Here is a 55770-nt window from a genome sequence, read left to right on the forward strand (position 1 = left end):
TCGCCTACGCCCGAGCCTGGACCGGCAACGACCACCGCCTGGCCGCCCTGCCCAGCTGGGTCCACCACTACAACACACGACGCGCCCACACCGCCCTCGGCGGCCAGCCACCCATCACCCGACTGACCGCCTAGACATCAACAACGTCACGAATCAGTACATCTAGTCCTTCCCGGACATCTTCCGCAGCATCGCGTTGTAGGCCTCGAGGTCGGCGTCGCCATCGGCGTCGGCCTTGCGGTCCAACCGCTTCGCGTCCCGGCCGTCCTGCCGGGCCCACTGCGTGAGCAGGGCCACCATCACCACCAGCAACGGCAGCTCCCCCGCCGCCCACGCGATGCCGCCGCCGAGCCGCTGGTCCTCCAGCAGGTCCTGCACCCACGGCAGCGCCAGCCCGCGGTAGAACTGCTCGCCGATGACGTTCTGCGAGCTCATCAGCACGACGCCGAAGAACGCGTGGAACGGGATCGAGGCGAACAACAGGCCCAACCGCCCCAGCGGCGGCAGCTTGTTCGGTGACGGGTCCACGCCGATCACGGGCCAGTAGAAGACGTAGCCGGCGAGGATGAAGTGGGCGTTCATGGCGAGGTGCGCCCAGTGGAACGGCAGCGCGGCCTCGAACAGCCCCGAGAAGTACAGCGCGTAGAACGAGCCGACGAACAACGCCAGCGCCACGAACGGGTTCGTGAGCAGACGTGCGACCGGCGAGTGCACGAACGCCAGGACCCACTCCCGCGGCCCCGGCACCTCCTTGCTCACCGGCAGGGCGCGCAACGCGAGCGTCACCGGGCCGCCCAGGACGAACAGGATCGGCGTGAGCATGGACAGCACCATGTGCGCTTCCATGTGCACGCTGAACATCGCGGGCGAATAGCGGCCCATGCCCGACGACGTCGCGAACAGCAGCGAGAAGCACCCGCACAGCCACGCGGCGGTGCGCCCGACCGGCCACTTGTCGCCGCGCTTGGTGAGCCGGCGCACGCCCAGCACGTAGAGCACGGCGAGGATGACCGCGACCGTGCCGAAGATGAGGTCGAACCGCCAGTCGAACAGGATCCGCGCCAGGGTCGGCGGCCCGTCGAGCTCGTAGCCGATGGCGATCTCGGTGCGGCTGGGCAGCGCGACGCTGCCGGTGGGCGGAGGTGTCCTGGCGAGCGCGACGGCGAGCCCGATCGTGAACATCATCAGCAGGACCTCGACGCCCGCGAGCTTCAGCAGCGCCGCGGGCCGGCCGTCGGCCACGCCCTTCACGCCGCGTTCGCGCTGGAAGTACCCGAACACGCCGAGCACCACCAGGCAGGCGATCTTGCCGAGCGTCAGCCAGCCGTAGGTGGAGGTCACGAGGTCGCCGGGCGTGATCCTGACCAGCGCGTTCACCACGCCGGAGACGGCCAGGACGATCCAGCAGACCAGCGCCAGCTTCGAGAAGCGGGACGCGGCCAGCGGCAGGTGCGCACCGCCACGGCGCCCGTGTGCGAGCAATGCGATCAGACCGCCCACCCACAGCACCACGGCGACAAGGTGCCACAACAGGCTGTTGGTGGCCATGTCGTGCGAACCACCCGACGACGAGTGGCCGGTGACCGCGACCGGCACCAGCGCGAAGATCGCCACGAACAGCAGGACCGCGGTCCAGCCCCACGACAGCACCAGCCGGCAGCCGAGCGCGAGCAGCGCCACGACGATCGCCGTCAGCGCCCACGCCTTCGACTGCTCCAGCAACATCGACGTGTCGATCATCTGGGTGACCGTGAACGACGACACCGGCCGGTCGATGGCCGAGGCAGTGGTGAACGGCACAGACAGCACCGCGCCGACCAACCAGACCAGGGACGCCCATCCGGCCGTGCGCAACGCCGCGTACCCGTCGGCCGCGAGGTTCCCGGACTGCTGCGGTGGCACGAGGAACGCCGCCAGCAGCAACGAGCCGATGGTCACGACCGCACCCACCTCGGTGAGGACGCGCACGACGAGCAGACCGGCCGGCGGGTTGGGCGAGAGCGCGCTCAGCGCGACGGCGACGAGCGCCGCCACCGCGAAGCCGATGACGACGAGTGGGATCAGACCTGTTCTGGTCGAGCGCTCGATAGCCACGGCCTGGAGCCTACGCACCCTCTAGTGTTGCCCTGTGTGAGCCGTTCTCCCCTCCTGCTGGTGGTCGCGTTCGTCCTGGCCGGCTGCTCGTACAGCATCCAGGGCGATCCCGTGGCCGCACCGTTGCCGCCCGGCCCCGCCGTGGCGACACCGCGCAAGACGGCGAACGTCGACCCGTGCACGCTCATCGGCGACGACGACCTGAAGTCGATCGGCACGCCCAAGTACAAGCCGAACCAGCAGAACGACAAGATCCCCCACTCGTGCCTGTTCGTCCTGAACGAGGACGCCCAGGTGATGGTGGCGGTGCCGTACCGGTCGTTCGACGAGTCGAAGAGCCGGCAGACGAAGGGCTCCGAGGTCCAGACGCTCAAGCACGCCACGTGGCTGTCCTGCGGCCAGGAGGGCGAGAACATGGTGTGCACGGCCACGATCGCGGTGTCGCGCAACGAGTCGTTGCTGGTCGCGATCAGCAAGAAGGCCTCGACCGGCGCGCAGGCGACGAAGCTGCTGGAGCCGGTCGCCCAGACCGCCCTCAAACGCCTGCCGGCTGCCTCGTAGCCCGTTTCGCGAGCCAGGTCGCCGGGATGATGAGCGCGGTGACCAGCGCCACGAACCCGAGCGACAGCACGAGCGAGCTCACGTGCGCGAGCCCGCCCACGATCGGCGGCCCTGCGAGGAACCCGGTGTAGGCGATCGTGGTCACCAGCCCCAGCTCGCGTTCCCCGCCACTGCCGTCCGCGCGCTTGCCCGCCTCGCCCGCCAGGTCCATGACCACCGGGAACGAGAACGCGAGCCCCAGCCCGGCCAGCCCGAACCCGGCGTAGCCCGCGGCCGGGACCGGCACGAGGACGGTGAGCGCCAGCCCCGTCGCGGCCAGCCCGCCACCCGCGGCCAGCAGGCGGTGCGGCCCGAGCTTCCGCTGCACCGGCTCACCGAACCACCGTGCGAGCGCCATCGTGACCGAGAAGCCCGCATAGGCGTACGCCGCCGCCGCGTCACCCATGCCGCGCTCACGCACCATGAACAACGCCGACCAGTCCGCTGTCGCCCCTTCCGCGATGGCACTGCACAACGCCACGGCCGCCAACAACCACAAGACAGGGCTCTTGAGGACGCTGGCACGTTCGGTGGCCTCTTGCCTATGCCGCTCCCCCACTCCTCCGGGAATGCTCTTCGCCACAATCGCCGTGACGATCAGACCGATGAGCGCCGCAACCAGGAAGTGCCTCATGGGCGTCCACTGCGCCTGAGCGGCGGCAGCACTGCCCAACGACCCGATGAGGCCGCCGACGCTGAAGCCGGCGTGGAACTGCGGCATCAACGGCCGCCGCAGGTCGCGGACGACCGTGACGGCGGCGATGTTCATCGACACGTCCATCGCGGCGACGCTCGCGCCCAACGCGACCAGGCTCAGCCCCATCTGCAACGGCGACTGCGACAGCGCCAGCACCGGCAGAAGGAGCGAACAGAGGAGGGTGCTCGCTATCAGCACCCCTCGCGACCCGTAGACGGCACAGATCCGGGCCGCCACGGGCGCGGTGAACGCCAGCCCGGCGCTCGCACCGAGCAACGCGAGCCCAAGGACGCCCTCGTCGGCACCGACCTGGCCGGCGAGCGCGGGCACGCGAGAGGCCCAGGTGCCGAAGACGGCGCCGTTCAGCAGGAAGACGACGAACGTGACGAGCCGTGGGGACATGTCCCCCAGCATGACTGAAGCGCTTCAGAGTCGCCAACTCCCTTCTTACGCCTCCTCGCCTACGATGCTGTCCGTGGACTCCGACCGCCGCCGCAGGCCGACGCTGGACACCGTCGCCGCCGCGGTCGGGGTATCGCGGGCAACGGTGTCGAACGCGTACAACCGCCCCGACCAACTCTCGTCGTCGTTGCGCGAACGCATCCTCGAGACGGCGCGCTCTCTGGGCTATGCGGGCCCAGACCCCGTTGCACGCTCACTGGCCACACGGTCGTCAGCCGCCGTGGGCTTCATGCTGCCGCAGGGCCTCCGTGGGGCGTTCACGGATCCAGCGCTGTCCATCGTGCTCGACGGCCTCGCACAGACCGTGGACGGCCACGACCACAGCCTCGTCCTCATGCCCGGCGACACCACAGGCGGACCACGCCCCTCGATCGTGACGCGCGCACAAGCGGACGTGATGGTCGCCTACTCACTCCCCGACTCCGCGCCGGCCCTGGACGCCGTGGCCGCCCGCGGCCTGCCGCTCGTGGTGATCGACCAGCCCGAGCTGCCCGACTCCGCACGCGTCGAGGTCCAGGACCACCGGGGCACCTCGCTCGCAGCGGAACACCTGCTGTCCCTGGGTCACACCCGCTTCGGCGTGCTGATGTTCGCCCTTCACCCGGACGGCGCATCCGGCCCGGTCTCCGCTGACCGCCGATCGGCCGTGCCGTTCCGCGTGAGCCGCGACCGCCTGGCCGGCTACCTGGACACTTTGGCAAAAGCCGGGGTGCAACCGGACAATGTTCCGGTGTGGGAGGCGCGCGGCAGTGATCGCGAGCTCGGACGTCTCGGCGCGCGGTGGCTGCTCACCCGCACGCCCCGGCCGAGCGCTTTGCTGTGCGCTTCGGACCAACTGGCGTTCGGCGCACTCCGGGCCGCCCGCGACCTAGGCCTTTCGGTCCCCTCCGACGTGTCGATCGCAGGCTTCGACGACGTCCCCGAGGCGGCCTACAGCGACCCACCGCTGACCACGGTGCGTCAACCCCTGGCCGACAAGGGCCGCCGAGCCGGCGAACTTGCCCTGGAACTACTGGCCGGCAGCAGACCGCCCCAGCCGACGAGACTCGACGTTTCCCTCGTGGAGAGAGCCTCAACAGCCCTCAGAACGTGATCCGTGTCACGTTTACCCCGTTTCCGCCACCCGTTTGGCCGTAGGGCGGAAACGGACGATCGACTCCGGACGATGTGTCCGGTGGGGGCAGCGGGCGACCACGCATCGTGGCCGCTCCCGCACCCCTCCAGCCTCTGTAGCTCAGTGGAGAGAGCGAGGGACTTCTAATCCCGAGGTCGCAGGTTCGAATCCTGCCAGGGGCGCTACACCGCAGGTAGCAAGCATGTGGGCCGATCTCCTCGGAGGTCGGCCCAGTGCTTGTCCAGCATCTTCATCCGGTTGGCGTCAAACCTTTCAGACCAGCTGCCGCCTGGTGACGGTTCACTGAGCAAGTGGCCGCGAACCAGGGAGGCTGAACGATGGCAGGTGATGTCCCGAACTGGGCACGGCGCATCCGTGCGTTGCGCCAGGCACGTGGCTGGTCTGAGGCGGAGGCCGCCGCCGAGATGCGTCGGCACACCGACGAACCGCTGGCGAGCGCCCACCACCTCGTCCGTCATTGGCAGGCCTGGGAGCGCGGGGAGAACAAGCCCAGCAGCCACTACGCCCCGATCATCGCCGCAGCCCTTCACACAGTCACGGCCAGCCTGTTCCCACCCGACAACCGCACCCGGTCCGCTCTCGAGATCTCCAACGCGACCGGCATGGACACGCTGGAACTCGTGACGCGCCTGCGGACGTCCTCGATCGACAACGCGACCTTGGAGGCACTGCGGTTCACGGTTGACCAGCTGTGTTCCGAGTACGCGCACAGCCGCCCGGACGAACTCCTCCGGGAAGGACGTCGCTGGCTGCGTCGCGTCGTCGAGGTGCGGCATTCGAGTTCCAGTCGGTGGCGCGACGCCTTAGAGCTCGCCGGGTGGCTCGCGCTCCTGGTGGGCTGCCTCGAACACGACATGGATGATCGGGGCAGCGCGGAGGCCAGTCGCAGGACCGCGCTGAGCCTCGGCGCTGAGGCGGGAAGCGCCGGCGTGCTCGGCTGGGCGCATGAGATGCGCGCGTGGTTCGCGCTGACCGCCGGGGACTACTCCGGTGCTGTGGTTGCGGCGCGATCAGGGCAGGACGTCGCTGGGCCGCGCCACTCCGTCGCCGTGCAGCTCATCGCGCAAGAAGCCAAGGCTTGGGCGCGAATGGGCGAGCGAGCCGAGATGGAACGCGCGCTCGACCGCGGTCGGTTGTTGCTGGAGTCGATGCCGTATCCGGACAACCTTGAGAACCACTTCGTGGTGGACCCGGACAAGTTCGACTTCTACGTCATGGACTGCTACCGCCACGTCGGAGACGACCGGCTCGCCAGCGGGATCGCCGACGAGGTCATCAGGGTTAGCACCGGTCCCGGAGGTTTCGAGCGCGCACCCATGCGGATCGCGGAAGCGAGGGTGACCCTGGGGGTTGCGGCGGCTCGTGCGGGCGATCTGGAAGGTGCGATCGCCTTCGGGCGCCGTGCGCTGGGAGGCGATCGGAAGTCGTTGCCTTCTCTGAAAATGGTGTCCCGCGACCTCGCTGTCGTCCTCGGCAACCGGTTCGGTGGCGAACCTGCCGTCCGTTCCTACCTCGATGAGCTTCGGTCCATCTAGCCGGTTGCCTCTGAGCGCGCGTTGAGTGTGCCGTTGCGGCATGGTTTTGACTGGACGCGGCGAAGGGAGTGCGGGGCGTGGGGTGGAGCACCCGGCAGTTGGCGGAGCTGGCCGGCACGACGTTGCGCACCATCCGGCACTACCACGAGGTGGGGTTGCTGGCGGAGCCGGAGCGCAGGGCCAACGGGTACAAGAGTTACGGGGTGGCGCACCTGGTGCGGGTGTTGCGCGTCAAGCGGTTGACCGGGCTTGGGTTGTCGTTGGCGCGGATCGCTGAGCTCGGGGATGCGGATGAGCACCCGGAGGAGGCGTTGCGGGTGCTCGATGCGGAGTTGGCGAGCACCATTGAGCGGTTGCAGCGGGTGCGGGTGGAGTTGGGGGTGATCCTGCGGCAGGCGTCGCCCACCGAGTTGCCGCCGGCGGTGGCGAAGGTGGTGGCGGAGGCGGACCTGTCTGCGGCGGATCGGGCGTTTTCCGTGGTGTTGGCGCAGGTGTTGGCGCCGGAGACGTTCGCGCGGTATGCGGAGTCGGTGCGGGAGCACGGGCGGTGGCCGGTGGAGGTCGAGTTCGACGAGCTGGCCGAGGACGCGGATGAGGGGACTCGGCAGCGGCTTGCGGAGGCGATGCTGGAGTTGCCGATCGTGCGGGAGATGAAGGTGATGTTCCCCGGTGGGATCTACGCCGACGCGCCGCGTGGGGCGAAGTACGCCAGTGAGGCTGCGGGGCGGGCGTTGGTGGACCTGTACAACTCGGCGCAGCTCGACGTGCTGGTGCGGATGGGGCGGAGCCGGGAGTGAGCTCGGCACCGTCCACACCGGACGGTGCCGAGCGGGTGCTAGGCGAACGGGGCCTGGTCGACGGCGCAGGTGCGCTGGGTCGGCAGGACGCCGGTGAACAGGTACTCGCGCTTGGCCTTCTCCGCGCACGTGCTGCGGACGTACATCGAGGTGTGGCCGGAGCCCTCGACGGTCAGGAAGCCCGTGCGGGCCATCTCCGCGGCGCCGTCCTGTGCGCCGTGCAGCGGGGTGGCCGGGTCGAACCTGCTGTTGACGAACAGGATCGGCGCGGAGGTCCAGCGGTTCCACGGGCCGGTGTAGCGGTCGGTGTCACGACCCTGCCAGAACGCGCACGGCATCATGTCGTACACGATCGGGCGGCCCCAGTACGGGACGCGCTCGTCCTCGCTCTTGCCGTACCTGGTGTACGCGGCGGTGTCGCGCGGGAAGTTGCTGTCGGAGCACTGGACCGCGTTGAACGCTTCGGTGCGGTTGGAGATGTAGTCCGGTGCCGCGGCGGCGGTGCGGGTGAGCGCGGGTTGCGTCTCCCACACGGTCTGCAGGACCTGGGCGGTGGACTGCCAGGTGTCGGGCTGGGACATCGCGTCCCACACCGTGCCGATCAGCGCGGCGCGGTCGAACGTGCCGTCGGGTGTGGTGATCGGTGTCGCGGTCACCTTGGTGACGAGGGCCGCCCACTTCTTCTTCAGGTCACCGCCGGCGAACGCGCACTTCGTGGCTGCTGCCGCGCACTGGGTCAGGAACTGGTCGAACGTCTCGGCGGTGCCGCGCGGCACGTCCTGGCGGGTGTCCAGCGGCACGGTCCTGCCCTGGTTGCCGTGGCCGGTGGCGTTGCCGATGAAGTCGAGTGAGCCGTCGAACACGAGCGCGCGCACCTTGTCCGGGAACAGGTTCGCGTAGATCGCGCCGAGGTGCGTGCCGTAGGAGATGCCGTGGTAGGTCAGCTTCTTGTCACCGACGGCCTTGCGCAGCAGGTCGAGGTCGCGGGCGGTGTTCGCCGACGAGACGTGGTCGAGCAGGTCGCCCGACCTGTCCTCGCAGCGCTGGGCGAACTCCTGGTGCTTGGCGTGGAACGCGGGCTCGTCCGCGGCCGTGACCGGGTAGAGCGGGATCGAGTTCAGGAACGCCTGCTGGTCCTCGACGGAGTCGAAGCAGCGCACGGTCGCGCTCCTGCCGATGCCGCGCGGGTCCCACGACACGACGTCGAAGCGGGAGCGCAGCTCGGACGAGAACAGCCACTCCCACCTGGCGCGGGCGCGCAGCCGGTCGACGCCGGACGAGCCGGGGCCGCCGAAGTTCACGAACAGCGAGCCGATCCGCTTGCCCGGGTCGGTCGCGGGCAGGCGGATCAGCGCGAGGTCGATCTTCGTGCCACGCGGCTGGTCGTGGTCGAGCGGTACCTCGGCGGTGGCGCACTGGAACCCGTCCTGGCAGTCCTGCCAGGACAGCGCCGGGGTCTGGGCCCCGGACCCGGCCTGGGCGGTCGCCGCCGGTGCCAGACCGACCAGCAGCGCCGCCGCCATCAACAGTGGTTTCACGAGATCAACTCCCCAGTTGGTTCCGATCATGACGACGCCGGTGACAGTCAACCGGTTGCCTCGCGATTCCGCGCGTTACCGTGACGCGTGGACAAGACGCGGGTGGGCATCGGTGTGGTGGTCGCGGTGCTCGTCGTGCAGACCCTGGCCAGTCTGGTGTGGAGCGCTGACACGACGCTGACGGGCATCGCGCTCGCGTTCAACGCGGTGGCGGCGGTGTCGACCGGGTTGCTCGTGCGCCGGGGAGGGCGGGCGGCCTGGGCGGTGGTCGGCTGGTGCGCGGGGTTCTTCGGGTGGCACGTGCTGGGGCTCGGTGCGCTCGCCGGCTGGTGGACGACCGGGCTGGAGGCCGCGTTCCTGGTCGCGGGGCAGTACCGGCTCTCGGTCGTCTACCAGGCCGTGCTGACGGCGGCCGCGGGGTTCGCGGTGCACCTGCTGCTGCCGCGTCAGCCCCAGGTGTCGGCCACGTAGGTGTCGAAGTCGGTGGCCGGGCGGCCGAGCAGCCGTGCGATGTCGTCGGCCGGGGTCGCGAGCAGGCCCTTGCGCATCCCCTCGAACATGCCGTTCAGCTCCGCGGCTTCCTCCTCCGAGACGCCGTACGAGAGCAACACGTCCCGGTACTCCTCCGGTGTCAGCCGGACGAGCTCGATGGTGCGCCCGGTCCGCGCGCCGATCTTGGCGACCGCGTCGGCGAACGTCACCCCGGCGGGCCCGCTCAGGTCGTAGGTCCGCCCGGCGTGGTCCTCGGTGAACGCCTTGACCGCCACGTCGGCGATGTCACGGACGTCCACGAACGGTTCCGGGGTGTCGTCCACCGGCAGCGACAACCGGCCGGCGCGGACCTCCGGTTCCCAGATCTCCTCGGAGAAGTTCTGGGTGAAGTTGTTGGCGCGCAGCACGGTCCAGTCCAGCCCGGAGGCGCGCACGGCGTCCTCGGCCGCGTGCATGCCCGCGAACACGTGGCGCGGGGTCCGGTCGAGGCCGCGACCGGAGAGCAGCACCAGGCGGCGGACGCCCTGCTCTTCGGCCAGTTCGACGAACGGTGCCGCGTCGGCCGGGTCGTGCGGTGCGATCAGGTACGCGCCGGTCACACCGGTGAGGGCGGGCCGCCAGGTGGAGCGGTCGGTCCAGTCGAAGCGGACCGCGCTGGAACGGGACGCGGGGCGGACGGTCGCGCCGGCGCCGCGGAGGGCGTCGGCCACGCGGCGGCCGGTCTTGCCGGTGGCGCCCAGAACCAAGATCTCCTGTGTCATGGCGTCCAGCCAACCGGGACCGGCGCGATCGGCCCATGTCCGAGAGTTCATCGATGATGTTCGATCGTTCGAGCCACTATCGTGGGTGTCATGGACCCGTTCGAGGAGTTGCTGCGCGGGGTGCGCGCGGACGGCGGTGACCTGCGCCGGTCGGAGGTCATCGGCACCGTCGAGTGCGACCGCCTCGCCGTGTACGCGCTGGTGTCCGGCTGGGTGGAGGTCGCGGGCGAGACCGCGCGGGCGGGCGACGTCCTGGTCGCGCGCGGACCGTTCACGCTGACCGGGCGGGCCGAGGTGGTGACCGGGACCTACGACCTCACCGGTGCCGTCGCGAGCAGGCTCGCCGCGGTGCTGCCCGAGGTGCTGGTGTCCCGCGGTACGGAGGGGTGTGCGGAGTTCTACGGCACGCTCGACGAGGAGTCGGGCGTGGTGGCGGACCGGTTGCTGGACTGGATCATGGTGTGCGGCCTGCGGACCTGGTTCGACAGCGAGCACCGCACCGGCTGGTTCGGCGCGCTGGCCGACGACGTGGCCGGTCCGGCGTTGCGGGCGATGCACGCGGACCCGGCACGGCCGTGGACGCTCGCACTGCTGGCCAGGGAGGCGAAGGTGTCGCGCACGACGCTGGCCGGCCGGTTCGCGAAGCTGGTCGGCACGCCGCCGCTGACGTACCTGACCGAGTGGCGGATGGCACTGGCCGCCGACCTGCTGACGGACTCGACGGCCACGGTCGCCGCGGTGGCCAAGCGGGTCGGGTACGCGGACGCGTTCGGGTTCAGCGCCGCGTTCAAGCGCGTGCACAGAGTCAGCCCGAGCGAGTACCGCGCGGGGGCGCGTGTGCTGTCAGGCGACCGGCAACACGCGCGCGAACTGGTGGTCCACTAGCTCGGCCGTCATGACGACCACGGTCACGGATGCGGCCACGGGTTCGGCGCGCACGTCTTGCCGTCCCGCGGGATGACCGCGCCCTGCGGCACGCCACCGGTGATGCGCACGATCTCGTCGTTGGAGACGCTGAAGGTCTGCTGCATCATCACCGGCGCCGGTCCGCCCTCGGTCGCGCAGGGCCGGTGGGGCTGGCCGAACGCGTGGCCCACCTCGTGGTTGACCACGTACCGCCGGTACCCCGTGAGGTCGCCGAGGTAGGCGACGGCACCGCGGGTCCAGCGGGCGGCGCTGAGGTGGACGAGACCGCCGTCGCGGCACGACACGTCGACCGGGATCTCGAACCCGCACACCGCGCGGGCCGTCTGCTGCGAGGTCAGGCGGATGCGCACGAAGGCGGCCCCGGAGACGCGCTGCACCCGGCGGGCGCCGGTCGCGGTCCAGCCGCGCGGGTCGGCCAGGGTGGCGTCGACGAAAGCGGCGAAGGCCTGTTCATCCACCGGGATGCCGTCCTCGACCTCGACGGCGTAGGTGTGCACCGGGCCGCCGGTGCCGACGACGTGGCCCTCGGCGGGGACGACGTGGAACGTGCCGGCGCCCGCGACCGGGAAGTCCGGGCCGTCGGGCAGGCCGGAGCCGGACGCGTAGACGCGCGCCACCGGCGGCGCCGCAGGTGCCGCGGACGGCGTCGTCGAGGTGGTGGTCGTCGGCGCCGCGGCCGGGGACGTCTCCGCGACCGGCTGGGTCGTCGTGAGCAGCACCGCCGCCACCGCGCACGCCCCCAGCGACACGTACAGCCTCTTCATGGCGACCACGCTCGCCGTAACTGATGAAGAACCTGTTTGCGACCCGCTTGACTGTCGTGAAGGACTGCATACTGCCCACGTGTGCGCCCACATCCTCGTCGCCGAGGACAACGTCCACCAGGCCGAGCTGGTGCGCCGCTACCTGGAGCACGACGGGCATTCCGTGGTCGTCGTGCACGACGGGCGGGCGGCGATCGACGAGACCCGGCGGCGCAACCCCGACCTGCTGGTGCTGGACGTGATGATGCCGCTGGTGGACGGCATCGACGTGGTGCGCGTGGTCCGCGCGGAGTCCGACGTGCCGATCGTGCTGCTGACCGCCCGCTCCACCGAGGACGACGTGCTGCTCGGGTTCGACCTCGGCGCCGACGACTACATCACCAAGCCGTTCCGGCCGCGGCAGATGGTGGCGCGGGTCCGCACGATCCTGCGGCGTGCCGGGCGGGCGCGTGAGACGAACGCGGCGGTGCTCAGGGTGGGTGACCTGGTGGTCGACCCGGTCCGGCACGAGGTGCACCTCGGCGACGACCCGGTGGCGCTGACCCCGGCGGAGTTCCGGTTGCTGGCGAAGATGGCCGCGCAGCCGCAGCGGGTGTTCACGCGCGAACAGCTGCTGGAGGACGGGTTCATCACCGCGCGGACCGTGGACGTGCACATGATGAAGCTGCGCCGCAAGATCGAGAAGGACCCGCGGCGACCCGAACGGCTCCTCACCGTCTACGGCATCGGCTACAAGCTCGCATGAACAGCCTCCTGGTCCGGTTCTTCCTGTTCTCCCTGGTGATCGCGGCTTGCTCGATCGCCGTCACGGCCTGGCTCGCGAGCCAGGCGACGACCGGCACGATCCGGCAGGAGCAGGGCGAGGCCTTCGAGACCGACGCGCGGATCATCGACGAGCTGGTGGCGTACGCGGCGGCGCACCGCGACTGGAGCGCGGCGAAGTCCGAAGTGGACCGCATCGCACGCGAGCACGACCGGCGCATCGCCCTGACCGACAACAGCGGCAAGAAGTTGGTGGACACCGGGAACGAGAGCTCGCCAAAGCTGCCCATCACCCCGAAGGCGATCATCGACCCGTTGAACGTCAACGGGCGCATCGACCCGCGGGCGGTGGGACCGTTCAAGCTCACCGACGAGGAGTACCGGACGCTGCACGCCCACGCCGACCGGCTGGGCCAGTGCAACTCCTCCATCAGGACCGTGGACGCGCCCAACGGCCGGCCGCGGCTGGCGGGCGACGAACCCGGCCGGCTCTCGATCTGGGACGACTGCGAGGCCGGGGAACGGCTCTACACCCTCACGGTGACGGAGAAGGCGGCGTACGGGGAGTTGCAGCGGTTGTTCGCCGAGTGCCTGGAGGAGGAGTTCCCCGGCGGGCGGGTCATGGCCAAGTCGCCGGGCCCCGCGGCGCTGGACTGGGAGATCACGACCGTCCGCGACTCGCCGCCCGAGGACGTGGCGTGCATGGACCGCGCGCGGCGCGAGCAGCTGCGGCCGCACGTCGCCGAGCAGGCGCAGCTGTTCCTCACGCCGGTGACCGGCGACGAGCCGATGACGATCGACCTGTCCACCACCGGCACGACCCGGATCACGCTGGTGGCGCTGGGAATCCTCGCGCTCGCCGGGTTCGCGTCGTGGCTCACCGCGGCACAGCTGGTGCGGCCGATCCGGGCGCTCACCGCGGCCACGAAGCGCACCGCCGAGGGGGACCGGACGGCGCGGGTCGACGGCGGCAGCGGCGAGATCGGCGAGCTGGCGCGGTCGTTCAACGCGATGTCGGAGAAGCTGGCCGAGACCGAACGGCAGCGGCAGGCGCTGGTCAGCGACGTCGCGCATGAGCTGCGCACGCCGCTGGGCACCATCACCGGCTGGCTGGAGGCCACCCAGGACGGGCTGGCCGAGCCGGACCCGCACCTGGTCGGCATGCTGCTGGAGGAGTCGCTGCTGCTGCAACGGCTCGTGGACGACCTGCACGACCTGGCGCAGGCCGACGCGGGCACGCTGCGGCTGCACCCCGAGCCGATCGCGCTCGACGACGTCGTGGACCAGGTCGTGAACGCGCAGCAGAACCGGTCGGTCCTGCTGCGCGCGGAGACCACGCCGGTGCACGCCACCGCAGACCCGGTGCGGCTGCGGCAGGCGCTGGGCAACCTCGTCGCGAACTCCGTGCGCTACACGCCCGCCGGCGGCGAGGTCATCGTGAAGTTGTTCGAGGACAACGGCAACGCGGTCGTCGAGGTCACCGACACCGGCACCGGGATCGCGGCGGAGGACCTGCCGCACGTGTTCGACCGGTTCTGGCGCGCGGACAAGTCGCGCAGCCGCAGCACGGGCGGCAGCGGGCTCGGGCTCGCGATCACCCGGCACCTGGTGGAGGCGCACGGCGGCACGGTGTCGGTGACGAGCGCCCCTGGCGAGGGGTCGACGTTCCGGATCAGCCTGCCGGTGTGAGCAGGTCCATGTTGATCATCCCGGCGGCCTGGGCGCCCTGCGCGGCGGCGACGACCACGATGGCGGTGGGGTCGGCGACGTTGCCCGCCGCGTAGACACCGGGGACGCTGGTGCGGCCGAACCGGTCGGTGCGCACGAACGGACCGGCGATGGTGTCCTCGGTCTCGGCCCCCAGGGCGAGCAGGTGCTCGTCGCGCGGCTTGACCGGCGCGGAGTACACGAGCGCGTCGGCCGGGTGGCGTTCGCCGTTCGAGATCACCGCGACCAGCCGGTCGTCGACCACCTCGACGCCGTCGACCGACTCGACGTGCGTGACGTCGGCGGACCACTGCCGCACGAGCGCCACCTTCTTCTCCTCGCCGAACACGACAAGCCGCTGGTCGCGCACCTCGTAGCCGTGGCAGTACGGGCAGCCGAAGACGTCACGGCCCCAGCGCTCGCGCAGGTTTTCCGGCACCTCGTCGACCAGCCCGGTCGCGAACAGCACGGCGCGCGCTCCGACGGTGCGCTCAGCCAGCCGGACGGCGAACCCGTCGTCCCGTTTCGCCACGGACCGCACCTCGTCCCGCACGATCTCGCCGCCGTAGCCCTCGACCTCGGCACGGCCGTGCTTGAGCAGCTCCAACGGTGAGAAGCCGTCTCGGGAGAGGTAGTTGTGCATGTGCGCGGCGGGCTGGTTGCGCGGTTCACCGCTGTCGACCACCAGGACGCTGCGGCGCGCCCTGGTCAGCATCAGGGCGGCGCTCAGGCCGGCCGCTCCCCCGCCGATGATCACCACTTCGTAGTCCATGGGACCGAGGATGTGGTCGACAGCCCGAAAACGGCAACGTATGTTGCTGAAATGGCAACGCTGGGACATCGGCTCGCCGCGTTGCGGGCCGAGCACGACCTGACCTTGGCGGAGCTGTCCGAGAGGACGGGCATCTCCAAGTCGACGCTGTCGCGCCTGGAGACCGACCAGCGCAAGCCGACGCTGGAGCTGCTGCTGCCGCTGTCGCGCACCTACCAGGTCACGCTCGACGACCTGGTCGGAGCGCCGGAGGTCGGTGACCCGAGGGTGCAGCTGAAGCCGCGCCAGCTCGACCACGGCCGCGTCGCCGTCCCGCTGACCCGCTCGATCGGCCCGCTGCAGGCGTGGAAGATGATCATCACCGACGACCGGCTGCACGAGCCGCGCGTGCACGAGGGCTACGAGTGGTTCTACGTGCTCAGCGGACGGGTCCGGCTGCGCCTGGGCGAGAAGGAGGTCGTGCTGCGGGCCGGCGAGGTGGCCGAGTTCGACTGCCGCCAGCCGCACGCGATGAGCAGCGCGGACGGCAGGCCCGCGGAGATCATCAGCCTGTTCGGCAAGCAGGGCGAACGCATCCACACCCGCGCCGCGCCGCCGAAGCGGTCATAGAGTGGGCGCATGTGCCGAAACATCCGGGTGCTCCACAACTTCGAACCGCCGGCCACCTCGTCGGAGGTGCAGGCCGCCGCGGTGCAGTACGTGCGCAAGGTCAGCGGTGCGGCCAAGCCGTCCGCCGCGAACCAGGAGGCCTTCGACCGGGCGGTGGCGGCCGTCGCGGCGGCCACGCAGGAACTGCTCGACGCGCTGGTGACGTCGGCGCCGCCGAAGGACCGCGAGGTCGAGGCGGCCAAGGCGAAGGCGCGGGCCGCCGAGCGCTACGCGCGCTAGTCCCCGGTGCGGGTGTCGAGGTACATGCAGATGAGCTTGGCGGCGACACCGGCGGAACCGACGATGAACGCCTGGTCCGGGCCGAGGGTGAGGGCGATGGCCCACAGCAGCAGCGCGATCAGCACGAGGATGACCGTCACCTGCGCGGCGTGCGGCCACTGGCCGAGGCGGACGGGCCACCTCATCGGCCGACGGTCACCCTCCCTTTCGGGTGAACATCCAGCGGCCTGAACCGCCTTTCCCGCCATCGTGCTCCCTCGCTGCGAAATCTCCTGGTGAACCCATTGTCTTCAGTTGATCTTCTACGCAGGGTTACTCCCGCTGGTCGTGCGGTGAGCGTTGGGTGAGCGTCGGCGAACGGCAGACGAGCGGTCAGGTGGTTGATCGGTCGCCGGTCCGTCACGGTCCGTTCACCGAATGAGGTCCAGAGCACCACCCTGAGTGCCACACGATTGAGTGAACAAGCAACACTACGTAATCACTAGCCCGTTCGGAGCAGCACCGTTTTTGTCAGACCCCTCCGCTAACGTCAGGTGAAGAAGGCGGTACGAGGGGAGAGAACGTTGCCGGACAACAACGTCAGCGTCACCGCACTGTCGTTCACCGAGTACGTCATGAGCGGTCAGCGTGGACGCATCAACATCGTGTCGGAACAACGGGGGATGTACCTGACCGACGACCCGAGGGTCTGCGGCTTCTACAACCCGATCCGCGACGCCATGCGCCGAGCGGTCAACTCCACCGAACCCGAGCTGGAGCTGAAGAAGGCCGTCATGGCCGCCAACCGCACCGGCCAGCCGCGGGCGTTCGAGGAGATCGCCGACGGCTTCCTGCCCTGGCTCGCCGCGTTCAAGGCGACCGGCGTGCCGGTCGAGGGCACCACCTACCGGGCCGGCGAGCTCACGCTCCGGGTGCGCCCGCACCTGGGTCTGCGGCGCAAGGACGGCTCCACCTACGCGGTGCTCGTCCACACCAAGGAGGTGCCGCTGACCAGGGAGGCGGCGAACGTCGGCCTGCGGATACTGCAGCACACCACCGCCGGCACGCTGCCGGGCGCCACGCCGATGGTGCTCGACGCGCGGCGCGGCAAGGCCTACCAGATGCCCAAGCGCACGAACCTGGGCAAGCTCGACGTGCTGATCGCGGCCGAGGCGATGGGCTACGTGACGCACTGGAAGCTGTCCGGCCTGTTCGAGTCGGTCCAGGTCGGCTAGCGCCGGCGCGACTCGGCCCGTCCACGGCCGGGCCGGGTCACCGCGCGGATGTGGTTGCAGCCGGTCTCGGGTGTGAGTGGTCGTCCGCGGGTGGATGACCGGCGTGCGGGCAACGGGTGTTGTTCAAGCCAAGACCGGGGTGTCGTGGCGTGCCCTGCCCGAGCGGACAAGGGCTGCTCCAGCAAGCCCATCCGCTCTCGCCTGAGCCGCCGCGGCATCCGGGCCACCATCCCCGAACGCCGCGACCGACAAGCCAACCGGGCCCGTCCACGGCCGGGCCCGCGGTCACTGCGCGGATGTCGTCGCCCGCCGGCGACGTGCCGCCGAGGCGGTCAGCAGGCCTTGAGCAGCGCGGCCAGCGCGTCGTGCTCGGCCTGGTCGACGGTCAGCTTGTAGCTGATCTTCACCGAGATCCAGTGCTGGGCGTAGGTGCACCAGTAGGACTCCACCGGCGGCTTCCACTTCGCCGGGTCCTGGTCGCCCTTGCCGCGGTTGGTCTTCGCGGTCACGGCGACCAGCTGGATGCCGCCGAGGTCGTTGGCGAACGCCTTGCGCTGCTCGTCGGTCCACTTGTCGGCGCCGGAGCGCCAGGCTTCGGCCAGCGGCACGGTGTGGTCGATGTCGATCTCGGCCGCGTCCTTGACCACCACGTTGTCGTACGGGCTGGTCCAGGTGCCGGAGACGGCCTTGCAGTCCTTGTCCGTCGTGACGTCGGCGCCCTGGCGCTGCAGCACGATCTCCCTGGTGTCGCAGGAGTCCCCCTGCGACGCCCAGTGCGGGAACCGGTCGCGGCTGTAGCCGGTCATCTTGCCCTCTGGCGCGATCTGCAGCGCGTTGAGGTCGGTCGAGCTGCCCGGCCGCGGTGCCGGCGTGCTGGTCGTCGTGGGCCCGTCGTCCTTCGACTGGAGCTCCGTCAGGTACCAGCCCACTGCCACCAGCAGCACGAAGACGACAAGTGACGTCACCGCAGCGCGATTCATGCGGCAATGATCGACCATGCGGGTCACGGGCAGGTCACCCGGCCCGTGATTCCGCATGCCGGACGAGCGGTGTTACTGCGGACGCGAGGTGAGGTAGCCGCCCATGGTGCGGAAGTACTCCTGCGCCTTGAGCTCGGTGCCGTCCGCGGTGCGAACCTTCTTGACCAGCAACGCCTTGCTGCGACCGCGACGGGCCTCTGCGCCGGCGACGACCGCCACGCCGTCGCCCTCGCGGTAGAAGATGCGGCCGGGGGTGCCGCCGTAGACCTCGGCGGAGACGTCGGCCTCGATGATCTCCAGGCGCTCACCGCGGTGGAAGCAGAACGCGCTCGGGTACGGCGCGCACTGCGCCCGCACCAGCCGGTCCAGCTCCTCCGCGCTCCAGGTGAAGTCGATGCGCAGGTCCTCCTCCGCGCGCTTGTGGAAGAAGGAGGCCTGCGACCGGTCCTGCTTGGTGAAGTCCGTGCGCCCGGAGGCGATCTCGGCGAGGCCGTCGACGGTGATCGGGCCGAACAGCTCCAGCGTCTTGGCGAACAGGTCGGCGGCGGTGTCGCGCGGGCCGACGGGGACCGAGCGCTGCAGCACGATGTCGCCGGCGTCGAGGGTGTCGTCCATCATGTGCGCGGTCACGCCGACCTCCTTCTCGTCGTTGATCAGCGCCCAGATCAACGGGGAGAAGCCCGCGTACTTCGGCAGCAGCGAGTCGTGCACGTTCAGCGTACCGCGCTTGGGCAGGGCGAAGACCTGCGGCGGGATCCACGTCCGCCAGTTGCACGCGACGATCACGTCCGGGTCGGCGGCCTTGAGCGCGTCGAGCAGCTCCTGGTCCTCCGGCCGTTCGCGGATCAGGACGTCGACGCCGTTCTCGCGGGCCAGGTCCTCGACCGAGTCGCTCCAGACCTTCTCGTACACGCCCTCACCCCTCGGGTGGGTCACCACCAGGACGACCTCGTGCTCAGATGCCAAAAGTGCCTGCAGGGTGCGATGACCCCAGGTCTGGAACCCGAACATGACGACCCTCATGGGGGTGTCCTCCTTCGACGCGGTGAGATACGGTCAGGCTAACCTAACGAAGTGCTTGCAGATAAGCTTAGGCTGCCCTAAGTTGAATGCTCGTGCACCCCATCTACGACGTCGTCGGCATCGGGTTCGGACCTTCCAACCTGGCGCTCGCCATCGCTCTCACCGAGCACAACGAGCAGGCCGAAACCCCTGTCACCGCGGTGTTCCTGGAACGCCAGCAGGCGTTCGGCTGGCATCGCGGCATGTTGCTCGACGACGCCACGATGCAGGTCTCGTTCCTCAAGGACCTGGTCACCATGCGGAACCCGACCAGCCGCTTCTCGTTCCTGTGCTACCTCAAGGACCGCGGCCGGCTCGTCGACTTCGTCAACCACAAGAACCTGTTCCCGCTGCGGGTCGAGTTCCACGACTACTTCGAGTGGGCCGCCGCGCAGGTCGACGACCTGGTCACCTACGACGCGGAAGCCGTTGGCGTGGAAGCGGTCGAGGACGACCTGTTCGAGGTGACGACCGCCACGGGTGACGTCTACCGCGCCCGCAACCTCGTCTTCGCCACGGGCCTGCGCCCGACCGTTCCCGAGGGCGTCGTGCTGTCGGACCGCGTGTGGCACAACAGCCAGTTCCTGCACCGCGTCGGTGAGCTCAAGGACCCGAAGCGCCTTGTCGTCGTGGGTGCCGGGCAGAGCGCGGCGGAAGCGGTCGCCCACCTGCACCGCGAGTTCCCCGGTGCCGAGATCTGCTCGGTGTTCTCCCGCTACGGCTACAGCCCCGCCGACGACAGCTCGTTCGCGAACCGGATCTTCGACCCGGAGGCCGTCGACCACTACTTCGACGCGCCGGACGCGGTGAAGCAGCGGTTGATGGACTACCACCGCAACACCAACTACTCCGTGGTCGACGTCGACCTCATCGCCCAGCTGTACCGGACCACCTACCGGGAGAAGGTGCTCGGCACCGAGCGGCTGAAGATGATGAACATGACCCGGCTCGTGGCGGTCGAGGAGTCCGCGACCGGCGCCCGTGCCGTGGTGCAGTCGCTCGTCACCGGCGAGCAGGAGTTCCTCGACACCGACCTGGTGCTGCTCGCGACCGGATACGACGAGGCCACGCCGGCCCTCGGTGCGCTCGACGCGGCGTGCGCCCGTGACGCCGCGGGGCGGCTCGTCGTGGGCCGGGACTACCGCGTGCGGACGTCGTTGCGCGGCGGCATCTACGTCCAGGGCGGCACCGAGCACTCGCACGGCATCACGTCGTCGCTGTTGTCCAACGTCGCGGTGCGGTCAGGTGAGATCCTGGACTCCGTGCTGACCAACACCCCCGTGCCGGTCCTCGCGACCGCGTGAGACTCGACCTGAAGCTGACGGGCTGCCGGGCCCTCACGATGGACCCGGCCCGCCCCGCCGCGCACACGATCGGCATCTGGCAGGGCCGCATCGCCGGGCTGGACGAGCAGGTCGAGGACCTGTCGGCGGCCGAGACCATCGACCTCGGCGGCGCCGTGGTGCTTCCCGGTTTCATCGACGCGCACACGCACCTGGCGTGGAACGGCCGGCGCACCGTCGACGTGACCGGGCTGGACACCGTCGCCGCCGTGCAGCACGCGTTGGCCGACGCGCCCGGCACGGCGTGGATCGAGGCGTCCGGCTACGACCGGCGGATCATGGACCGCCCGCTGACCGCGGTGGACCTCGACGCGATCAGCGGCGACCGGCCGGTGTACGTGGCCGACCTGTCCGGGCACGCGTGCGTCGTGAACTCCGCCGTGCTGCGCCAGCTGCCGGGCATCACGAGCGACGGCTGGCTGACCGAGAACGAACAGCTGGCCGCGCGGTCGTTGCGGCTGCCCTACTCGGTCGACGAGGTCGTCGACGAGCTGCGGCGCAGTGCGGAGCAGGTGCTGGCCGAGGGCGTGACGATGTGCGCGGAGGCGGGCATCGGCGCCGGGCTGATCGCGTCGAGCCCGCTGGAGGCCCTGGCCCACCAACGGGCCGAGCTGCCGATCCGGGTGCAGCTCATGGTGTCCGCACACGTGCTGCACGACGTGGCCGCCGATCCGGCCGATGGCATCGCACGGGCGATCGACCTCGGGCTGCGCACCGGGTTCGGCGACGACATGCTGTCGTTGGGCGCCATGAAGCTGTGGACCGACGGCGGCATGATCGCGCGCACGGCCGCGTTGACCGAGCCGTACGCCGGGAGCGACAACGTCGGGCAGCTCGCCGAGCCGGAGGAGCTCATGCGGGCGGCGATCGCCGACGCGCACAACGCCGGGTGGCAGCTCGCGGTCCACGCGATCGGCGACCGTGCGATCGACTTCACCCTCGACGCGGTGGCGCGGGCGCAGTCCGCACGACCGCGCCCGGACGCCCGGCACCGGGTCGAGCACTGCGGCCTGGTGCGTCCCGAACAGCTCGGGCGGATCGCGGCCCTCGGGATGATCCCCGTCGTCCAGCCGACGTTCCTGTGGGCCTACGGCGACGACTACAGCGAGATCATGGGACCGGGCCGGGCGCCCTGGCTGTACCGCGGGCGGTCGTTCCTCGACCACGGCATCACCGTGGCGGGCAGCTCCGACCGGCCGGTCGCGGACGGCGCACCGTTGCGCGGCATCGAGTTCATGGTGCGGCGGCGGTCGTCCGGCGGTCGCGCGGTCGGTCAGGACGAGGCGATCAGCGTCGAGGAGGCGATCCGCGCGTACACGCTCGGCAGCGCCTACGCGTGCCGCAAGGAGGACGTGCTGGGCAGCCTCACCCCGGGCAAGCTCGCCGACCTCGTGGTGCTCGGCGACGACCCGCGCACCAGCGACGCGATCGCCGGCATCCCCGTGCTGGCCACGATGGTCGGCGGGAACCTCATGCCTCAGCGATCCGCTTGAGCCTGGCGAGGCGGCTGTCCCACTGCGAGGCCAGCGACGCCATCCAGGAGGCGGTGGCGTCGAGCGCGTCGGACCGGACCGAGAAGCAGTTCTCCCGGCCGGCCCGCCGCGACGTCACCAGCTCGGCGCGTTCGAGCACGGCCAGGTGCTTCACGATCGCCTGGCGGCTGACCGGGAGCTCGCCCGCGAGCGCCGACGCCGACACCGGGCCGCGGGCGGCGACGAGGTCGAGGACCTGGCGGCGCATGGGGTCCGCGAGCGCGGCGAGAACCTCGCTGACCCGGTCCTGATCGTCCTGCTTCACCCTGCGGAGCCCTCCTGCAACCGTGCGGTTGCAGCAAGGCTACTGGAGGTGGAACGTGGCGGCCAGCGTCGCCAGCCGGTCGGCGACGTCGGCGTGGACGTCGGCCCGGCGCACCCACGCCTCGGTGCCGCTGCTCGCGGACGGCGGCGTGCCCAGCGGCGAGACCGCGTCGGTGACGCCGTACTCCAGCCGGTAGGCGAGGACCGCGATCGCCGACTCCAGCCAGAACGACGGGTCCGGCGCGGTGATCTCGCCCAGGCCGACGCGGAACCACACCGGCATCCGCGCGTACTGCCCGAGCGCGTCGGAGATGCGGCGGGCGGCGGCGTCCCTGATCTCGGCGCGGGCCTTCTCACCCGCGCGCACGGCCTCGGTGCGCCACTCCTCGCCGACGGCCTCCTCGTCGGCCGCCAGCCGTTCGGCCGCGCGGAGCGCACTGGCCTCGTTGGCGTGGATCAGCCACTCCACCTGGCGCACCTCGTGGCTGAGGGCGTCGCGTTCGAAGCGCGGCACCCGTCCGCTGGCGAGCCTGGAGCGGGCCTCGTCGCGGCGCGCCTTGAGGCCCTCGAACTCCAGCACCTCCCGGCGCAGCTCGACCCGCATCGGGTCGGCGAGGAGCTCCTGCTCCGCGTCCCACGCCGTCCGCAGCGCACTGACCAGCGGCGCGATGTCGTCGGCGACCGCGTCGAGGTCCACCAGCGCGCCGTCGCCGGCACCGGACAGCCTGCGCTCCAGCGCCGTGAGCCGCGCCGTCACCCGCTCCAGCTCCGCGGCGAGCTGGCCGACGTGGCTGATCAGCGTGGCGACCTGCGGTTCGACGACGTCGAGGCGTTCCTTCTCCGTGGGCACGCGACCAGCGAACCGGACGGTGCCCGACCGGCCAAGGCGCGTACTCCTGATTGCACGCCATCGAGTACCGCTTCCGCCCGGCCGAGGCACCCGTCCTCACCCACCGTCACGACGCGGGTGAACTGGGCCGAAGCGGGGTATGAATGGGAAATGGCGACCTCTGCTACCGAGACCGAACGCAAGTACGAGGCCCCATCGGACGCGAGTCTGCCGGACCTCACCGAGATCACCGGTGTCGTGACGGGCCCCGAGGAGTTCGACCTCGAAGCCACCTACTTCGACACCGACGACTACCGCCTCGCCCGCGCCGGCGTGACCCTGCGCAGGCGCGTCGGCGGTCACGACGAGGGCTGGCACCTCAAGCTGCCCGCCGGCACCGACTCGCGCCAGGAGCTGCACGCCCCGCTCGGCCGCGCCGTGAAGACACCGCCGAAGGACCTCACGTCCCTGGTGCGCGCCCACACCCGCGGCTCGTCCCTGGCGCCGGTGGCGCAGATCAAGACGAACCGCCGCCGCTGGCAGCTGTCCAACGGCGACGGCGAGGTGCTGGCCGAGGTCGTCGACGACGTGGTGACCGCCCAGACCATGGGTTCGTCCACCCGCACCACCTCGTGGCGCGAGATCGAGGTCGAGCTCGGCACCGGCGACCGCGCCCTGCTCGACACCGTCGAACAGCACCTGGGCGACGCGGGCATCCACCGCTCGTCGTCGGCCTCGAAGCTCTCGCAGGTGATCGGCGTCAAACGCGACCCGGTCCCGCGCGTGACGAAGAAGTCCACGGCGGGCGACGTCGTCCTCGCCTACCTGCACGAGCAACGCGCCGCCCTGCAGAACCAGGACCCGCGCGTGCGCCGCAGCGAGGACGACGCCGTGCACCAGATGCGCGTCGCCACCCGCCGCATGCGCTCGGCACTGCAGGCGTTCGGCAAGGTCGTCGACCGCGACGCCACCCGCACCCTGACCGACGAGCTGAAGTGGCTCGCGGGCGTCCTGGGCACCTCCCGTGACCTGGAGGTGCTGCGGACGCGCTTCGAGCAGGCCCTGCACGCCCTCCCGCCGGAGCTGGCCCTCGGTGACGTGGCCGCACGCCTCACCCGCCACTTCGCCCCGCGCGAGGCCGCCGCCCACGAGGCCTCCGTCGCCGCCCTCGACGACGAGCGCTACTTCGCCCTGCTGAACTCCATCGACACGCTGCTCACCGATCCCCCGCTCACCCCGCTCGCCGCGGGCAGGGCCAAGGACGTCCTGCCCAAGCTCGTGGAGAAGGCCCGCCACCGCCTGGACGCCCGCATCAAGACCGCCCTCGCCACCGACGACAGCGACACGCCCCTGCACGAGGCCCGCAAGGCCGCGAAGCGCCTGCGCTACTCCGCCGAGGTCGCCGAACCCGCGCTCGGCAAGCACGCCACGGCCCTGCGCAAGCGCGCCAAGGAGGTGCAGACCCTGCTCGGCGACCACCAGGACTCCGTCGTGGCCCGGCCGGTGCTGCTGGAGCTGGGGCGGGGCGACGACAACGGGTTCACGTTCGGGCTGCTGTACGGGCAGGAGGTGGAGCTCGCCCACCGGACGGAGGCGGCGCTTCCGGCGCTGTGGCACAAGCTGTCGAAGGAACACCCTTAGACCGCAGGGATTCAGGGTCGGGCCGGGGACGGGACGTCCCGCCCCGGCCCGTTCGCGCAAGCCTCCGGGAACCGGCACAATTGGTCTGGACCTTGACATCCCGGCCGGGCGCTGAAACCGTGATCCCCAGCGCCGCCGCCACTTCGCTCCCTGCCCTGGAGGACGAGTCGTGGCACGACATCGAGCCAAATCCGCCCTGGCGGCCGTGCTGATCGCCGCATCTGGAGTCCTGGTGACCGGTACCGCCGACGCAGCCCCGCCGCCCCCGCAGCTCGTTCCGCACCCCGCCCAGCTGACCGCGCGTCCCGGCGTCTTCACGCTGTCGCCGTCCGCCAAGATCCAGGTGACCACGCGGCACGCCGCCGCGCCCGCCGAGCTCCTGGCCGACACCCTGCGGCCCTCCACCGGTTTCCGCCTGCCGGTCACCGACCGGCTCGGCCACACCGGGATCGTCTTCGCGGGCGGCGCCGACCGGAAGGTCGGTCCCGAGGGCTACCAGCTCGACGTGACGCCGAGGCAGGTGGTCATCCGCGCCAACACGGCGGCCGGCCACTTCAACGGCGTGGCCACGTTGCGCCAGCTGTTGCCCGCCAAGGCGGAGGCGAAGCGGAAGCAGCCCGGGCCGTGGCAGGTCAGGGGCGCGAGCATCACGGACTTCCCGCGCTACCACCACCGCGGCGCGATGCTCGACGTCAGCCGGCACTTCTTCACCACCGACCAGGTGAAGCGCTACGTCGACCAGCTCGCCACGTTCAAGGTCAACTACTTCCACCTCCACCTGTCCGACGACCAGGGGTGGCGGCTGGAGATCAAGTCGTGGCCCGAGCTGACGAAGATCGGCGGCAGCACCGAGGTCGGCGGCCGCACCGGCCGGCTCTACTACACGCAGCAGCAGTACAAGGACCTCGTCGCGCACGCGGCGTCGCGCGGCATCACGGTGATCCCCGAGTTCGACATGCCTGGTCACACCAACGCCGCCCAGGCGAGCTACGCCGAGCTGAACTGCGACGGCCAGAAGCGGCCGCTCTACACCGGCATCGAGGTCGGCTTCTCGTCGTTGTGCATCAACAACGACGTCACGTACCGGTTCGTCGAGGACGTCGTCCGCGAGGTCTCGGCGATCACGCCCGGTCCGTACTTCCACCTCGGCGGCGACGAGGCCCACTCGACCTCCGACGCGGACTACCAGACGTTCATGGACCGCGCGCTGCCGATCGTGAAGAAGTACGGCAAGACCACCGTCGGCTGGCACGAGTTCGTCAAGACCACCACCGACACCTCCGTCGTCCCGCAGTTCTGGGGCACCAAGACGACCAACGCGGACGTGGCCGCGGCGGCCCAGCGCGGCAACAAGGTGCTCATGTCGCCGGCGAACCGGGTCTACCTCGACATGAAGTACGACAAGAACACCGCACTCGGCCTCAGCTGGGCCGGGTACATCGAGGTGAAGGACGCTTACAGCTGGAACCCCGGCGCGTACCTCGACGGGGTCGGCGAGGCCAGTGTCCGCGGCGTCGAGGCTCCACTGTGGACGGAGACGCTGCGGACGACGGCCGACGTCGAGCACATGGCGTTCCCGCGCCTGCCCGTGGCGGCCGAGCTCGGCTGGGCACCCGCCTCGGTCCACGACTGGGAGCGGTTCGCGCCGCGGCTGGGCGCGCAGGCACCCCGGTGGGAGGCGATGGGCATCGGCTACTACGCCTCCCCTCAGGTGCCCTGGCGCAAGTGAGCGGTCAGAAGTAGCCCTGCGCGCGGTCGGTGTAGCTGACCAGCAGGTGCTTCACGCGCCGGTACTCGGCGAGCACCGCGGTGTTCGCCGGGTACGCGTGGTAGTTGTTCACCCAGACCCGTTCCGCGCGCAGCTCCTGGCCGAGGTGGTGGGCCAGCACGACGTCGCGGGACCAGACGCCGGCGCCGATCTGGGCGGTGGCCTCGTTGGCGATCTTCACGGCGTCGTCGCGGTCGTCGAACCTGGTCACCGACACGACCGGGCCGAGCACGTCGTCGGCGAACACGCCGGAGCGGTGGTCGCCCTCGAAGATCGTCGGCTGGACGTAGTGGCCGGAGGCCTCGCCGCCGGTGACCAGGCGGGCGCCCTCGGCCCTGCCGCGGGCGACGTAGGCGAGCACGCGGTCGCGCTGGGCCAGCGACACCACGGCGCCGACCACCGTGTCGGTGTCGAGGGGGTTGCCGGTGCGCAGCTGCCGGGTGCGTTCGGTCGCGAGGTGCAGCAGCTCCTCGTAGCCCGCGGTCTGGACCAGCGCGCGGGACGGGGCCGTGGCCACCTGGCCCTGGTTGGCCGCGAACATCGCGAAGCCCTCCAGCGCCTTGTCGAGGAAGTCGTCGCGCTGGGCGGTGACGTCGGCGAAGAAGATGTTCGGGCAGCGGCCGGCGACCGCCGGGTGGTCATCAGATCCGGTGATCACGTTCACCACACCGGGTGGCAGCAGGTCGGCGATCACGTCCATGAGCACGTGGACCGACGCGGGCGTCTGCAGCGCGGGCTCCAGGACCACGGTGTTCCCGGCGCCGAGCGCGGGGGCGAGCACGCGGGCGGCGTGCAGCAGCGGGAACGCCCAGCCGAGCCTGCGCTGCACCACGCCGACGGGCTGGTGGGTGCGGTAGTCGGTGGTGCCGCAGCCGAGCTGCTCGACCGTGCCGACCTCGGTGCGGATGACGGCGGCGACCTGGCGGAACTGCTCGATCAGCATCGGGACGTCGTTGACCAGCGCCTCGCGCACCGGCTTGCCGTTGTCCCACGTCTCCGCGACGGCCAGCTCGGTGGCGTGCTCCTCGACCCGGTCGGCGATCTCACCCAGGACCGTGGCGCGCTCCCGTGCCGTGGTGCGCCCCCAGGCCTGTGCGGCACCGCCGGCCGAGTGCAGCGCACGGGCGCGATCGGCGTCGGTGCCGCGCGCGACCTCCGTGAACACCTCGCCGGTCACCGGCGTCACGTTCTCGGCGTACTCGCCGGCGACGGGTGGCACGTGGTCGCCGCCGATGAAGTGGTCGTACCTGGGCCGGTACGCGACCACGCTGCCGGGCTGCCCCGGTGCCGCGTACTGCGTCATTCTCGACTCCCTGCGGAAGATGGCCCACCGATCGCCTGAGGTGGGGGAAATGAGAAAGTAGGCAGCAGAACGTTGCATGCTCGTTGCAAGCCGTGGATGGACCAGTGACCGCCGACCACCGGCAACACGCACTGTTGCTCAGCCGGGTCAGAGATGCCGTGTTGAGTGGCACTCGCACGGCCGATTCGCCACGCTCCGTCATCTCGGCGTCGTGGCAGCGGTCACTCGCGGCCAACGTGAACCCCGACCTGCACACCGCGCCGACGGTGTTCGCCCAGGACGAGCTGCCGGACCTGCGTGAACGGCACCCGCTGCACCCGACGCTGCCGGTGCTGCGCGAGACGCTGCTGGGCTTCGCCGAGGAGGCGAGGCACATCATGGTGGTCGCGGACGCCCAGGGCCACATCCTGTGGTGCGAGGGCTCCCACCCGACCCGCTCCTACGCCGAGGACGTCGGCTTGGGCGCGGGGACGCTCTGGTCGGAGGACGCGGCGGGGACGAACGCGATGGGCACCGCGCTCGCGGTGAACTCCAGCGTCACCGTCCACTCCGCGGAGCACCTGGTGCGCACCTACCACCACTGGACGTGCGCGGGGAGCCCGGTGCGCGACCCGGACACCGGCGAGGTGATCGGCGTCGTCGACCTGAGCGGTCCGATGGAGACGATGCACCCGTCGATGGTGGCGCTGGTGTCGGCCTCCGCCCGGCTCGCCGAGTCGGCGCTGCTGGCCAGGATGAGCGCCCAGGACGAGGAGCTGCGGGCGCGCAACATGCGGCACCTGGTCGCGTTGCGCGGTGAGCCGGGCGCGTTGCTCAGCCCGACCGGCCGGGTCGTCGCCGCCGAGCCGTACGGGCTGGTGCCACCGCGCGTCGACGTGTCCTCGGACCGGGTGCGGCTGCCCGACGGCCGTGACGCCGTGCTGGAACCGCTCGCCCACGGATACCTGCTGCGCGTTCCCCGGCAGCGGCTCGTGCGCCGTTCGGTGCTGTCGCTGTCGTTCCTGCTGCCCGAACCGAAGGTGGTGCTGGACGCCCGCGAGGTGCCGATCTCGTTGCGGCACGCGGAGATCCTGTGCGCGCTGACGGTGCACGGCGGCCTGACCGCCGACCAGCTCGCGTTGCGGCTCTACGGCGAGCGCGGCAATCCCACGACCGTTCGTGCGGAGCTGCACCGGTTGCGCGCGCAGCTGGGCGCCGGCGTGCTCGCGACCCGCCCGTACCGGCTGACCGCGCACGTGGAGGCCGACTTCCTGGCCGTGCGCGCCGCCCTCCGCAACGGTGACGTCCCGCTGGCCGCCTCCCGCTACCGCGGCACACTGCTCCCCCGTTCCGAAGCGCCGGTCGTGCTGGCCGAGCGCGACGACCTGGCGAGCGGTGTGCGCCGGGCCGTGCTGTCGCGCGGTGACGCGAACGCGCTGTGGACGTTCGTCCAGACCGACTCCGGCGAGCACGACGCCGAGGCGATGGAACAGCTGGTCAGGCTGCTGCCGCCGAACGACGTGCGGGTCGCGATCACGACCGCCCGGCTGCGGAGGCTCAACCAGGACGATTGACAAGACTCTCAGCACATGAATATCTTCTCAACTAAGATACTTGGTTGAGGGGGAAGTCATGCGCGTACTCATCATCGGAGCGGGGACCGGTGGCCTGTGCCTGGCGCACGGGCTGAAGAAGGCCGGCGTGGACGTGGCGCTGTTCGAACGCGACCGCACGCCGCGCAGCATGCTGATCGGCTACCGGGTCGGGATCAGCCCGGACGGCAGCAAGGCGCTGCACAGCTGCTTACCCGAGGAGGTGTTCGCCGAGTTCGTGCGCACCACGGCCCGGCCGCCGAAGCTGATCAACATGCGCACCGAGAAGTACCGCGAGCTGCTGGTCGCGGAACTGCCCGAGCAGAGCGACGAGTCCCGCAGCGAGAAGTCGGTGAGCCGCATCGCGATGCGGACCGCGCTGCTGACTGGGCTGGAGGACGTCGTGCGGTTCGACAAGGCGTTCACCCGCTTCAGCCGCAACGACGACGGCTCGGTCACCGCGTTCTTCGCCGACGGCACCTCCGAGACCGGTGACGTGCTCGTCGGAGCCGACGGCGCGCAGTCGAAGCTGCGCAAGCAGTACCTGCCGCACGCGCGGATCTCCGACACCGGCATCACCTCGATCGCCGGCAAGCTGCCGCTCACCCCGGAGAACCTGGCGCTGTTGCCACCGCAGGCGGAACGGGCCGTGACGCTGCTGCACGGCCCGCGCGGCTCGTTCGTGATCCTGCACGTCATGCGCTTCGACACCGCGGGCGTCGAGGACGACTACATCATGTGGGGCTACGCGGCGGCACACGACAAGTTCCCCGAGCTCGACGGGCTGGACCAGGAGCAGCTCAAGCAGGTCGTGCTGGGGATGACGCCGAAGTTCCACCCGAACCTGCGCGAGCTCTTCCGGCTGGCCGACCCGCGGACCGTGTTCCGGATCAAGGTCCGCACGTCGGAGCCGGTTCGGCCGTGGAAGCCCAGCAACGTCACGCTGATCGGTGACGCCGTGCACCTCATGACGCCGGGCCGCGGCATCGGCGCGAACACCGCGTTGCGCGACGCGGAGCTGCTGACCCGCAAGCTCACCGAGGCCCACCGCGGCAAGGACGTGGTCACCGCCATCGGTGAGTACGAGACCGAGATGGTGGAGTACGGGTTCAAGGCCGTGCTCGCCTCGCGTGAGCAGATGGACGGCACCGGCATGCTGCACAGGCCCGTGATCGGCCGGGTCGTGCTCGCGATGTTCCGCACGGTCCTGCGCGTCACGAACGCCGTTCCCGCGCTCAAGCGGCGCATGATGGCGAGGGACGCGGCCGAGCGTGATCACGTAAGTTCGGCGCATGAGGTTGTTCACGCCGGGTGAGGTGGTCGTGCGGCGGGAGGTGCTGCACGGCAGGGTCTGGTCGGAGATGCCGACCAGGGTCGTGGTCGACGAGCCGGGGCTGCTCGCGGTGTTCGTGGAGCCGGGCACCCCGCTCACCTACCCCGAGCACCACCACCCGCACCCGTGGGACCGGCCGGAACGCGGTTTCTGGCGCGGCCACGGCAAGCTCATGCTGCACCGCCCGGACGACGCCTACTCGGTCGACCTGTTCTGGCACGGCGAGGACCGCCGCTTCGGCAACTACTACCTGAACCTGCAGGCGCCCTACCGGCGCACGGCCGACGGTTTCGAGACCCTCGACCACGCGCTCGACTACACCATGGCGCCCGACGGCACGTGGCAGCAGCGCGACCTCGACGAGTTCGAGGAGCAGGTGGCGGCCGGCAAGTACTCCGCGGCGGAGGCCGAGGCGATCCGCGCGGAGGGCGTGAAGATCGAGCAGATGCTGGCGTCCGGTGAGATCTGGTGGGACACGGCCTGGGCGGACTGGGCGCCGTCACCGGGGTGGCGATGAAGGTCCGGCCGCTCTCCCACGACACCCTGGTCGCCGAGATCGTCTCCCGCGTCACCGCGCTGGACGGCCGGGTGCGCGTGCTCCTCGACGGCGCTCCCGCCGCCGAACCGGGCAAGCTCGCCGACGCGCTCGTGGAACCGTTGCGCGCCACGGGCCGTTCCGTCCAGCGCGTGTCCACACAGGACTTCCTGCGACCGGCGTCGGTGCGGCTGGAGCACGGCCGCACCGACCCGTACTCCTACCGGCACGACTGGTTCGACCTGGCCGGTCTGCAACGCGAGGTGCTCGACCCCGCGCTGGACGGCAAGGTGCTGCCGTCGCTGTGGAACGCCGCCACCGACCGGGCCAGCCGCGCGGAGTACGTGGACGTGCCGGAGAACGGCGTGGTGCTGGTCGACGGCACCCTGCTGCTCGACCGGTGGCTGCCCGCGGAGCTGACCGTGCACCTGTGGCTCTCGCCGGGAGCGCTGCGCCGCAAGACCGCCGAGCAGTGGACGCTGCCCGCGTTCGACGACTACGAGCCGGTGGCCGACCTGGTCGTGCGCTACGACCACCCCGACCGGCCGGGCCTCGTCGAGTCGTGACCCCGCCCGGTCCCGGCTCCGCGTGGCGTTCCCAGGACCGCGCCCCTGCCGTGGCCGTACACTCGGGGACATGATGCGGCAGGAGACCAGGAACCGGGCGGTGCTGCTGCTCGCCGTCTTCCTGCCCGCTCTCTACGCGTTCACGCTGCTGTCCTCGCCGACCGAGGTCGTCGCGGCCGTGACCGCCTTGGCGCTCGCGTTGCTCGTCGTCGTCGCGCTCGTGCCGCGGTCGGTGGCACCGGCCCGGTCGCTCGCGATCCGGGAACGCGCCGAACGATCGGCGCAGCTGCGGCTGCGCAACCCCGACGCCGCTGGTCGGCCCCGTCCCCGAGCACCGGGGTGCCGGACGTTCTGACACGTCCCGCACACCCGACTCAAGACGGAGAAATAACCCTTGTTCGCTGACCTGGGCGCTGCCCTGGCGAGCTTCGGCACGCCCGCGCTCGCCATCGTCCTGTTCACCATCGTCGTGCGGCTCGCGCTGCACCCGCTGTACCGCGCCGCCGTGCGCGGGGAGAAGGCCAAGGCCAAGCTCGCGCCGGAGATCCGGGAGCTGCAGAAGAAGCACGGCAAGGACCTGGTGCGGTTCTCGGAGGAGTCGCAGAAGGTCTACCAGAGCAACGGCGTCTCGATGTTCGCGGGACTGCTGCCGATGCTCGCGACGGCCCCGTTCTTCATGGTCGTCTACCAGGTCGTCACCACGCCGAACCCGTTGCTGGAGGGCACGTTGTTCGGCGTCTCGCTCGGCTCGCACTTCACCACCGGCTTCGCGTGGGTGTTCTTCGCGCTGTTCGCGGCGCTGGCCGTGGTGGCGTACCTGACCGTGCGGTGGCAGCGGTCGCAGCTGACCGCCACGCCCGCGCCGGGGTTCATGACCGGGCTGGTGAAGGTGCTGCCGTTCGGCACGATCCTGGTCGCGGCCTACCTGCCGCTGGCCGCCGGGCTGTACCTGCTCACCACGACGACGTGGACGATCGCGGAACGGGCGCTGCTCTACCGCATCCTGAGCTGAAGCTGGGCGATCAGGCGCACCAGCGGGTCGTCCAGGTCCAGGTCGATCCGCCGCAGCCGGTACCGCAGCGTGTTCGGGTGGACGTGCAGCCGGTCCGCCGCGGCCCGCACGTCCCCCAGCGCGTCGAGGTAGGCGAGCAGCGACTTCGCGAGCTCCGGGTCCAGCGCGTCGATGCGGGGGTCGCGAATCCTCGGGTTGTCCTGCAGCAGCGCGAGGATCTCGCTCACCAGCACCTGCGAGCGCACGTCGGCGAGCGTGGCGACCTCGGCGTCGAGGTCGCGGGCCATCGCGTCGAGCACGCGTTCGGCCTCCTGCCGCGACACCCGCACCTCGTCGAGCGTGGCCACCGTCGAGCCGACCGCCGCCTGCACCGCCGTGTGCAGGTGGCGGCGGGCCGTGGTGACGATCTCGCGGGTGAGGTTCAGCAGCTGCGCGTTCGGGGCGAGGTCGGGCAGCAGCACGTAGGTGCGGCCGCCGGACTCGCTCACCAGCGCGCTGCGCCGGTACGCCGCCGCGTGCACGGAGATCAGGCCGGTCATCTCGGCCCTGCGCAGCTCGTGCTCGCTGCGGTCGCCCTCGGCGCTCCTGAGCGCGAAGACCACCACCGCGGCGGGTTTGCCGGGGTCGGCGCCGATCTGGCCGGCGACGGTGGCCGCGTCCATCCGGCCGGTGAGCAGGGCGGCGAGGAGGTTCTCCCGGAACCGGGACGTGGGCTGGTTGCGCTGCTGGATCAGGTGCGGGGCGGTGACGCGGGCGGCGCCGAGCAGTGCGCGTTCGGCCTGGGCGGTGAGCGGCTGGTCGCCCTCCTGCACCCAGATCGTGCCGAGCGGCTGCGACCCCGCGTGGATGCCGACGGCGATGCGGCGGCGGATGCCGAGCTCGGGGCGTTCATCGATGCGCACCACCTCCTCGCCCGACCGCAGCAGGTTGTAGACGCCCCACTCGCGCAGCATCTTCAGGTACGGCTCCGGCCCCTGGCGGCCGAGGATCGACAGCCGGCGCAGCTCGTCGACCTCGTCGGACGACCGCGAGTAGGCCAGCACGCGGCTCGCGGTGTCCTCGATGCTGACGATGCCGCCGGTGAGGGTGGCGATCGTCTGCGCGAGCGCGAACAGGTCGCCGAGCACCTCGCCGTCGTCGGTCGTCGTCGTGAGCACGCCTTTGGCCAACGACTCCAGGTGCGCCCACCGCACCTCCGGCCTGACCTCCAGCAACGCCACGCCCGCGTCCGTCGCCGCCTGTTCCAGCGCCGGCGAGCTCTCCTTCACGGCGACGGCGGCGGCCTTCGCCCGTCCGGCAGCCCTGACCAGCGGCAACGCCGCCCGGCCGCGTGCGCCGATGACCAGCGCGAGGTCCCCCGCCGCCACGTCCGGCGGGTCGTCCGGGTCCATGATCACGACGTCGCGCACGTCGACCTCCAGGCCGTGGGGCGCGACCTGCAGCTCGACGAGCGGGTCACCGAGCGCGATCAGGATGTGCCGCAAACTCATCCCCGCCCCCACCCCCGCCGCTCCTGCTGCTCCGGCACGCGGGGGCCCCGCGTTCCCTCCTGGGGTACGAAAACTCCCCGCGTGCACTTCAACACTGTCGGATCGTACATCTGAACTGGTGAAATTTGGTTGGTCGGACAACGGATGACGGCTTGACCGGACTTACGGTTGGGGCACCGACGATTCGACGAGGAGTTGCGAGTGGACGCGGTCACCCAGGTTCCCGCCCCGGTCAACGAGCCGGTCCTGCAGTACGCCCCCGGCACCCCGGAGCGCGCCGAGCTGCAGGCCAAGCTGACCGAGCTGCAGAAGGAGCCGCTCGAGCTGACGCTCACCATCGGTGGCGAGCAGCGCATGGGTGGCGGCGAGCGGTTCGACGTCGTCCAGCCGCACAACCACCGCTCGGTCCTCGGTACCCTCGCCGGCGCGACCCAGCAGGACACCACCGACGCCCTGCGCGCGGCTCGCGAGGCCGCCCCTGCGTGGCGCGCGATGTCGTTCGACGACCGCGCGGCGGTCCTGCTGCGCGCCGCCGACCTGCTCGCCGGTCCGTGGCGGCAGACGCTGAACGCCGCGACCATGCTCGGCCAGTCGAAGACCGCGATCCAGGCGGAGATCGACTCGGCCTGCGAGCTGATCGACTTCTGGCGCTTCAACGTGCAGTTCGCCCGCAACCTGCTGAGCGAGCAGCCGATCTCCTCCCCCGGTGTGTGGAACCGCACGGACCACCGCCCGCTGGAGGGCTTCGTCTACGCGATCACGCCGTTCAACTTCACCGCCATCGCCGGCAACCTGCCGACCGCGCCCGCGCTGATGGGCAACGTGGTGCTGTGGAAGCCGTCGCCGACCCAGTCGTTCGCCGCGCACCTCACCATGCGGCTGCTGGAGGAGGCGGGCATGCCGCCCGGCGTCATCAACCTGCTGCCCGGTGACGGCTTGGCCGTCTCCGAGGTCGCGCTGAGTTCCCCCGACCTCGCGGGCATCCACTTCACCGGCTCCACCGCGACGTTCCAGAAGCTGTGGGCGCAGGTCGGCGCGAACATCGCGAACTACCGCTCGTACCCGCGGATCGTCGGCGAGACCGGCGGCAAGGACTTCATCCTCGCGCACCCGTCGGCCGACCCTGACGTGCTGCGCGTGGCCATGATCCGCGGTGCTTTCGAGTACCAGGGCCAGAAGTGCTCCGCCGCGTCGCGCGCCTACGTGCCGCGCTCGGTGTGGAACAAGATCAAGGACCAGTTCCTGGCCGAGGTCGAGGCCCTGACCTACGGCGACGTCACCGACTTCTCGAACTTCGGTGGCGCGGTGATCGACCGCCGTTCGTTCGACAAGCTGTCGGGCGTGCTGCAGGCCGCGCGGGCGGACTCCTCGCTGGAGATCGCCGCCGGCGGCACCGCGGACGACTCGGACGGCTTCTTCGTCCGGCCCACCGTGCTGCTCGGTTCCGACCCGTCGAACTCCGTGTTCACCACCGAGTTCTTCGGCCCGGTGCTCGCGGTCCACGTCTTCGAGGACGCCGACTACGCGACGGTGCTCAAGCAGATGGAGAGCGCGGCGCCGTACGGCCTCACCGGCTCGATCATCGCCCGTGACCGCGCCGCCGTGGCGCACGCGCAGGAGGAGCTGCGGTTCGCCGCGGGCAACTTCTACGTCAACGACAAGCCCACCGGTGCCGTCGTCGGCCAGCAGCCCTTCGGCGGCGGCCGCGCGTCCGGCACGAACGACAAGGCGGGGTCGGTCCACAACCTGCTCCGCTGGGTGAGCCCGCGCTCCATCAAGGAGACGTTCGTGGCCCCCACCTCCCACCTCCACCCGCACCAGGGCTAGACCAGGCCCTCCTGGGTGAGGGGAACGTCGTTGCGCCACAAGCACTTCGACGTTCCCCTCACCTCTCACACCCCGAGGACGTGAACCATGTTGCGCTCCAGCCTCCTCCTGGCGTCCCGCAGCGCGGGTACCCGCAAGCTCGTCGAGTCGACGCCGCTGACCCGGCCCGTCGTCGAGCGGTTCGTCGCCGGTGCCGACGTCTCCTCCGCGATCCACACGACCGCCGAGGTGCTCGGTGACGGCCGCCTGGTCACGCTGGACCACCTCGGTGAGGACACCGTCGAGGAGTCGCAGGCGAACGACACCGTCGAGGCGTACCTGACGCTGCTGGCGCAGCTGGAGCGGCACGGGCTCACCGACGGCGCCGAGGTGTCGGTCAAGCTGTCGGCCGTCGGCCAGTCGCTGCCGGTGGACGGCGAGAAGATCGCGCTGGAGAACGCCCGCCGCATCTGCGCCGCGGCCGCCGTCGTCGGCACGACCGTGACGCTCGACATGGAGGACCACACCACCACCGACTCGACGCTGGGCATCCTGCGCGAGCTGCGGGTGGACTTCCCGTGGGTGGGTGCGGTGCTGCAGGCCTACCTGAAGCGCACCGAGCAGGACTGCCGCGACCTCGCGCACGCCGGTTCCCGCGTGCGGCTGTGCAAGGGCGCCTACCAGGAGCCTGCTTCCGTTGCGTACCAGGACAAGCACGACGTCGACCTGTCGTACGTGCGGTGCCTCAAGGTGCTGATGGAGGGCGCCGGCTACCCGATGGTGGCCTCGCACGACCCGCGGCTGATCGCCATCGCCGCCGACCTCGCGTCCGCGCGGTCGAAGGACACCTACGAGTTCCAGATGCTGTACGGCATCCGGCCGGAGGAGCAGCGGCGCATCGCGTCCGAGGGCAACCGGATGCGCGTCTACGTTCCGTACGGCGACGAGTGGTACGGCTACTTCATGCGCCGGCTCGCCGAGCGCCCCGCCAACGTGGCGTTCTTCGTGCGGTCGCTGCTCACGACCAGCTGAGCGCGCTCTCGGCCGCGGCTGCCGTCTCCAGCGCGAACTCCAGCTTCGCCTCGTCGCCCACCTCGCGTGCGATCCGCACCGCGCGGTGGGCGAGCCGGAGCGCCTTGTCGACCTCGAACCCGGTCTCCACGCACAGCCTGCTGTAGATGGTGAGCGCGTCGGCGTACCCCGGCTGCTCGTCCAGCTCCGGTCCGAGCAGGTGCCACAGCACGATCGCGGTGTGCGCGGTGTTCCTGGCCTCCTCCTTCCGTTCCGCGGCACGGAGCTTGCACGCGTGCTGCTGGAGCGCGGCGAGGTGGGCGACCGGTCCGGTCTTCGGGATCAGCACCCGCCACACGCCGAGCGCGAACTCCGATGCCCGCAGCGCGCGGACGTGGTGGTCCGCTTCGGACAGTGCGCGGACCACCGGTTGCAGACCCGGCGCCAGTTTCGTGCCGAAGAAGTCGATGAGCTGCGACGGCAGGCGGTCGCAGATCTCCAGGAACTCGTCCGCGTGCCGCAGCGCCTCCTCGTGCCGGTCGTGCAGCAGCTCCTGCTCGGTGAGGACGGCGAGGGCGAGCACCAGGTCGACCTGGTTCCACACGAGATCCCGTGCGACCAGTTCCCGGTGCACCGCAACGGCTTCCTCCGCCGCGTGCAGGTCGTCCGCGACGTGCACCACGGTGAGCAGCGCGGTGCCGAGGCCCTTGCGGTCGTCCGTCTCGCGCCACAGCATCACGGCCTCCTGGGCGACCAGCCGCGCGTCCGGGTCGCCGAGTTCGTGCACCGCCCTGCTGTACCGAGTCAGCGCGTCCGCCAGCTCCGAGCGGAACGTGTCGGGGTTGACGACCGCGAGCCTGCGGAACAGCTCGACGGCCTCCCGCAGCGTCTCGCTCGCGGCCTCCGCGCGGCGCAGGTCGGTGAGCATCACACCGGCCATGGCGAGGTTGCGGGCCAGCTCCGGTTCGAACCGCGGGTCCTCCTGGGCGAGCACCCGCCAGTTCGCGATGGACAGCTGCATCGACTCGGCGGCGTGCTGCTTCTCGCCCTCGGCGTGGAAGCGGCGGGCCATCGCGGCGGCGACCCTGGCGTAGTCGCCGCGGAACAGCGAGGGGTGGTTCTTCGCCAGCTCCTGGAAGAGCAGGGTGGCGCGGCTGAGCGCCGTCATCGCCGCCTCGTCCTGGTGCAGCGCCTGGTAGCGGTAGCTGATCTGCTCCAGCGCGGACGCGAGCTGCGGGATGGTCTCCGGGTCGTCCTCCGCGATCTCGCGCCACAGCCCGATGGCTTCCTCGGAGACCTGCAGCACCTCGTCGCGGCGCTGGGCGTTGATGAGCCGCAGGCCGAGGTCCCCCAGCGCGTCCGCGAGCAGCGGCCGGTTCTCCGGGTCCCGCCGCGCCAGCTCCCGATAGCACTCGACCTCCTGGCGGGAGGCCTCGACGGACTCGTGCCGCAGCCCGCACACCATCGTGCGGGCGCTGAGCATCCCGTACATCTCGGCGCGTTCCAGGGTGTCCTCGGCGCCCTCGATCAGCCTGCGGGTGAGCATCGACGGGATGGCGTCGGTGGCGAACCGCTCGTCGCGGAAGAGCTGGCGGGCCAGGTGCTCCGCCGTGGCGCGGGAGCCGATCTCCGCGGTGATGCGCAGGCTGTCGCGGGCCATGTCGCGGACGACCTCCGGGTGCTCGGCGACGAGCCGGTCGAGCCGCGGCCGCAGTGCGGGCCAGCGCAGGGCGGCGCGGGCGAGCAGGTCGGGGTCCGGGGAGTCCGGGGTGGCCACGGCGAGGTAGTCCTCGGCGATGCGGCCGGTGCGCGGACCGCTGTCGCGCCGGAGGAGCTGGCGGACGAGCTGGGTGCGGTTCACCTCACACGGGTCGCCGTGCACCGCGGTGAGCGCGGCCATGTGCAGGTCGAGGGTGGTCTCGTCGGCGATGTTCGGCGGTGGTTCGTCGGGTGCGGTGACGCCGAGCTGCTTGGCGAAGTGCTCGCAGGCGAGGGTGAACGACTCGGCGCGGTCGGCCGGGCTCGGCGGGAGCGCGAGCTCGGTGACCTCGTGGTCGAAGTCGGCGACGCGCTGGCGGGTCGAGGACCACCACCAGCCCGTGATCCGGCTCGCCAGCAGCACCCTGGTGCGCTGCGGGCCGTGCCGCAGGGTGTCCTGGAGCTGCTCGAAGACCTGCTGCCAGGTGCGGCGGTCGGCGTCGTCGAGGACCAGCAGCCGCCCGTGCGCGTCGTCGTCCCACAGCTCCGCGAACCGCTGGAGCAGCCGGGTCTTGCCCGCGCCCGCCGGGGCGTGCACGAGCAGGGACGCCTGCGGGACGGGGCTGTCGCGCCACGCCACGAGTGCGTCGAGTTCGGGTTCTCTGCCGTGAAAGGGGACCACCTGGTGGGTGGGGTCCAGCAGTGCGGCGACGCTGAGTGCTCGATCCACGGCTTCATAGTCGGCCGGTGGTCAGGTGAGGGACAGCAAGACCACACCATCGGGGAATCTTCGCGTTTTTCCTTCACTCCTTCGCTGGCTGGCTTGGAGGAACTCCAACGGAATTGTGGTGCTGACGGCGGTGTAGATGGCCGGCTCGACCGAAATTGTCAGACCCCCTGGGCACAATCAGAGGCGTGCTGGTCTCCCTCGTCCCCGAAGCGGACGGCGCGGGGCGGTGGCAGGAGCTGAACGACGACGGGACCCCGGCGGGTCCCGCGACGTCAGCGCCGTCACTGGCCTCGGCCGTCGCGTCGCTGGAGCGCGCCCACAGACCGCGGTGGCTGTGGGCGGACACCGCGGAGGCCTACCCCGCGCTGCTGGCGGCCGGCGTGCGGGTGGACCGGTGCTGGGACCTGCACCTGACCGAGGCGCTGCTGCTGGGCGCCGAGGGCAGGCACCGCGAACCGCGCGAGCTGCCGGCGGCGGTGGCGCGCGCGTTGCGCCTGCCCGCGCCGGCGGACGTGGGCCCGCGCAAGAAGGACGTCGCGCTGACGTTGTTCGAACCGGAGCCGGTGGAGCTGCCCGGCGGCACCGACGAGCTGGCCGCGCTGTCGCTGGTCTTCCAAGCGCAGCAACGCAATCCGGCGTTGTCGCTGCTGATCGCGGCCGAGTCGGCGTCGGCGCTGGCGGCGGCGGAGATGACCCACCACGGGCTGCCGTGGCGGGAAGACGTGCACCTCGCGCTGCTGGAGGACCTACTGGGCCCGCGCCCCGGCCCCGGCGCGCGGCCGAAGGTGCTGCAGGGGCTGGCTGACCGCATCCGGGAGGCGTTCGGCGGCTACGACGTGAACCCGGACGCGCCGGCCAGCATCGTGCGGGCGTTCAAGCGCGTGGGCATCGAGGTGTCGTCCTCGCGGCGCTGGGTGCTGAAGAAGGTGGACCACCCCGCGGTGGCGTTGCTGGTGGAGTACAAGGAGCTCGCGCGCCTGTGGGCGGCGCACGGCTGGTCGTGGCTCGACACGTGGGTCTCGGCAGGGCGGTTCCGCCCGGAGTACGTGGTCGGCGGCGTCGTCACCGGCCGGTGGGCCTCCCGCGGCGGCGCGGCTCTGCAGATCCCGCGCCTGCTGCGCCAGGCGGTGCGCGCGGACGACGGCTGGCGCCTGGTGGCCGCCGACGCCTCCCAGCTGGAGCCGCGCATCCTGGCCGCGCTGTCCGGCGACGAGAGGCTGATCGACGTCTGCGGCGACGACGACCTGTACGCCGCACTGGCCGCGGACTCGTTCAAGGGCGAACGCCCCCGCGCGAAGATCGCGATGCTCTCCGCCATGTACGGCGGCACCTCCGGCGAGGCGGGCCCGCTGCTCGCCGTGCTGCGCAAGCGCTTCCCGGTCGCGGTCGGCTACGTGGAGGCCGCGGCCCAGGCAGGTGAACAGGGCCGCATGGTGCGCACCCGCCTCGGCCGCACCTCCCCTGAACCGTCCGCGTCGTGGCAGGACCTGGTCAACGGCGCCGACGACGCGGGCAACGTGTCCAGCTCCTCCCGCCAGGCCGCCCGCAACTGGGGCCGCTTCACGCGCAACTTCGTGGTGCAGGGCAGCGCCGCGGACTGGACGGCCGCCCTGCTCGGCGTGCTGCGCACCCGGTTACCGCGCGAGGCGGCGCTGGTGTTCTTCCAGCACGACGAGGTCCTCGTGCACTGCCCGGCCGCAGACGTCGACGGGGTGGTGGCGGCCATCGCGGAGGCGGGCCAGGCGGCGACCCGGCTGCTGTTCGGCGACACACGGGTGCGGTTCCCGATGAACGCCGTGCCGGTGGAGTGCTACGCGGACGCGAAGTGAGGGCCGTCGGCAAGATCCGCGCACCTCGCGTGTCCAAACGAGACGTAGCGGCACCAGCGCGCTTTGTGGCCGTTCGTCCGAATGGCCGCTTGTCCACGGGTCGTGAGAGCGCTCTCATAAATGGACTGCACCCGTGACAAGGAGGTCACTCGCGCATGAGGCAACGCAGTCGCATCCTCGCGGCCACGACAGCTCTTCTTGCCGCGGTACCCCTGGCGATCGCCGCCATGTCCGCCAACGCTTCGATCCCACCCCCTGCAGCGGGATGGACGCAGGTGTGGGGCGACGACTTCAACGGAGCGAGCGGAACCCTGCCGTCCAGTTCGAACTGGATCTTCGACCTGGGCCACGGCTACCCCGGTGGACCTGCGAACTGGGGCACCGGGGAGATCCAGAACTACACGAACAGCACCAGCAACATCAAGCTCGACGGTGCCGGCAACCTGCGCATCACCGCGCTGAAGGACGGCGCGGGCAACTGGACGTCGTCGCGCATCGAGACCCAGCGGTCGAACTTCAAGCCGGCGCCGGGCGGCAAGCTCGCCATCGAGGGCCGCATCCAGATGCCGAACGTCACCGGTCAGGCGGCGCTGGGCTACTGGCCGGCGTTCTGGGCGCTGGGCTCGCCGTTCCGCGGCAACTACTGGAACTGGCCGGGCATCGGTGAGTTCGACGTGATGGAGAACGTCAACGGCATCAACTCGGTGTGGGGCGTGCTGCACTGCGACGTCGCACCCGGCGGTGCGTGCAACGAGTTCACCGGCATCGGCAACTCGCGGGCCTGCCCCGGCGCGTCGTGCCAGACGGCGTTCCACACGTACCGCTTCGAGTGGGACGACGCCGGGAAGTCCTTCAAGTGGTTCGTCGACGGCCAGCAGTACCACACGGTCACGCAGGCCCAGCTCGGCGCGGGCGTGTGGGACCGGATGACGTCGCACGCCGGGTACTTCATCCTGCTGAACCTGGCGATGGGCGGCGCGTTCCCGAACGCGTTGAACAACAACCAGCCGACCCCTGTCGCGGCCACCCAGTCCGGACACTCCATGGTCGTGGACTACGTGGCCGTCTACACGGCTGGCGGTTCGACGACGACTCCGCCCACGACCACGACGACCTCGAACCCCGGCGGTGGTGGTTCGGCGTACAGCGAGCTCCAGGCGGAGAACGCCTCCGAGCGCTCCGGCGGCTCGGTCGCCCCGGCCGAGGGCGGTTCGGGTGTCCACCAGATCGCCAACGGCGGCTACCTGAAGTTCTCCGGCGTCAACTTCGGCTCCGGTCCGGCGCGGCAGTTCCACGCCCGCGTCGCCTCGGGTGCCGCCGGCGGCGTGAGCGGTCTGGTCGAGGTCCGGCTCGGGTCGCGCACGGCGACCCCCGTGGGGTCGATCGCGGTGGGTAACACCGGGGGCTGGGACTCGTGGAGGACCATTCCCGCGAACATCTCGAACATCTCCGGGACGCACGACGTGTACGTGACGTTCACGAGCGGCCAGCCGGCGGCGTACGTGAGCGCGAACTGGGTGAAGTTCGGCCTCTAGACCCTCGTGTTCGCCGGGCCGTGCCCGTCCGCTAGAATCTCGTCCTGCACCACGAGGACGATTAGCTCAGCGGGAGAGCACTACCTTGACACGGTAGGGGTCACTGGTTCAATCCCAGTATCGTCCACGTTTCTCGTGCTCATGGCGCCGCATCCCCCGGGATGTGGCGCCTTTTGCTTTGATTGACCCGTGTACGCCGAACGTCCCGCCCCCGCCGGTCTGGCCTGCCTGTGGACGCGCACGGTGTCGTCGGAGACCGTGCAGCGCGTGGTGCCCGACGGGTGCACGGATCTGATGTGGACACCCACGACGGGCGCGTTGTTCGTGGCCGGTCCGGACACCCGCGCGCAGCTCGCTTCCGTCGCGCCCGGCACGTTGTACGGGGTGCGGTTGCCGCCCGGTGCGTTCCCGTCGGTGTTCGGCGTGCCGGCGTGCGAGGTGCGCGACCTGCGGGTGCCGCTGGCGGAGCTGGTGCCGTCCGCGCGGCTGTCGGCGTTCTCGGAGGTGGTGTCGTTCTGCGCGGCCCGCGTGGTCGTCGACCCCGCCCTCGCCGGCACCGCTGCGCTGCTGCGCACCGGTGACGTCAGGTCGGCGGCCTGGGACATCGGGCTGAGCGAGCGGCAGCTGCGGCGGCGGTGCCTGGACGCGTTCGGCTACCCGCCCAAGGTGCTGCAGCGGGTGCTGCGCTTCGACCACGCGCTGCGCCTGGCGTGGGCCGGCCGCCCCTTCGCCGCGGTCGCCGCCGACGCCGGCTACGCCGACCAGGCGCACCTCTCCCGCGAGGTGCGCGCGCTGGCCGGTGTGTCGCTGAGGCAGCTGATCAGCTGATCCGGCCGTAGCTGCGCAGCGTGAGCAACGCGTCGATCGTGGCGATGGACCGCCACTCGAACGTGACGACCGGCGTGAACGCGGGGAAGCCGAAGTTCCAGCCGCCGTCCTCCTGCTGCCCCGCCTGCAGCTCGTCGAGGTCGCGTTCCAGCTCCGCCTCGCTGAACCACGACCGCGCCAGGCCGCCAGCCCGCGCCGCGAAGAAGTGCGGCGCCATGCCCTCCCCCTGCGCGTACCCGTCCGTGCTGGGCTTGAGCTGCCCGATCCGCGCCGCCGCGAGCTCCGCCCGTTCCCGGTCCGGCACCTCGTCGAGGAACATCACCGCGGCCCGCAGCTCGTACGGGTGGGTCTCGCCGAGCGCCTCGACCTGCCGCCAGCAGTAGTCGGTGGCCCGGTCGAGCCACGGGTGGGTGACCCCCAACGCGTGCAGGGCCGCCGCGATCTGGGCGGTGAGCAACAACCCACCCTGGTCGTCGAGCGTGATCCACGGCGCCACCGGGTGCCCCTTCGACGTGGACAGCCCGAACGGCACACTCCCGTCGGGACAGGTCGCATCGAGCCAGGTCAGCACCGACCCGGCCGGTTCCGGCGCGCTGACCTCGGCGAACATCTGCAACGCCCGCAACGCGTGCAACGGCTGACTGGTCGGCCCCCGGTGGTCCGGCTCCAGCCCGTGCCCGTACCCGCCGTCGTCGTTGCGGAAGGCCAGCACCGCCCGCACCACCGCGTCCCCGCTGCCACCGTCGAAGGCGTACTCGAACCACCGCTGCTCCAGCGTGCGGGCGTTGTGCCAGATGAAGTCCCTCGCGCGTTCGATCATGCCTGCGAACCTAAGCCGCCCGGTCGCGCCACGTCTTGGACGAAACGGCCATGTGACCAGGTCAGCTCACTCGTTCGCCCGCCGGGGGAACCGGCGCTGTGCAAAAATCCTCCAACAGGGGTGTGTGGAAGTTCTGAGGGGAGCTGGCCGAGATGCTGATGTTCGACGCGATCACACCGTGGGCCGTGAGCGGCGCGGTCGGCGCGGCAGCCGGTGCTGCTGCCGCCGCGGCAGGTGCGGCGGGGGCGGGAACCACGAAGTTCAGCGTCGATCCCGACCAGGCCCAGAAGATGATCGAAGGTCTGAGGACGGCCGTGGAGCACCTGCGGACCTTGCAGGACACCGCTGACCAGCTCACTGCTTCTGGTGCCCCTGGACCTGACCCGTTCAGCGGCTACGCCACGCTGCAGATGCGGCAGGCTGCCGGCACCGAACCGGGTGGTTACGGCTGGGCCAACATCAAGGCACGCGAAGCGCTCGAGAAGACCATCGAGAACATCGAGAAGGCTCTGGCCGAGTACCGGGGCACCGACGACGCGGCCTCGTCCGCGATGGGAAGGTAGACACCGCCTTGAAGCGCACGACCATGTTGTTGGCGGCCCTGTTCTCGCTGGCCGCTGTAGCTGGCTGCTCCGACAAGAGTGGTGGAAACCCCACGCCCGAGACCACCACGCCCCCGGCGAGCACGGAGACGGAGACTTCGAGCGCCCCGTCTGGTCCTGAGCTGGACCTGTCGAAGTTCACGAGCAAGCCCTGTGACGTGCTGACCGCCGATCAGCTGGCCGGAGTCAGCAACGTGCGTGCCCCGAAGACTCGAACGGCACCGCTCGGTCCCACCTGCAACTGGGAGTCGCAGGACATCCTGAAAGACACCGGTTTCGGTGTGACGCTGGGTGCGGACCAGAAGTTCGACTCCCTTCTGGGCAACTCACGCACGTCTCCGATCTTCACCGAGTCGAAGGTCAGCGAGCTGCGAGCATTCAACTTCGACAGCACTGACGGCACCCGTGACTGCTCTACTGTCGTCGAGACCGGCAAGAACAGCGTGATCATCGCGCAGGCGCACGTCGCTCTGCAGCAAAAGGGCATCAAGAAGCCGTGCGAGGAGAGCCAGAAGATCGCGGCGGCAGTCATCAGCACACTGAAGGGGTAGGGACATGCCTGGGGATGAGCCGAACATCGCTGGTTTCGCAATGCTCCCCTTCGCGGGTGGCGAGACCGTCTACAACTGGTTCAACAAGGGCAAGGGCCCAAGCCAGAGCACCGCGCTGACCAGCCAGGGATGGCGTGATGTGGCCGGCGGTCACAACGAGGTCGCCGAGATCATCAACAAGGCGGTGCGCGACTCCGGCGCGGCGTGGGAGGGCCAGGCCGGTGACGCGGCCCGCAGCACCACCTCGCCGCTCGCGACCTGGGCGGACATGACCGGCAAGTCCGCTCAGGACGCCGGCAACACGGCCGACTCCATCGGTGAGGCGTACACGAACGCCAAGTACCAGATGCAGAAGCCGCCGGAGGTCCCCGACAAGCCGTTCCTCAACGACCTGGCCCCGTGGGACACCGACTACGACAAGGCCGTCGAGAAGAACCAGCAGGTCAGCGAGCAGAACATCCGCGCGTTCAACCAGTACGCGGAGGCGGTGAACCAGAGCACCAACCAGATGCCGACGTTCATCTCGCCGGACGCGACCGACGCGAACATGCAGGAGCAGAACAACCGGTCGATCGACCGGGTCACGCCGCCGAGCACGCAGCCGCCGCCCATCGGCAGCAACCCGCCGCCGGGCACGGGGACGCCGCCCGGTACCGGCACGCCGCCGGGCATCGGTGGCCCCGGTGACGACACCGGCACGTCGGGCTGGAAGCCGCCGGGTTCCGGCGGCGACGACACCAACCCGTCGCAGCTCAACCCGAACGACCCGCGCAACCGGCCGCCGGTCTTCGTGGACCCGAACGACCCCCGCAACCGGCCTCCCGGCCTCGACCCCACCATCCCGCCGGGCGGGCGGTTCGACCCCAACGACCCGCGCAACCGGCCGGGTGGGCCGAACGACCCGCGCAACCGGCCCGGTGGGCCCGGGGTGCCCGGCGGTGGCAGGCCCGGTGGGGGCGGTGGTGGCGGTGCCGGTGGTGGCATGCGGCCGCCGGGTGCCGGTGGCATCGGTGGTGCTGCCGCGGCCGGGCTCGGCAAGGGGCCCGGTGGCATGGGCGGCATGGGTGCCGGTAGCGGCTTCGGTGGTGCGGCCGGTGTGGCCGGTGCCGAGCAGGGACGTGGTGGCGCCGGTGGCTTCGGGCCCGCGGGTGCGGGTGCGGCCGGTGGTCGTGGTGCCGCGGGTGCGGCCGGCATGGGCGGCATGGGTGGTGCCGGAGGCCGCGGTCAGGGTGACGAGGACAAGGAGCACAAGTCCGCGTCGTACCTGCAGGAGACCGAGGACATCTTCGGCGACGGGACGATGGTCGCTCCGCCGGTCATCGGCGGTTAAGGGGGAATTGTGCTTCGGAGCAGGGTCGCCATCCCTGTCGTCGCGCTGTACCAGGCGTGGCAGGTCGCGGGTCTGCCGCAGCTGCACAGGGCGTTGGTCACGCAGGTCGACTTCGACTCGGAGTCGCTCGAGGAGGGCGACCTGAGCGGGTTGGAACGGCTGCAGCGCACGGCGTGGGCGCAGCTGGAGCAGACCGGGCTCGCGCGCGGCGGGGAGATCCACCCGGACCTCGCCGGCGCGTTGCGGCTCGTGGTCGAGGCCGGTGCGGAGTACTGGGCGTTCTTCAGCCAGAAGGACGGTCCTCAGCAGGCGGTCCTGGTCGTGTCGAACGGCCAGGACGCGCTGCGGGTCGTGCTGACGCCGGACCAGCTGTTCGTGCTGGAGCCGGTGCGGGCGGACGAGGCGCCGCAGTCGCTGGTGGCCGCGCTGCCGCCGACGCCGGCCGGGAAGGGCGCGCCGATCACGTTGCCGGAGGACGCGTTGCAGCAGAAGCGGCAGCCGTCCTACGAGGACACCGGCTCGTTCCTGCAGCAGAGCCGGCCGACCAGCACGCCGAACGACCAGCTGGTCGCGCAGCTCAAGACGATCATGTCGGAGCCGCGGACCGGTGGTGGCCAGCTGTACTCGGCCAAGCGCGACCACACCGGGCGCAAGCAGCGCTGCGCCGCCCCGCTCACCTACCTCGACACGGTGAGCGGGCGGTACGTGGCGGCGAAGAGCGAGGGCTGGCTGCGGGTGCAGCCGGCCGACTTCGGCACGCTCGCCCGGCTCACCGCGACGATGCCGTAGCAGGACTCAGGAGAACCGCAGCGCGTCCGGGCCCAGTTCGGCCGGGCTGCGGTGACCCGAGAGCCCCAGGGTCAGGTCGAAGTCCGCGAGCAGGCCGCGCAGGACGTGCTTCACGCCGACCTGCCCGCCGTGCGCCAGCCCGTACGCGAACGGCCGCCCGACCAGCACCGCCTTGGCACCCAGCGCCAGCGCCTTCACGACGTCGGCGCCGGTGCGGATGCCGGAGTCGAACAGCACGTCGACCTGCTCCCCCACCGCCTCCACGACGGCGGGCAGCACGTCGAGCGACCCGACGGCGCCGTCGACCTGGCGCCCGCCGTGGTTGGACACGACGACTCCGTCCATTCCGGACTCGACCGCCTTGCGCGCGTCGTCGGGGTGCTGGATTCCCTTGAGGACGATCGGCCCGTCCCAGTGCTCGCGCAGGAACGCCAGCCGGTCCCACGACTTGTCGGTGCCGGTGAACAGCTGCACCCACCGCAGGATCGCCATCGGCAGGTCCTCCTCGGGCGACTTCGCGAGCCCCGCGCGGAAAGCCGGGTCGCTGAACGGGATGGCGGTCCCGACGCCGCGCAGGAACGGCAGGTAGGCCTGGTCGAGGTCGTGCGGCCGCCACGCCAGCGTCCACGTGTCGAGGGTGACGACCAGCGCCGTGTACCCGGCCTTCTTCGCCCGCTCCAGCAGCGACGCGCAGACGTCCTGGTCGTTCGGCCAGTACAGCTGGTACCACCGCGGCCCGGCGCCGGACGCCTCCGCGACCTCCTCGATCGTGTGCGACGACGCCGTGGACAACACCATCGGCACGCCCAGCTCGGCCGCGGCCCGCGCGGTGGCGAGCTCCCCGTCGGGGTGCAGGATCGACTGCACGCCAACGGGTGCGAGCATCACCGGCGCCGGCAGCTCGGTGCCCAGCACCGTAACGCCGAGGTGCCGTTCGGTGGCGTCGGTGAGCATCCGCGGCACGATCCGCACCCGGTCGAAGGCCTCGCGGTTCGCCCGCACGGTGGCACCCGAGCCCGCACCTCCCGCCACGTACCAGAACGGACCCGGTCCCAGCCGGGACCGCGCGGAGTCCTCCAGCGCGTCCGGGTCGGTGGTGAACGGCGGCACGGTGCCGCCGAGCCCCTGGAGGTAGATCTCGTTCTGGTACGCGGCGAAAGAGGTCATGGCCCCTACTCTGCTACGAGTCCCGCGGCGTGAGGAAGAGCTACACGCGGGCTCCCGCCGGTGCCTTGCGGGTCGCCGCCCGCACCGGGCGCGGCCACCGCTGCTCCAGCCAGATCGCGACCGGCGCCGCCGTGACCACTGTGGACATCGTGCCGAAGATCAGGCCGATGAGCAGGGCGGTCGCGAAGTTCGCCAGTGAGCCGTCGCCCAGCACGAGCAGTGCGGCGAGCACGAACAGCACGCCGATGCCGGTGTTCACGGTGCGTGGCACGGTTTGGACCACGGCGTCGGAGACCACGTCCTGGTAGGCGGCTTTCAGGCGGGAGCCGCGCAGGGTGCGGAGGCGGTCGAAGACGACGACGGAGTCGTTGACGGAGTAGCCGATGACGGTGAGCAGGGCGGCGAGGAACACGCCGTCCGCGGTCTTGCCGAGCCACGCGAAGATGCCGACGAGGACCAGCACGTCGCTCAGCAGTGCGGCGACCGTGGCGACGCCGAGGCGCCAGTCGAAGCGGATGGCCAGGTAGCCGAGCTGGGCCGCGACGGCGATGGCGAGGCCGATGACGGCGTTGCGGCGCAGTTCGGAGGACAGCGACGGGCCGATGAGCTCGTTGCTCGACTGGCGGGCGCCGCCGTCGACCGCGGAGTTCACGACCTCGCCGATGCGGTTCGAGGCGGCGTCGTCGATCGAGCCGGTGCGCAGGGAGACGTCGCTGCCGGAGGACGACACGACGACGTCCTCGAAGCCCGCGTCGGCCAGTGCGCCGCGGACGCGGCCGGCGTCGACGGGGCCGCCGGCGGTGAAGTCGAGCATGCGGCCGCCGGTGAACTCGACACCCAGGTTGAGGCCGCGCAGGAACAGGCCGGAGACCGCGACCAGCACCAGGACGGCGGCGCTGCTCAGCCACAGCCACGGGCGGCGGTACAGGACGAGCTTCAGCCTCGACCGGACGAAACCGAGCGAGTCCAGGCCGCTCAGCCGGGGCCGCTTGGCCACGAAACGCGTGCCCATCGCCCACAGCACCAGCACGCGGGACAGCACGAGCGCGCTGAACATCGACGCGAGGACACCGATGGTCAGCGTCACGCCGAAGCCGCGCACCGGCCCGGTGGCCAGCCAGAACAGCAGGCCGGCCGCCAGCAGCGTCGTCACGTTGGAGTCCGCGATGGCGCTCAGCGCACCGCGGAAGCCCGCCTCGGACGCCCGCCGCAGGTTCGCCTTCCGCGCGTACTCCTCGCGGGCCCGTTCGAAGATCAGGACGTTCGCGTCGACCGCCATGCCGATGGCCAGCACGAAGCCGGCCAGGCCCGGCAAGGTCAGGGTCGCCCCCACGGCCAGCAGTCCGGCGTAGGCGACACCCGCGTAGCCGACCAGGGCGACGACGGCGAGGAAACCGGCGAGCCGGTAGGCGAAGACGAGGAACAGCGAGGTCAGCGCGATGCCGATGATCGCGGCCTGGGCGCTCGCGTCGATCGCCTCGGCGCCGAGGGTGGCACCGACCGTGCGCTGCTCGATCACCTCGACGGGCACGGGCAGTGCGCCGGAGCGGATCACCAGGGCCAGCTCGTTGGCCTCGGCCTGGGAGAACCGGCCGGTGATGGTCGTGGCGCCGCCGGGCTGGCCGCCGCCGCACGGGGTGTCGGTGCTGACCTCGGGTGAGGAGACGACGTTGCCGTCGAGCTTGAACGCGATCTGGCGGCCGGGGTCGCCGGAGGGCACGCAGGCGGCCTCGCCGGTGACCTTCTGCCACGTCTTGGGCGCGTCGCCCTGGAACTGGATGTTGACCACGTAGCCGGCGCCCTGCTGGTTGCGCACGGCGGTGGCGTCGGAGATGCCCTCACCGGTCATGACCTGGGCGCCGTTGCGTTCGACGGTGAGCTGGGCGGTGCGGCCGAGGACCTTCACGGCCTCTTCCGGGTCCTGCACGCCGGGCAGCTCGACGACGATCCGGTTCTCGCCGGAGCGGGCCAGGACGGGTTCGGCCACGCCGAGCTCGTCGACGCGGCGGCGCAGCACTTCGAGGGCGCGGTCGGTGGAGTCGGAGTCGCCCTTGGCCTCCAGGACGATCTGGGTGCCGCCGCGCAGGTCGAGGCCGAGGCGGGGATCTGTGGTGAGCAGCAGGAAAGCGGAGGCGACGAGGACGCCGAGCGACAGCAGTGCGCGCACGAGCAGCCCTCGTCGCGCGGTGTCGCGCGACATGGGTTGGGAGAGCCTTCCGGGAGGAAAGTGGTGGCTGAGAACGCGGTGTCAGCGACCGGAAGGCGGTGAGCGGTCCCGCCGCGGGGTCCAGCGGACGCCCTCGGGCGTGCGGTGCACGCGCCGGGTGAACGCGACGAGGAACCGGACGGGCAGCGCGGGCTTCGCGACCGGCGGCACGTCGGCGGCGAGCTGGGCCAGCGGCACCTGGGCGGCCTGCTGGTTGTGCGGTTTGGGGACGGCTCCTGGCAGGTTCGCCACGTCGTGCGTGTGCTGCACGACCGAGCCCCCGACGTGGGCGGCGGGTGCGGGCGCGGCGAGGACGAACAGCTGTCCGAGGAACAGCATGATCGCGAGCGCGACCGCGTTGCGCCGCATCACCGCCTCCTGCCTCCCCCGACGTAGACCAGGGCGCCGCCGACCACGGCGCACAACCAGGAAAGCACAAGAGGCTGCATCGTGGTGGCGCCCAGCACCAGCGCGACGGTCCAGCCGGCGAGCAACGCGGCCGACGCGCCGAGCAGCGACACGGTCACGGCGAGCTTGCGCAGGTGCCACAGCGCCTTGAACGGCCGCAGCCGCAGGCCCACGACCAGGCAGCCGAGCACCAGCGCGGAGGTCAGGAACGCCAGGTAGGGAGTGGGGCGGGGCATGCCGGCGAGCAGCGCCAGCAACCCGCCGCCGACCAGCAGCAACGCCAGCGTGCGCAGCGACCGCCACACCTGCGCCTTGTTGAGCTGCGCGGGCGGCTTGGCGGTGCGGCGGCGCTGCACGGTGGCGAGGTTCGCCTTCGAGTCGGCGTCGGACGGGTCGAGCTTGATCGCCTGGCGGTAGGCGTGCTCGGCGGTGCCCCAGTCGCGCATCCGCAGCGCCGCGTCGCCGAGGACCTGGGCCGCGCGGACCTCCGACGGTGCGAGCTGCGAGGCGTGCAGTGCGGCGTCGAACGCCTCCACCGCGCCGTCGGGGACGTCGGCGAGCACCTCGGCCAGCACGACGTAGCCGCGCCAGTCGCCCGGCTTCTGCCGCACGGCCTCCCGTGCCGCGACCGCCGCCTCGGGGTGGCGGCCCAGGTCGCTCAGCGCGAGCGCGGCCAGCCGCTGCGACCAGGCCCGTTCCCCGTCGAGCACCATGGCGCGCTTGGCCGAGTCGAGGGCGGGACCGGGTTCGCGCAGGTCGAGGTGGGCGGCGGCGAGCCGGCACCAGGCCTCGGCGTGCCGAGGGTTCGCCGTCACGAGGGGACGCAGCAGGTCGATCGCCTGCCGCGGCTTCCCCGAGGCGGCGAGCTCAGCGGCGCGCAACAGCACCGCGGTCGTCGGCTCGGACACGCCGCCCAGTGTGACAGCGCACCGCGGCACCTCGAACGGGTGACCGCCTGGGCACTCTTCGCGCTGGTCAGCGTGGTCGTGGTGGATGTGGATGTGGACGCGCGGGGACCGGGTGCGCCGCTTCACTGCGCACGAGGCCCCCGCGCGATCGACGGCCGGTCAGATGGAGTGACGGGCCGCGATCCCTGCCGCACCTGCTGCAACGACGGACCGCGGCCGGTGAGTCCCGGTTGCACCGAAAGTCACGCGCATCACGTGGCAAGCGCTTGCCTCAGGTCAGCAGGCCCGCCTCGTGCAGGTGGGCGAAGATGATCCGGACGACCGGTGAGATCCGGTCCACGTCGGCGGTCGTGAGCCACGCGAGCTCCTCGATCTCGCTCGCGGCGGCCAGCTCCCCCGTGAACGACGCCGTGTAGCAGGTCATCCGCACGGTCACCCCCGACGAACGGCCGTGCGCCTGCGCCTCGAACGTCCCGACGTGCCGCGCCGAGGCGGCATCGATGTCGACGGACAGCTCCTCGCGGATCTCGCGCACGAGCGTCTCGACGTCGGTCTCCCCCGGCTCGCGCTTGCCACCGGGCAGGTAGTACGTGTCCTTGCCGGCCGAGCGGGTGCCGAGCACCCGGCCGTTCTCCAGCAGGATCCAGGCGATCTTGTCGATCATGCCGCCAGGCTAGGCGGACGCGAGCTCCTTGACCACGCGGTGCGCGTCGGCCAGCGACTCCACGGCCAGCTCGCGGAACTGGTGCATCTGCGGCACCACGTCGGCCAGCGTCAGCTCGGCGTGCACGAACTCCAGGGTGCGGTCCAGGCCGATCATCGACAGCACGGCCCGCAGGTACGGCTCCTGGAAGTCGAAGCCCTCGCGCGGCGTGCCCGGCTTGTAGGAACCACCGCGCGCCGTCACGACGACGACCCGCTTCTCCCCCAGCGGCCACGTGCCGTCCTCGCGGGCGAAGAACTCCGAGGTCGCGACCTGGTCGATCCACGCCTTCAACGTGGACGGGATCGAGAAGTTGTACATCGGCGCGCCGATCAGGAGCACGTCGGCGGCCTTGAGCTCGGCGGTCAGCTCGGCCGCGATCCCCTGCTCGGTGCCGTCCTTGTGCGGCACGGGCACGGCGTGGAGGTCCCGGTAGGTGTAGCCGCCCTCCGGGTTGGCCGCGCGCCAGCTGTCGGCGAAGGCCCTGGTGATGTCGCGGGTCACGGACCCGTCGTAGCGGATGCTCGAGTCGAGGTGCAGCAGGTTGGTCATACCCAGAACATACGAGTGAAGAACTTCCGAGTCAAGATGTTCCGAACTGAGAACATCTCCTCCGGGAGGTAGGATGGGTCACATGCAGGAGCAGCCGGAACTCATCGCCGCGTGCGCGGAGAAGTGGGACTTCAACTGGCTGCTGCACCGCGCCGCCCAACGCGTCGGCGCCGCGTTCGCCGAGGAGATCCAGCGGTTCGGCATCTCCCTGCGCGGCCAGCTGATCCTCCAGGCGCTCGCCACCGAGGAGGCCCAGCGCACGCAGCTCGCGCTCGGCGCCATGCTCGGCCTCGACAAGACGACGCTGACCAGCGAGCTCGACAAGCTGGAACGCGCCGAGCTGCTCGTGCGGGTGCCCGACCCGTCCGACCGCAGGGTGCGCACGCCGGTGATCACCGACAAGGGCCGCGCGCTGCAGAAGGAGGCGGGCGACGCGCTCGCCGAGGTCGAACGCGCCTTCCACGCCCGCTTCTCCCCGCAGGAGATGGAGACCATCCGCAAGGCCCTGCAGGACCTGTCGCACGGCGAGGGGCCGACGCACGGCTCCTGCATCTAGCCGGACTCAAAATTCCGCGTTCAGGCCAAGCTCAGGTCTCCGACGTGGGCGAATCGCGTCGAGCCATGCGCCTGATATCCGCACTATGTGCTATGTTGATGCTCGGAATACTGTGCCTTCATGCTTGAACAAGTTTTTCACGTCGGCGACAAGGTCGTGACCAGGTTCGACAACGGCCAGTGGATACCTGCCCGCGTCATCAGAGATCGGTATCGTGAGGACATCTCCGTCCATGAGCGCGTACGGGTCACCCTCTGTCTCCCGGAATTGACTTCCGTCAACAACGGCCTTCGGTTTCTGCCCGTGGGAACGCCGACGTTCTGGGACTTCCACCCTCGGGACGTGCGGTTGGTCGACCGCGATCCCGGCTGGTCACCGCATGCCACTCCGCCGTTCTCGACCCCGCCGGAGTACGAGGTGCTCGGAGGAAGCCGACCTTCCCCTCTGGCCAACCTGCCGGGTTTGACCCAGCTAGGCGCCTACACCCCGTCAACGCACTACGAATCGGACGATCCGGTGTGGGTGTGGGAGACGACGTGGAAACCAGCCACCGTCATAAGTGCATCGGAGCGTTGGATCCGCATTCGTTACACGAACAACTTCCGAGACAAGCGCGGCAACGTCGTGAAGGCCTATCGACCACCACGGGTCTGGCCCGTCCTCTGCGAACATTCGGCGCCGACACGCGAGTTCCGCATCGACGCCGAATGGCTGCCGCCGACGGATCGGCGCCCATTCTTCCTAGGCAGCCTTGCGCCGGGTCAGGCGCACACCGAACGAACTGACGACTAGGCCAGCGACCCCAGGTCGGCCTCCCGCAGCTGCGTCGGCGTCACCGTCGCCTGCGCGTCCACCAGGGCCTGCAGTGCCGTGCCGTGGTCCCAGACGTTGACGTTCATGGCCGCGCGCAAGCGGCCGTCGCGCAGCCAGAACGCGATGAACTGCCGCGACTCCAGCTCGCCGCGGACCACCAGCTCGTCGTCAGGGCCGGCCAGGCCGCGGTACTCCATGCCCAGGTCGTACTGGTCGGTGAAGAAGTACGGGGACTTCTGGTACGGCTCGTCGAGGCCCAGCAACGAGCCGGCGACGTGGGTGCCCTGGTCCTTCGCGTTCGCCCAGTGCTCGACGCGGACGCGGTGGCCGTACCGCGGGTGGTCGTGGGCCGCGATGTCGCCGGCCGCGAACACGTCGGGTGCCGAGGTGCGCAGGGTCGCGTCGACGGCGACGCCGCCGGCGGCCAGGTCCAGGCCGGCGGTCTCGGCGAGCTCCAGGCGGGGTGCGGCACCCACGGCCAGGACGACGACGTCGGCCAGCAGCTCGTCGCCGTTCCCCAGCACCACGCCGGACGGGGAGAAGCGGGCGACGCC

At 70.9% G+C, this 55770-nt stretch carries 55 protein-coding genes and 2 tRNA genes (1 of these 57 only partly in view); 35 read left to right on the top strand and 22 right to left on the bottom strand.

Translation table 11 applies throughout. From position 1 onward, the window contains the following. The coding region (locus tag AB0A63_RS38125; RefSeq protein WP_360401011.1) for an integrase core domain-containing protein at positions 1–134 on the top strand (134 nt) is incomplete at its 5' end. Between the two features lie 28 nt (positions 135–162). On the opposite strand, the gene AB0A63_RS38130 is transcribed toward AB0A63_RS38125, so the two are convergent. After that, a complete protein-coding gene (locus AB0A63_RS38130) occupies positions 163–2094 on the bottom strand; it encodes a cytochrome c oxidase assembly protein (RefSeq protein WP_360400799.1) in 1932 nt (643 codons plus the stop codon). 36 nt (positions 2095–2130) lie between these two features. Between AB0A63_RS38130 and AB0A63_RS38135 the strand changes: the two genes are divergently transcribed. Further along, entirely contained in the window at positions 2131–2655 is a 525-nt protein-coding gene (locus AB0A63_RS38135) for a hypothetical protein (RefSeq protein WP_360400802.1), read from the top strand. Here the strand turns inward: AB0A63_RS38135 and AB0A63_RS38140 are convergent. Continuing rightward, positions 2630–3793: an MFS transporter gene (locus AB0A63_RS38140; protein ID WP_360400805.1), complete on the bottom strand. Its 1164-nt coding sequence runs from the start codon at positions 3791–3793 to the stop codon at positions 2630–2632. The two genes, AB0A63_RS38135 and AB0A63_RS38140, sit on opposite strands and share 26 nt — an antisense overlap. Before the next feature lie 73 nt (positions 3794–3866). Between AB0A63_RS38140 and AB0A63_RS38145 the strand changes: the two genes are divergently transcribed. The 4 genes from AB0A63_RS38145 to AB0A63_RS38160 all read left to right on the top strand — a co-directional run bounded on the left by AB0A63_RS38145 (position 3867) and on the right by AB0A63_RS38160 (position 7320). Further along, positions 3867–4946, top strand: coding sequence for a LacI family DNA-binding transcriptional regulator (locus AB0A63_RS38145; protein ID WP_360400808.1), 1080 nt, complete (start codon positions 3867–3869; stop codon positions 4944–4946). 130 nt (positions 4947–5076) lie between these two features. Continuing rightward, positions 5077–5149: transfer RNA gene (locus AB0A63_RS38150), tRNA-Arg, on the top strand. Between the two features lie 156 nt (positions 5150–5305). Beyond that, the gene (locus AB0A63_RS38155; RefSeq protein WP_360400811.1) at positions 5306–6523 is read left to right on the top strand and encodes a helix-turn-helix transcriptional regulator; all 1218 of its coding nucleotides are present in this window, start codon (positions 5306–5308) and stop codon (positions 6521–6523) included. Positions 6524–6600: 77 nt separating this feature from the next. After that, complete coding sequence (locus tag AB0A63_RS38160) at positions 6601–7320, top strand: MerR family transcriptional regulator (protein ID WP_360400814.1); 720 nt, start codon at positions 6601–6603, stop codon at positions 7318–7320. Positions 7321–7358: 38 nt separating this feature from the next. On the opposite strand, the gene AB0A63_RS38165 is transcribed toward AB0A63_RS38160, so the two are convergent. Continuing rightward, positions 7359–8858, bottom strand: coding sequence for an alpha/beta hydrolase (locus AB0A63_RS38165; RefSeq protein WP_360400817.1), 1500 nt, complete (start codon positions 8856–8858; stop codon positions 7359–7361). Between the two features lie 87 nt (positions 8859–8945). Between AB0A63_RS38165 and AB0A63_RS38170 the strand changes: the two genes are divergently transcribed. After that, positions 8946–9329 (top strand): hypothetical protein, encoded by a 384-nt coding sequence (locus AB0A63_RS38170; RefSeq protein ID WP_360400820.1) that lies wholly within the window; start codon positions 8946–8948, stop codon positions 9327–9329. Here AB0A63_RS38170 and AB0A63_RS38175 read toward each other — a convergent pair. After that, entirely contained in the window at positions 9305–10111 is an 807-nt protein-coding gene (locus AB0A63_RS38175) for an NAD(P)H-binding protein (protein ID WP_360400823.1), read from the bottom strand. The two genes, AB0A63_RS38170 and AB0A63_RS38175, sit on opposite strands and share 25 nt — an antisense overlap. A gap of 90 nt (positions 10112–10201) precedes the next feature. On the opposite strand from AB0A63_RS38175, the gene AB0A63_RS38180 reads away from it, so the two are divergent. Then, positions 10202–10996 (top strand): AraC family transcriptional regulator, encoded by a 795-nt coding sequence (locus AB0A63_RS38180; RefSeq protein WP_360400826.1) that lies wholly within the window; start codon positions 10202–10204, stop codon positions 10994–10996. A 23-nt stretch (positions 10997–11019) separates the two neighbouring features. Here AB0A63_RS38180 and AB0A63_RS38185 read toward each other — a convergent pair whose 3' ends face one another. Next, positions 11020–11802 (bottom strand): DUF3152 domain-containing protein, encoded by a 783-nt coding sequence (locus tag AB0A63_RS38185; RefSeq protein ID WP_360400829.1) that lies wholly within the window; start codon positions 11800–11802, stop codon positions 11020–11022. A 79-nt stretch (positions 11803–11881) separates the two neighbouring features. Here AB0A63_RS38185 and AB0A63_RS38190 point away from each other — a divergent pair, with 79 nt between their 5' ends. Together AB0A63_RS38190 and AB0A63_RS38195 are read left to right on the top strand one after the other, a co-directional pair. Continuing rightward, positions 11882–12547, top strand: coding sequence for a response regulator transcription factor (locus AB0A63_RS38190; protein ID WP_360400832.1), 666 nt, complete (start codon positions 11882–11884; stop codon positions 12545–12547). Then, positions 12544–14253 carry an ATP-binding protein gene (locus AB0A63_RS38195; protein ID WP_360400835.1) on the top strand — a complete coding sequence of 570 codons (1710 nt, stop codon included), beginning with the start codon at positions 12544–12546 and terminating at the stop codon, positions 14251–14253. The genes AB0A63_RS38190 and AB0A63_RS38195 overlap by 4 nt, the downstream gene beginning before the upstream one ends. Here AB0A63_RS38195 and AB0A63_RS38200 read toward each other — a convergent pair. Beyond that, the gene (locus tag AB0A63_RS38200) at positions 14237–15043 is read right to left on the bottom strand and encodes an NAD(P)/FAD-dependent oxidoreductase (RefSeq protein WP_360400838.1); all 807 of its coding nucleotides are present in this window, start codon (positions 15041–15043) and stop codon (positions 14237–14239) included. The genes AB0A63_RS38195 and AB0A63_RS38200 overlap by 17 nt on opposite strands. Positions 15044–15094: 51 nt before the next feature. Between AB0A63_RS38200 and AB0A63_RS38205 the strand changes: the two genes are divergently transcribed. Together AB0A63_RS38205 and AB0A63_RS38210 are read left to right on the top strand one after the other, a co-directional pair. Continuing rightward, the gene (locus AB0A63_RS38205; protein ID WP_360400840.1) at positions 15095–15652 is read left to right on the top strand and encodes a helix-turn-helix domain-containing protein; all 558 of its coding nucleotides are present in this window, start codon (positions 15095–15097) and stop codon (positions 15650–15652) included. A gap of 9 nt (positions 15653–15661) precedes the next feature. Further along, positions 15662–15931 (top strand): DUF2277 domain-containing protein, encoded by a 270-nt coding sequence (locus tag AB0A63_RS38210; protein WP_360400843.1) that lies wholly within the window; start codon positions 15662–15664, stop codon positions 15929–15931. Here AB0A63_RS38210 and AB0A63_RS38215 read toward each other — a convergent pair. After that, positions 15928–16116 carry a hypothetical protein gene (locus AB0A63_RS38215; RefSeq protein WP_360400846.1) on the bottom strand — a complete coding sequence of 63 codons (189 nt, stop codon included), beginning with the start codon at positions 16114–16116 and terminating at the stop codon, positions 15928–15930. The genes AB0A63_RS38210 and AB0A63_RS38215 overlap by 4 nt on opposite strands. A 378-nt stretch (positions 16117–16494) precedes the next feature. Here AB0A63_RS38215 and AB0A63_RS38220 point away from each other — a divergent pair, with 378 nt between their 5' ends. Next, positions 16495–17145: a hypothetical protein gene (locus AB0A63_RS38220; protein WP_360400849.1), complete on the top strand. Its 651-nt coding sequence runs from the start codon at positions 16495–16497 to the stop codon at positions 17143–17145. Positions 17146–17477: 332 nt separating this feature from the next. Here AB0A63_RS38220 and AB0A63_RS38225 read toward each other — a convergent pair whose 3' ends face one another. Together AB0A63_RS38225 and AB0A63_RS38230 are read right to left on the bottom strand one after the other, a co-directional pair. Then, a complete protein-coding gene (locus tag AB0A63_RS38225) occupies positions 17478–18125 on the bottom strand; it encodes an HNH endonuclease family protein (protein ID WP_360400852.1) in 648 nt (215 codons plus the stop codon). A gap of 72 nt (positions 18126–18197) precedes the next feature. After that, positions 18198–19148 (bottom strand): methionyl-tRNA formyltransferase, encoded by a 951-nt coding sequence (locus AB0A63_RS38230; protein ID WP_360400855.1) that lies wholly within the window; start codon positions 19146–19148, stop codon positions 18198–18200. An 86-nt stretch (positions 19149–19234) separates the two neighbouring features. Here AB0A63_RS38230 and AB0A63_RS38235 point away from each other — a divergent pair, with 86 nt between their 5' ends. Beyond that, a complete protein-coding gene (locus AB0A63_RS38235; RefSeq protein WP_360400858.1) occupies positions 19235–20491 on the top strand; it encodes a lysine N(6)-hydroxylase/L-ornithine N(5)-oxygenase family protein in 1257 nt (418 codons plus the stop codon). Then, positions 20488–22023, top strand: coding sequence for an amidohydrolase (locus tag AB0A63_RS38240; RefSeq protein WP_360400861.1), 1536 nt, complete (start codon positions 20488–20490; stop codon positions 22021–22023). Before AB0A63_RS38235 ends, AB0A63_RS38240 begins: the two co-directional genes overlap by 4 nt. Here AB0A63_RS38240 and AB0A63_RS38245 read toward each other — a convergent pair. Continuing rightward, the gene (locus AB0A63_RS38245; RefSeq protein ID WP_360400864.1) at positions 22001–22327 is read right to left on the bottom strand and encodes a metalloregulator ArsR/SmtB family transcription factor; all 327 of its coding nucleotides are present in this window, start codon (positions 22325–22327) and stop codon (positions 22001–22003) included. The genes AB0A63_RS38240 and AB0A63_RS38245 overlap by 23 nt on opposite strands. 39 nt (positions 22328–22366) lie before the next feature. Next, entirely contained in the window at positions 22367–23176 is an 810-nt protein-coding gene (locus tag AB0A63_RS38250; protein WP_360400867.1) for a hypothetical protein, read from the bottom strand. 150 nt (positions 23177–23326) lie between these two features. On the opposite strand from AB0A63_RS38250, the gene AB0A63_RS38255 reads away from it, so the two are divergent. Together AB0A63_RS38255 and AB0A63_RS38260 are read left to right on the top strand one after the other, a co-directional pair. Beyond that, positions 23327–24796 carry a CYTH and CHAD domain-containing protein gene (locus tag AB0A63_RS38255; protein WP_360400870.1) on the top strand — a complete coding sequence of 490 codons (1470 nt, stop codon included), beginning with the start codon at positions 23327–23329 and terminating at the stop codon, positions 24794–24796. A gap of 169 nt (positions 24797–24965) precedes the next feature. Next, positions 24966–26525 (top strand): beta-N-acetylhexosaminidase, encoded by a 1560-nt coding sequence (locus AB0A63_RS38260; protein ID WP_360400873.1) that lies wholly within the window; start codon positions 24966–24968, stop codon positions 26523–26525. A gap of 4 nt (positions 26526–26529) precedes the next feature. Here the strand turns inward: AB0A63_RS38260 and AB0A63_RS38265 are convergent, their stop codons facing one another. Beyond that, positions 26530–27867 carry an aldehyde dehydrogenase family protein gene (locus tag AB0A63_RS38265; protein ID WP_360400876.1) on the bottom strand — a complete coding sequence of 446 codons (1338 nt, stop codon included), beginning with the start codon at positions 27865–27867 and terminating at the stop codon, positions 26530–26532. 158 nt (positions 27868–28025) lie between these two features. On the opposite strand from AB0A63_RS38265, the gene AB0A63_RS38270 reads away from it, so the two are divergent. The 6 genes from AB0A63_RS38270 to yidC all read left to right on the top strand — a co-directional run bounded on the left by AB0A63_RS38270 (position 28026) and on the right by yidC (position 32884). After that, entirely contained in the window at positions 28026–29420 is a 1395-nt protein-coding gene (locus tag AB0A63_RS38270) for a GAF domain-containing protein (RefSeq protein WP_360400879.1), read from the top strand. Positions 29421–29478: 58 nt separating this feature from the next. Beyond that, complete coding sequence (locus AB0A63_RS38275) at positions 29479–30753, top strand: NAD(P)/FAD-dependent oxidoreductase (RefSeq protein ID WP_360400882.1); 1275 nt, start codon at positions 29479–29481, stop codon at positions 30751–30753. Continuing rightward, the gene (locus AB0A63_RS38280) at positions 30731–31288 is read left to right on the top strand and encodes a DUF402 domain-containing protein (RefSeq protein WP_360400885.1); all 558 of its coding nucleotides are present in this window, start codon (positions 30731–30733) and stop codon (positions 31286–31288) included. The genes AB0A63_RS38275 and AB0A63_RS38280 overlap by 23 nt, the downstream gene beginning before the upstream one ends. Continuing rightward, entirely contained in the window at positions 31285–31872 is a 588-nt protein-coding gene (locus tag AB0A63_RS38285; protein ID WP_360401014.1) for a uridine kinase, read from the top strand. The genes AB0A63_RS38280 and AB0A63_RS38285 overlap by 4 nt, the downstream gene beginning before the upstream one ends. Positions 31873–31942: 70 nt before the next feature. Continuing rightward, positions 31943–32227, top strand: coding sequence for a DUF6412 domain-containing protein (locus tag AB0A63_RS38290; RefSeq protein WP_360400888.1), 285 nt, complete (start codon positions 31943–31945; stop codon positions 32225–32227). Positions 32228–32266: 39 nt separating this feature from the next. Then, positions 32267–32884: a membrane protein insertase YidC gene (yidC, locus tag AB0A63_RS38295; RefSeq protein ID WP_360400891.1), complete on the top strand. Its 618-nt coding sequence runs from the start codon at positions 32267–32269 to the stop codon at positions 32882–32884. Here yidC and AB0A63_RS38300 read toward each other — a convergent pair. Then, positions 32866–34374 carry a helix-turn-helix domain-containing protein gene (locus tag AB0A63_RS38300; RefSeq protein ID WP_360400894.1) on the bottom strand — a complete coding sequence of 503 codons (1509 nt, stop codon included), beginning with the start codon at positions 34372–34374 and terminating at the stop codon, positions 32866–32868. The two genes, yidC and AB0A63_RS38300, sit on opposite strands and share 19 nt — an antisense overlap. 201 nt (positions 34375–34575) lie before the next feature. On the opposite strand from AB0A63_RS38300, the gene pruA reads away from it, so the two are divergent. Together pruA and AB0A63_RS38310 are read left to right on the top strand one after the other, a co-directional pair. Next, positions 34576–36201, top strand: coding sequence for an L-glutamate gamma-semialdehyde dehydrogenase (pruA, locus tag AB0A63_RS38305; protein ID WP_360400897.1), 1626 nt, complete (start codon positions 34576–34578; stop codon positions 36199–36201). An 87-nt stretch (positions 36202–36288) separates the two neighbouring features. Beyond that, complete coding sequence (locus tag AB0A63_RS38310; protein ID WP_360400900.1) at positions 36289–37212, top strand: proline dehydrogenase family protein; 924 nt, start codon at positions 36289–36291, stop codon at positions 37210–37212. On the opposite strand, the gene AB0A63_RS38315 is transcribed toward AB0A63_RS38310, so the two are convergent. Next, the gene (locus AB0A63_RS38315; protein WP_360400903.1) at positions 37199–39619 is read right to left on the bottom strand and encodes a hypothetical protein; all 2421 of its coding nucleotides are present in this window, start codon (positions 39617–39619) and stop codon (positions 37199–37201) included. The two genes, AB0A63_RS38310 and AB0A63_RS38315, sit on opposite strands and share 14 nt — an antisense overlap. Positions 39620–39804: 185 nt before the next feature. Here AB0A63_RS38315 and AB0A63_RS38320 point away from each other — a divergent pair, with 185 nt between their 5' ends. From AB0A63_RS38320 to AB0A63_RS38335, 4 genes are all read left to right on the top strand, one after another. After that, complete coding sequence (locus tag AB0A63_RS38320) at positions 39805–41448, top strand: bifunctional 3'-5' exonuclease/DNA polymerase (protein WP_360400906.1); 1644 nt, start codon at positions 39805–39807, stop codon at positions 41446–41448. 155 nt (positions 41449–41603) lie between these two features. Beyond that, positions 41604–42983 (top strand): carbohydrate-binding protein, encoded by a 1380-nt coding sequence (locus AB0A63_RS38325; RefSeq protein WP_360400909.1) that lies wholly within the window; start codon positions 41604–41606, stop codon positions 42981–42983. Positions 42984–43038: 55 nt separating this feature from the next. After that, positions 43039–43110: transfer RNA gene (locus AB0A63_RS38330), tRNA-Val, on the top strand. 62 nt (positions 43111–43172) lie between these two features. Further along, the gene (locus AB0A63_RS38335; RefSeq protein WP_360400912.1) at positions 43173–43811 is read left to right on the top strand and encodes a helix-turn-helix domain-containing protein; all 639 of its coding nucleotides are present in this window, start codon (positions 43173–43175) and stop codon (positions 43809–43811) included. Here the strand turns inward: AB0A63_RS38335 and AB0A63_RS38340 are convergent. Next, positions 43804–44631: a hypothetical protein gene (locus AB0A63_RS38340; RefSeq protein WP_360400915.1), complete on the bottom strand. Its 828-nt coding sequence runs from the start codon at positions 44629–44631 to the stop codon at positions 43804–43806. The genes AB0A63_RS38335 and AB0A63_RS38340 overlap by 8 nt on opposite strands. 152 nt (positions 44632–44783) lie before the next feature. Between AB0A63_RS38340 and AB0A63_RS38345 the strand changes: the two genes are divergently transcribed. Genes AB0A63_RS38345 through AB0A63_RS38360 form a run of 4 tightly spaced genes read left to right on the top strand, consistent with a single transcriptional unit; the run spans position 44784 to position 47903 of the window. Then, positions 44784–45194 (top strand): hypothetical protein, encoded by a 411-nt coding sequence (locus tag AB0A63_RS38345; protein ID WP_360400918.1) that lies wholly within the window; start codon positions 44784–44786, stop codon positions 45192–45194. An 8-nt stretch (positions 45195–45202) separates the two neighbouring features. Continuing rightward, entirely contained in the window at positions 45203–45784 is a 582-nt protein-coding gene (locus tag AB0A63_RS38350; protein ID WP_360400920.1) for a DUF3558 domain-containing protein, read from the top strand. Between the two features lie 40 nt (positions 45785–45824). After that, positions 45825–47114, top strand: coding sequence for a PPE domain-containing protein (locus AB0A63_RS38355; protein WP_360400923.1), 1290 nt, complete (start codon positions 45825–45827; stop codon positions 47112–47114). A 9-nt stretch (positions 47115–47123) separates the two neighbouring features. Beyond that, positions 47124–47903, top strand: coding sequence for an ESX secretion-associated protein EspG (locus AB0A63_RS38360; RefSeq protein WP_360400926.1), 780 nt, complete (start codon positions 47124–47126; stop codon positions 47901–47903). Between the two features lie 6 nt (positions 47904–47909). Here AB0A63_RS38360 and AB0A63_RS38365 read toward each other — a convergent pair whose 3' ends face one another. From AB0A63_RS38365 to AB0A63_RS38390, 6 genes are all read right to left on the bottom strand, one after another. Beyond that, a complete protein-coding gene (locus AB0A63_RS38365) occupies positions 47910–49070 on the bottom strand; it encodes a lactate 2-monooxygenase (RefSeq protein WP_360400929.1) in 1161 nt (386 codons plus the stop codon). 40 nt (positions 49071–49110) lie between these two features. After that, positions 49111–51270 (bottom strand): protein translocase subunit SecD, encoded by a 2160-nt coding sequence (secD, locus tag AB0A63_RS38370; protein WP_360400932.1) that lies wholly within the window; start codon positions 51268–51270, stop codon positions 49111–49113. Between the two features lie 48 nt (positions 51271–51318). After that, positions 51319–51645 carry a hypothetical protein gene (locus AB0A63_RS38375; RefSeq protein WP_360400935.1) on the bottom strand — a complete coding sequence of 109 codons (327 nt, stop codon included), beginning with the start codon at positions 51643–51645 and terminating at the stop codon, positions 51319–51321. Continuing rightward, positions 51645–52592, bottom strand: a complete 948-nt coding sequence (locus AB0A63_RS38380) for a tetratricopeptide repeat protein (protein WP_360400938.1) — start codon at positions 52590–52592, stop codon at positions 51645–51647. Before AB0A63_RS38380 ends, AB0A63_RS38375 begins: the two co-directional genes overlap by 1 nt. Positions 52593–52863: 271 nt before the next feature. After that, positions 52864–53256, bottom strand: a complete 393-nt coding sequence (locus tag AB0A63_RS38385; RefSeq protein ID WP_360400941.1) for an NUDIX domain-containing protein — start codon at positions 53254–53256, stop codon at positions 52864–52866. Positions 53257–53265: 9 nt separating this feature from the next. Beyond that, complete coding sequence (locus tag AB0A63_RS38390) at positions 53266–53847, bottom strand: NAD(P)H-dependent oxidoreductase (RefSeq protein ID WP_360400944.1); 582 nt, start codon at positions 53845–53847, stop codon at positions 53266–53268. Between the two features lie 82 nt (positions 53848–53929). Between AB0A63_RS38390 and AB0A63_RS38395 the strand changes: the two genes are divergently transcribed. Beyond that, a complete protein-coding gene (locus AB0A63_RS38395; RefSeq protein ID WP_360400947.1) occupies positions 53930–54403 on the top strand; it encodes a MarR family transcriptional regulator in 474 nt (157 codons plus the stop codon). A gap of 120 nt (positions 54404–54523) precedes the next feature. Then, positions 54524–55195: a hypothetical protein gene (locus AB0A63_RS38400; RefSeq protein WP_360400950.1), complete on the top strand. Its 672-nt coding sequence runs from the start codon at positions 54524–54526 to the stop codon at positions 55193–55195. Here the strand turns inward: AB0A63_RS38400 and AB0A63_RS38405 are convergent. Next, positions 55192–55770 carry the 3' portion of an FAD-dependent oxidoreductase gene (locus tag AB0A63_RS38405; RefSeq protein ID WP_360400953.1) on the bottom strand. 609 nt of this gene lie beyond the right edge of the window, so only the last 579 of its 1188 coding nucleotides appear in the window; the start codon falls outside the window, past its right edge; the stop codon is at positions 55192–55194. The genes AB0A63_RS38400 and AB0A63_RS38405 overlap by 4 nt on opposite strands.

Origin of the sequence: Lentzea sp. NPDC042327 (assembly GCF_040647275.1) — a bacterium.
GTDB lineage: Bacteria > Actinomycetota > Actinomycetes > Mycobacteriales > Pseudonocardiaceae > Lentzea.

What these genes read in the sequence shown, in the direction of transcription:
- AB0A63_RS38375 (WP_360400935.1), bottom strand. Translation starts at nt 51,645, where the DNA reads ATGCGGCGCAACGCGGTCGCGCTCGCGATCATGCTGTTCCTCGGACAG.
- AB0A63_RS38345 (WP_360400918.1), top strand. Translation starts at nt 44,784, where the DNA reads ATGCTGATGTTCGACGCGATCACACCGTGGGCCGTGAGCGGCGCGGTC.
- AB0A63_RS38185 (WP_360400829.1), bottom strand. Translation starts at nt 11,802, where the DNA reads ATGAAGAGGCTGTACGTGTCGCTGGGGGCGTGCGCGGTGGCGGCGGTG.
- AB0A63_RS38385 (WP_360400941.1), bottom strand. Translation starts at nt 53,256, where the DNA reads ATGATCGACAAGATCGCCTGGATCCTGCTGGAGAACGGCCGGGTGCTC.
- AB0A63_RS38200 (WP_360400838.1), bottom strand. Translation starts at nt 15,043, where the DNA reads ATGGACTACGAAGTGGTGATCATCGGCGGGGGAGCGGCCGGCCTGAGC.
- AB0A63_RS38140 (WP_360400805.1), bottom strand. Translation starts at nt 3,793, where the DNA reads ATGTCCCCACGGCTCGTCACGTTCGTCGTCTTCCTGCTGAACGGCGCC.
- AB0A63_RS38175 (WP_360400823.1), bottom strand. Translation starts at nt 10,111, where the DNA reads ATGACACAGGAGATCTTGGTTCTGGGCGCCACCGGCAAGACCGGCCGC.
- AB0A63_RS38355 (WP_360400923.1), top strand. Translation starts at nt 45,825, where the DNA reads ATGCTCCCCTTCGCGGGTGGCGAGACCGTCTACAACTGGTTCAACAAG.
- AB0A63_RS38255 (WP_360400870.1), top strand. Translation starts at nt 23,327, where the DNA reads ATGGCGACCTCTGCTACCGAGACCGAACGCAAGTACGAGGCCCCATCG.
- AB0A63_RS38225 (WP_360400852.1), bottom strand. Translation starts at nt 18,125, where the DNA reads ATGAATCGCGCTGCGGTGACGTCACTTGTCGTCTTCGTGCTGCTGGTG.
- AB0A63_RS38280 (WP_360400885.1), top strand. Translation starts at nt 30,731, where the DNA reads ATGAGGTTGTTCACGCCGGGTGAGGTGGTCGTGCGGCGGGAGGTGCTG.
- AB0A63_RS38215 (WP_360400846.1), bottom strand. Translation starts at nt 16,116, where the DNA reads ATGAGGTGGCCCGTCCGCCTCGGCCAGTGGCCGCACGCCGCGCAGGTG.
- AB0A63_RS38365 (WP_360400929.1), bottom strand. Translation starts at nt 49,070, where the DNA reads ATGACCTCTTTCGCCGCGTACCAGAACGAGATCTACCTCCAGGGGCTC.
- AB0A63_RS38230 (WP_360400855.1), bottom strand. Translation starts at nt 19,148, where the DNA reads ATGAGGGTCGTCATGTTCGGGTTCCAGACCTGGGGTCATCGCACCCTG.
- AB0A63_RS38395 (WP_360400947.1), top strand. Translation starts at nt 53,930, where the DNA reads ATGCAGGAGCAGCCGGAACTCATCGCCGCGTGCGCGGAGAAGTGGGAC.
- AB0A63_RS38265 (WP_360400876.1), bottom strand. Translation starts at nt 27,867, where the DNA reads ATGACGCAGTACGCGGCACCGGGGCAGCCCGGCAGCGTGGTCGCGTAC.
- AB0A63_RS38235 (WP_360400858.1), top strand. Translation starts at nt 19,235, where the DNA reads ATGCTCGTGCACCCCATCTACGACGTCGTCGGCATCGGGTTCGGACCT.
- AB0A63_RS38180 (WP_360400826.1), top strand. Translation starts at nt 10,202, where the DNA reads ATGGACCCGTTCGAGGAGTTGCTGCGCGGGGTGCGCGCGGACGGCGGT.
- AB0A63_RS38340 (WP_360400915.1), bottom strand. Translation starts at nt 44,631, where the DNA reads ATGATCGAACGCGCGAGGGACTTCATCTGGCACAACGCCCGCACGCTG.
- AB0A63_RS38390 (WP_360400944.1), bottom strand. Translation starts at nt 53,847, where the DNA reads ATGACCAACCTGCTGCACCTCGACTCGAGCATCCGCTACGACGGGTCC.
- AB0A63_RS38310 (WP_360400900.1), top strand. Translation starts at nt 36,289, where the DNA reads ATGTTGCGCTCCAGCCTCCTCCTGGCGTCCCGCAGCGCGGGTACCCGC.
- AB0A63_RS38210 (WP_360400843.1), top strand. Translation starts at nt 15,662, where the DNA reads ATGTGCCGAAACATCCGGGTGCTCCACAACTTCGAACCGCCGGCCACC.
- AB0A63_RS38300 (WP_360400894.1), bottom strand. Translation starts at nt 34,374, where the DNA reads ATGAGTTTGCGGCACATCCTGATCGCGCTCGGTGACCCGCTCGTCGAG.
- AB0A63_RS38195 (WP_360400835.1), top strand. Translation starts at nt 12,544, where the DNA reads ATGAACAGCCTCCTGGTCCGGTTCTTCCTGTTCTCCCTGGTGATCGCG.
- secD (WP_360400932.1), bottom strand. Translation starts at nt 51,270, where the DNA reads ATGTCGCGCGACACCGCGCGACGAGGGCTGCTCGTGCGCGCACTGCTG.
- AB0A63_RS38285 (WP_360401014.1), top strand. Translation starts at nt 31,285, where the DNA reads ATGAAGGTCCGGCCGCTCTCCCACGACACCCTGGTCGCCGAGATCGTC.
- AB0A63_RS38275 (WP_360400882.1), top strand. Translation starts at nt 29,479, where the DNA reads ATGCGCGTACTCATCATCGGAGCGGGGACCGGTGGCCTGTGCCTGGCG.
- AB0A63_RS38290 (WP_360400888.1), top strand. Translation starts at nt 31,943, where the DNA reads ATGATGCGGCAGGAGACCAGGAACCGGGCGGTGCTGCTGCTCGCCGTC.
- AB0A63_RS38205 (WP_360400840.1), top strand. Translation starts at nt 15,095, where the DNA reads ATGGCAACGCTGGGACATCGGCTCGCCGCGTTGCGGGCCGAGCACGAC.
- AB0A63_RS38155 (WP_360400811.1), top strand. Translation starts at nt 5,306, where the DNA reads ATGGCAGGTGATGTCCCGAACTGGGCACGGCGCATCCGTGCGTTGCGC.
- AB0A63_RS38400 (WP_360400950.1), top strand. Translation starts at nt 54,524, where the DNA reads ATGCTTGAACAAGTTTTTCACGTCGGCGACAAGGTCGTGACCAGGTTC.
- AB0A63_RS38325 (WP_360400909.1), top strand. Translation starts at nt 41,604, where the DNA reads ATGAGGCAACGCAGTCGCATCCTCGCGGCCACGACAGCTCTTCTTGCC.